General features: G+C 67.3%; 50 protein-coding genes, 1 tRNA gene, 7 pseudogenes and 1 riboswitch. Of the genes and pseudogenes, 28 read left to right on the forward strand and 30 right to left on the reverse strand.

The genetic code is table 11. The annotated features are described in order from the left end of the window. The 3 genes and pseudogenes from MKK75_RS07215 to MKK75_RS07225 all read left to right on the forward strand — a co-directional run. Positions 1-161, forward strand: a pseudogene (locus MKK75_RS07215) (IS630 family transposase); the annotation flags it as partial. A gap of 618 nt (positions 162-779) precedes the next feature. After that, on the forward strand, positions 780-1844 hold the full coding sequence (locus tag MKK75_RS07220; RefSeq protein WP_244041929.1) for a glycosyltransferase: 1065 nt from the start codon (positions 780-782) through the stop codon (positions 1842-1844). Positions 1845-1961: 117 nt separating this feature from the next. Further along, positions 1962-2425: pseudogene (locus MKK75_RS07225) on the forward strand (IS5/IS1182 family transposase); the annotation flags it as partial. Here MKK75_RS07225 and MKK75_RS07230 read toward each other — a convergent pair. Beyond that, positions 2413-3372 (reverse strand): glycosyltransferase family 2 protein, encoded by a 960-nt coding sequence (locus MKK75_RS07230; protein WP_244041930.1) that lies wholly within the window; start codon positions 3370-3372, stop codon positions 2413-2415. The pseudogene MKK75_RS07225 and the gene MKK75_RS07230 overlap by 13 nt on opposite strands. 1093 nt (positions 3373-4465) lie before the next feature. Here MKK75_RS07230 and istA point away from each other — a divergent pair. The 3 genes and pseudogenes from istA (at position 4466) to MKK75_RS07245 (ending at position 8605) form a co-directional block, all read left to right on the forward strand. Beyond that, positions 4466-5731: pseudogene (gene istA / locus MKK75_RS07235) on the forward strand (IS21 family transposase). 65 nt (positions 5732-5796) lie between these two features. Beyond that, positions 5797-6580, forward strand: a pseudogene (gene istB / locus MKK75_RS07240) (IS21-like element helper ATPase IstB). 834 nt (positions 6581-7414) lie between these two features. Then, positions 7415-8605, forward strand: coding sequence for an acyltransferase family protein (locus MKK75_RS07245; protein WP_244041931.1), 1191 nt, complete (start codon positions 7415-7417; stop codon positions 8603-8605). A gap of 343 nt (positions 8606-8948) precedes the next feature. Here the strand turns inward: MKK75_RS07245 and MKK75_RS07250 are convergent. From MKK75_RS07250 to MKK75_RS07270, 5 genes and pseudogenes are all read right to left on the reverse strand, one after another. Further along, positions 8949-9098 (reverse strand): annotated as a pseudogene (locus MKK75_RS07250) (transposase); the annotation flags it as partial. Between the two features lie 48 nt (positions 9099-9146). Beyond that, the gene (locus tag MKK75_RS07255; RefSeq protein ID WP_244041932.1) at positions 9147-10049 is read right to left on the reverse strand and encodes an HlyD family secretion protein; all 903 of its coding nucleotides are present in this window, start codon (positions 10047-10049) and stop codon (positions 9147-9149) included. Positions 10050-10170: 121 nt separating this feature from the next. Beyond that, on the reverse strand, positions 10171-10383 hold the full coding sequence (locus MKK75_RS07260) for a DUF1656 domain-containing protein (RefSeq protein WP_244041933.1): 213 nt from the start codon (positions 10381-10383) through the stop codon (positions 10171-10173). Continuing rightward, on the reverse strand, positions 10380-12422 hold the full coding sequence (locus MKK75_RS07265; RefSeq protein ID WP_244041934.1) for an FUSC family protein: 2043 nt from the start codon (positions 12420-12422) through the stop codon (positions 10380-10382). The genes MKK75_RS07260 and MKK75_RS07265 overlap by 4 nt, the downstream gene beginning before the upstream one ends. Next, complete coding sequence (locus MKK75_RS07270) at positions 12419-12910, reverse strand: MarR family winged helix-turn-helix transcriptional regulator (RefSeq protein ID WP_244041935.1); 492 nt, start codon at positions 12908-12910, stop codon at positions 12419-12421. Before MKK75_RS07270 ends, MKK75_RS07265 begins: the two co-directional genes overlap by 4 nt. A 416-nt stretch (positions 12911-13326) precedes the next feature. On the opposite strand from MKK75_RS07270, the gene MKK75_RS07275 reads away from it, so the two are divergent. Continuing rightward, a complete protein-coding gene (locus MKK75_RS07275; protein WP_244041936.1) occupies positions 13327-13479 on the forward strand; it encodes a hypothetical protein in 153 nt (50 codons plus the stop codon). A 24-nt stretch (positions 13480-13503) separates the two neighbouring features. Here MKK75_RS07275 and MKK75_RS07280 read toward each other — a convergent pair. Further along, positions 13504-13830, reverse strand: a pseudogene (locus tag MKK75_RS07280) (response regulator); the annotation flags it as partial. Between the two features lie 535 nt (positions 13831-14365). Here MKK75_RS07280 and MKK75_RS07285 point away from each other — a divergent pair. Next, positions 14366-16087 (forward strand): annotated as a pseudogene (locus MKK75_RS07285) (MASE4 domain-containing protein); the annotation flags it as partial. Between the two features lie 201 nt (positions 16088-16288). Here MKK75_RS07285 and MKK75_RS07290 read toward each other — a convergent pair. The 3 genes from MKK75_RS07290 to MKK75_RS07300 form a co-directional block, all read right to left on the reverse strand. After that, positions 16289-17764: an HWE histidine kinase domain-containing protein gene (locus tag MKK75_RS07290; protein WP_244041937.1), complete on the reverse strand. Its 1476-nt coding sequence runs from the start codon at positions 17762-17764 to the stop codon at positions 16289-16291. A gap of 405 nt (positions 17765-18169) precedes the next feature. After that, positions 18170-18244: transfer RNA gene (locus MKK75_RS07295), tRNA-Gly, on the reverse strand. A gap of 153 nt (positions 18245-18397) precedes the next feature. Continuing rightward, a complete protein-coding gene (locus MKK75_RS07300; RefSeq protein WP_244041938.1) occupies positions 18398-18736 on the reverse strand; it encodes a flagellar protein FlaG in 339 nt (112 codons plus the stop codon). Positions 18737-18949: 213 nt separating this feature from the next. Here MKK75_RS07300 and MKK75_RS07305 point away from each other — a divergent pair, with 213 nt between their 5' ends. Further along, positions 18950-19486, forward strand: a complete 537-nt coding sequence (locus MKK75_RS07305) for a TY-Chap domain-containing protein (RefSeq protein ID WP_244041939.1) — start codon at positions 18950-18952, stop codon at positions 19484-19486. 22 nt (positions 19487-19508) lie between these two features. Here MKK75_RS07305 and thiC read toward each other — a convergent pair whose 3' ends face one another. After that, positions 19509-21395 (reverse strand): phosphomethylpyrimidine synthase ThiC, encoded by a 1887-nt coding sequence (gene thiC, locus MKK75_RS07310; RefSeq protein WP_244041940.1) that lies wholly within the window; start codon positions 21393-21395, stop codon positions 19509-19511. Between the two features lie 73 nt (positions 21396-21468). Next, positions 21469-21574: riboswitch (TPP riboswitch) on the reverse strand. A gap of 165 nt (positions 21575-21739) precedes the next feature. Between thiC and MKK75_RS07315 the strand changes: the two genes are divergently transcribed. The 3 genes from MKK75_RS07315 to MKK75_RS07325 all read left to right on the forward strand — a co-directional run bounded on the left by MKK75_RS07315 (position 21740) and on the right by MKK75_RS07325 (position 24582). Further along, entirely contained in the window at positions 21740-22567 is an 828-nt protein-coding gene (locus tag MKK75_RS07315; RefSeq protein WP_244041941.1) for an alpha/beta hydrolase, read from the forward strand. Between the two features lie 23 nt (positions 22568-22590). After that, on the forward strand, positions 22591-22965 hold the full coding sequence (locus tag MKK75_RS07320) for an HNH endonuclease (protein ID WP_244041942.1): 375 nt from the start codon (positions 22591-22593) through the stop codon (positions 22963-22965). Positions 22966-23511: 546 nt separating this feature from the next. Beyond that, on the forward strand, positions 23512-24582 hold the full coding sequence (locus tag MKK75_RS07325; protein WP_244041977.1) for an acyltransferase family protein: 1071 nt from the start codon (positions 23512-23514) through the stop codon (positions 24580-24582). A gap of 9 nt (positions 24583-24591) precedes the next feature. Here the strand turns inward: MKK75_RS07325 and MKK75_RS07330 are convergent, their stop codons facing one another. Both MKK75_RS07330 and MKK75_RS07335 read right to left on the reverse strand, forming a co-directional pair. Then, positions 24592-24837: a pilus assembly protein PilZ gene (locus MKK75_RS07330; protein ID WP_244041943.1), complete on the reverse strand. Its 246-nt coding sequence runs from the start codon at positions 24835-24837 to the stop codon at positions 24592-24594. Between the two features lie 113 nt (positions 24838-24950). After that, positions 24951-25391, reverse strand: coding sequence for a hypothetical protein (locus MKK75_RS07335; protein ID WP_244041944.1), 441 nt, complete (start codon positions 25389-25391; stop codon positions 24951-24953). 209 nt (positions 25392-25600) lie between these two features. Between MKK75_RS07335 and MKK75_RS07340 the strand changes: the two genes are divergently transcribed. The 3 genes from MKK75_RS07340 (at position 25601) to MKK75_RS07350 (ending at position 30140) form a co-directional block, all read left to right on the forward strand. After that, positions 25601-25954: an ATP-dependent helicase gene (locus MKK75_RS07340; protein ID WP_244041945.1), complete on the forward strand. Its 354-nt coding sequence runs from the start codon at positions 25601-25603 to the stop codon at positions 25952-25954. Between the two features lie 201 nt (positions 25955-26155). Beyond that, positions 26156-28327 (forward strand): transglycosylase domain-containing protein, encoded by a 2172-nt coding sequence (locus MKK75_RS07345; RefSeq protein WP_244041946.1) that lies wholly within the window; start codon positions 26156-26158, stop codon positions 28325-28327. Between the two features lie 289 nt (positions 28328-28616). Continuing rightward, complete coding sequence (locus tag MKK75_RS07350) at positions 28617-30140, forward strand: sensor domain-containing diguanylate cyclase (protein WP_244041947.1); 1524 nt, start codon at positions 28617-28619, stop codon at positions 30138-30140. 129 nt (positions 30141-30269) lie between these two features. On the opposite strand, the gene MKK75_RS07355 is transcribed toward MKK75_RS07350, so the two are convergent. Next, positions 30270-31109: an aldo/keto reductase gene (locus MKK75_RS07355; RefSeq protein ID WP_244041948.1), complete on the reverse strand. Its 840-nt coding sequence runs from the start codon at positions 31107-31109 to the stop codon at positions 30270-30272. A gap of 260 nt (positions 31110-31369) precedes the next feature. Between MKK75_RS07355 and MKK75_RS07360 the strand changes: the two genes are divergently transcribed. From MKK75_RS07360 to MKK75_RS07370, 3 genes are read left to right on the forward strand one after another with little or no spacing between them, the layout of a single operon-like run. Then, a complete protein-coding gene (locus MKK75_RS07360; RefSeq protein WP_244041949.1) occupies positions 31370-32437 on the forward strand; it encodes an adenylate/guanylate cyclase domain-containing protein in 1068 nt (355 codons plus the stop codon). Continuing rightward, positions 32437-32640, forward strand: a complete 204-nt coding sequence (locus MKK75_RS07365) for a hypothetical protein (RefSeq protein ID WP_244041950.1) — start codon at positions 32437-32439, stop codon at positions 32638-32640. Before MKK75_RS07360 ends, MKK75_RS07365 begins: the two co-directional genes overlap by 1 nt. Beyond that, positions 32637-33119, forward strand: coding sequence for a YaiI/YqxD family protein (locus MKK75_RS07370; RefSeq protein WP_244041951.1), 483 nt, complete (start codon positions 32637-32639; stop codon positions 33117-33119). Before MKK75_RS07365 ends, MKK75_RS07370 begins: the two co-directional genes overlap by 4 nt. A 37-nt stretch (positions 33120-33156) precedes the next feature. On the opposite strand, the gene MKK75_RS07375 is transcribed toward MKK75_RS07370, so the two are convergent. The 7 genes from MKK75_RS07375 to MKK75_RS07405 all read right to left on the reverse strand — a co-directional run bounded on the left by MKK75_RS07375 (position 33157) and on the right by MKK75_RS07405 (position 37502). Further along, entirely contained in the window at positions 33157-33423 is a 267-nt protein-coding gene (locus MKK75_RS07375; RefSeq protein WP_244041952.1) for a BrnA antitoxin family protein, read from the reverse strand. Between the two features lie 6 nt (positions 33424-33429). Next, the gene (locus MKK75_RS07380; protein WP_244041953.1) at positions 33430-33759 is read right to left on the reverse strand and encodes a hypothetical protein; all 330 of its coding nucleotides are present in this window, start codon (positions 33757-33759) and stop codon (positions 33430-33432) included. Between the two features lie 293 nt (positions 33760-34052). Then, entirely contained in the window at positions 34053-35051 is a 999-nt protein-coding gene (tolA, locus tag MKK75_RS07385) for a cell envelope integrity protein TolA (RefSeq protein WP_244041954.1), read from the reverse strand. A gap of 4 nt (positions 35052-35055) precedes the next feature. After that, the gene (locus tag MKK75_RS07390; RefSeq protein WP_244041955.1) at positions 35056-35562 is read right to left on the reverse strand and encodes an ExbD/TolR family protein; all 507 of its coding nucleotides are present in this window, start codon (positions 35560-35562) and stop codon (positions 35056-35058) included. A gap of 67 nt (positions 35563-35629) precedes the next feature. Then, positions 35630-36322 (reverse strand): MotA/TolQ/ExbB proton channel family protein, encoded by a 693-nt coding sequence (locus MKK75_RS07395; RefSeq protein ID WP_244041956.1) that lies wholly within the window; start codon positions 36320-36322, stop codon positions 35630-35632. 132 nt (positions 36323-36454) lie between these two features. Then, positions 36455-36931 carry a Tat pathway signal protein gene (locus MKK75_RS07400; RefSeq protein WP_409567535.1) on the reverse strand — a complete coding sequence of 159 codons (477 nt, stop codon included), beginning with the start codon at positions 36929-36931 and terminating at the stop codon, positions 36455-36457. Positions 36932-37010: 79 nt separating this feature from the next. Next, the gene (locus tag MKK75_RS07405) at positions 37011-37502 is read right to left on the reverse strand and encodes a hypothetical protein (protein ID WP_244041957.1); all 492 of its coding nucleotides are present in this window, start codon (positions 37500-37502) and stop codon (positions 37011-37013) included. A gap of 93 nt (positions 37503-37595) precedes the next feature. Here MKK75_RS07405 and MKK75_RS07410 point away from each other — a divergent pair, with 93 nt between their 5' ends. Continuing rightward, positions 37596-37817, forward strand: coding sequence for a hypothetical protein (locus MKK75_RS07410; RefSeq protein WP_244041958.1), 222 nt, complete (start codon positions 37596-37598; stop codon positions 37815-37817). A gap of 82 nt (positions 37818-37899) precedes the next feature. Here the strand turns inward: MKK75_RS07410 and MKK75_RS07415 are convergent, their stop codons facing one another. Continuing rightward, on the reverse strand, positions 37900-38286 hold the full coding sequence (locus MKK75_RS07415; protein ID WP_244041959.1) for a type II toxin-antitoxin system VapC family toxin: 387 nt from the start codon (positions 38284-38286) through the stop codon (positions 37900-37902). Here MKK75_RS07415 and MKK75_RS07420 point away from each other — a divergent pair. The 3 genes from MKK75_RS07420 (at position 38285) to MKK75_RS07430 (ending at position 39686) form a co-directional block, all read left to right on the forward strand. Beyond that, the gene (locus tag MKK75_RS07420; protein ID WP_244041960.1) at positions 38285-38578 is read left to right on the forward strand and encodes a hypothetical protein; all 294 of its coding nucleotides are present in this window, start codon (positions 38285-38287) and stop codon (positions 38576-38578) included. The genes MKK75_RS07415 and MKK75_RS07420 overlap by 2 nt on opposite strands. A gap of 291 nt (positions 38579-38869) precedes the next feature. Beyond that, on the forward strand, positions 38870-39298 hold the full coding sequence (locus MKK75_RS07425) for an Hsp20 family protein (RefSeq protein WP_160534578.1): 429 nt from the start codon (positions 38870-38872) through the stop codon (positions 39296-39298). A gap of 103 nt (positions 39299-39401) precedes the next feature. Beyond that, on the forward strand, positions 39402-39686 hold the full coding sequence (locus MKK75_RS07430) for a DUF1150 family protein (protein ID WP_244041961.1): 285 nt from the start codon (positions 39402-39404) through the stop codon (positions 39684-39686). Between the two features lie 18 nt (positions 39687-39704). Here the strand turns inward: MKK75_RS07430 and MKK75_RS07435 are convergent, their stop codons facing one another. Beyond that, on the reverse strand, positions 39705-40472 hold the full coding sequence (locus MKK75_RS07435; protein WP_244041962.1) for an alpha/beta hydrolase: 768 nt from the start codon (positions 40470-40472) through the stop codon (positions 39705-39707). A 107-nt stretch (positions 40473-40579) separates the two neighbouring features. Between MKK75_RS07435 and MKK75_RS07440 the strand changes: the two genes are divergently transcribed. From MKK75_RS07440 to MKK75_RS07450, 3 genes are all read left to right on the forward strand, one after another. After that, on the forward strand, positions 40580-41866 hold the full coding sequence (locus tag MKK75_RS07440) for a glycosyltransferase (RefSeq protein WP_244041963.1): 1287 nt from the start codon (positions 40580-40582) through the stop codon (positions 41864-41866). A 222-nt stretch (positions 41867-42088) separates the two neighbouring features. Beyond that, entirely contained in the window at positions 42089-42610 is a 522-nt protein-coding gene (infC, locus tag MKK75_RS07445; RefSeq protein ID WP_244007340.1) for a translation initiation factor IF-3, read from the forward strand. A 132-nt stretch (positions 42611-42742) separates the two neighbouring features. After that, on the forward strand, positions 42743-43528 hold the full coding sequence (locus MKK75_RS07450; RefSeq protein WP_244041979.1) for a HesA/MoeB/ThiF family protein: 786 nt from the start codon (positions 42743-42745) through the stop codon (positions 43526-43528). On the opposite strand, the gene MKK75_RS07455 is transcribed toward MKK75_RS07450, so the two are convergent. From MKK75_RS07455 to rpmI, 7 genes are all read right to left on the reverse strand, one after another. Then, positions 43517-44398 (reverse strand): DUF1186 domain-containing protein, encoded by an 882-nt coding sequence (locus tag MKK75_RS07455; protein ID WP_244041964.1) that lies wholly within the window; start codon positions 44396-44398, stop codon positions 43517-43519. The genes MKK75_RS07450 and MKK75_RS07455 overlap by 12 nt on opposite strands. 10 nt (positions 44399-44408) lie before the next feature. After that, a complete protein-coding gene (pheT, locus tag MKK75_RS07460) occupies positions 44409-46829 on the reverse strand; it encodes a phenylalanine--tRNA ligase subunit beta (protein WP_244041965.1) in 2421 nt (806 codons plus the stop codon). 18 nt (positions 46830-46847) lie between these two features. Next, positions 46848-47330, reverse strand: coding sequence for a hypothetical protein (locus MKK75_RS07465; protein WP_244041966.1), 483 nt, complete (start codon positions 47328-47330; stop codon positions 46848-46850). Further along, on the reverse strand, positions 47330-47629 hold the full coding sequence (locus MKK75_RS07470; RefSeq protein WP_244041967.1) for a hypothetical protein: 300 nt from the start codon (positions 47627-47629) through the stop codon (positions 47330-47332). The genes MKK75_RS07465 and MKK75_RS07470 overlap by 1 nt, the downstream gene beginning before the upstream one ends. Before the next feature lie 22 nt (positions 47630-47651). Continuing rightward, positions 47652-48734 carry a phenylalanine--tRNA ligase subunit alpha gene (pheS, locus tag MKK75_RS07475; protein ID WP_244041968.1) on the reverse strand — a complete coding sequence of 361 codons (1083 nt, stop codon included), beginning with the start codon at positions 48732-48734 and terminating at the stop codon, positions 47652-47654. Between the two features lie 148 nt (positions 48735-48882). Next, the gene (rplT, locus tag MKK75_RS07480; protein WP_043355811.1) at positions 48883-49260 is read right to left on the reverse strand and encodes a 50S ribosomal protein L20; all 378 of its coding nucleotides are present in this window, start codon (positions 49258-49260) and stop codon (positions 48883-48885) included. 51 nt (positions 49261-49311) lie between these two features. After that, on the reverse strand, positions 49312-49515 hold the full coding sequence (rpmI, locus tag MKK75_RS07485; RefSeq protein ID WP_243924925.1) for a 50S ribosomal protein L35: 204 nt from the start codon (positions 49513-49515) through the stop codon (positions 49312-49314). Between the two features lie 415 nt (positions 49516-49930). Between rpmI and MKK75_RS07490 the strand changes: the two genes are divergently transcribed. From MKK75_RS07490 to dapE, 3 genes are all read left to right on the forward strand, one after another. Next, on the forward strand, positions 49931-51061 hold the full coding sequence (locus MKK75_RS07490) for a glycosyltransferase family 4 protein (RefSeq protein WP_244041969.1): 1131 nt from the start codon (positions 49931-49933) through the stop codon (positions 51059-51061). 143 nt (positions 51062-51204) lie between these two features. Next, positions 51205-53544 (forward strand): amylo-alpha-1,6-glucosidase, encoded by a 2340-nt coding sequence (locus tag MKK75_RS07495; RefSeq protein ID WP_244041970.1) that lies wholly within the window; start codon positions 51205-51207, stop codon positions 53542-53544. Positions 53545-53628: 84 nt separating this feature from the next. Next, the gene (dapE, locus tag MKK75_RS07500; RefSeq protein ID WP_244041971.1) at positions 53629-54801 is read left to right on the forward strand and encodes a succinyl-diaminopimelate desuccinylase; all 1173 of its coding nucleotides are present in this window, start codon (positions 53629-53631) and stop codon (positions 54799-54801) included. Positions 54802-54833: the final 32 nt, after the last annotated feature.

Below are 54833 nucleotides of genomic sequence, written 5' to 3' on the forward strand. Positions count from 1 at the left end.
TCTTCGCCAAGCTGAAAGCGCTGCTGCGGACCGCAGCCACCCGCACCGTACCCGACCTCCGGGAGGCCATCCGGCAGGCCTTCACCCGCTTCACGCCAGACGAGGGCCGCAACTGCCTCGACGCCGCCGGCTACGACAAAGGCTTGGCCGTCGCTACGTAAGCGGGAACGGCTCTAGAAGAAATCTTTCTTGGAGGCAGCTGCCCGATTATATCATTGGGCTTTCAATTTGAAATATGTTATCGAATTTTCACGGAAGCGATTTACTGCTAATCTAGTTGAGTCTAACGAATGAATCGCTCTTCGGCGTAATATAAGCATAACGCCATCAGCCAATCTTCAATTTCGACCGGTTGTACGATTGGTAATATTTTCAAACCTGGCCTAATTTTTTGAGTAGTTTTTTTGCGAAGTTGCACCTTTTGATTGATTGACCGCGTTGTGATGGGATCGACGCCTTGCTAGACGCGTATGACAATCAGCTTTTATCGAGAATACTCATCACGTGTAAGTACGTATGGCTTTCCTAAGAGATGATGATATAGAGCTGCAATCACAACTAGTGCGTTGTCTCCCTATATGTCGCTTTTGCTTGCATGAAACACATATGACCGTGGTAATAATCCCGTTTATGTGGCGAGCGAGAGCTATCGGGTCAAAGCCCGACATGAGATTCTCAGCGCCGGATGCTAGTATTCCTGAGAGGTTCGCTTAATGAGAGTAGCTTTAGTTCACGAATGGCTAACAACGTATGCTGGATCCGATAAGGTCTTAGCTGAGTTGACGAAAATTTTCCCGGAAGCCGATATTTATTGTCTGGTAAATTTTCTGTCCGATAAAGACGAAAAGAATTTCAATGGCGCAAAAATACAAACATCCTTTTTGCAAAGAATCCCGTTTTCAAAGAGATTTTATAAATTGTTGCTGCCGCTTATGCCATTCGCCGCAGAAAATCATGATTTAACTGGTTATGACGTCATTATCTCAAGCAGCCATGCCGTGGCGAAGGGCGTTATTACCACTCCAAGTCAGCTGCATATCTGTTATTGCTATACGCCGGTACGATACGCTTGGGATTTGTATCATCAGTATCTGCGGGATTCAGGGTTTGGGCCCGTTCGTCGAGTTCTCGCTGGGTATTTTTTGCATAAGCTTAGGATTTGGGATCTTAGGACTGTAAATAACGTCGATTATTTTGTGGCCTGCTCAAAATATATAGGGCAGCGTATTTGGAAGACTTATCGTCGAACATCAGATGTTATCTACCCGAATGTCGATACAGTTTATTTCTCAGATAAGGATATACCGAGAGAGAATTTTTATATGACTGCGTCTCGCATGGTCCCTTACAAGAAGGTCGAGCTGATTGTCGAGGCTTTTACGAAGATGCCCGATAAGAAATTAATCGTCATCGGGGATGGGCCTCAATTTCGCTACGCTAAATCTATAGCAACACCTAATATAACGTTGCTCGGATTTCAGCCTGGATCCGTCTTGCTCGATCACTTGCAACGATGCAAAGCATTTCTATTTGCCGCCGAGGAAGATTTCGGTATCGCGCCAATTGAGGCTCAGGCATGCGGAGCACCAGTCATCGCCTATGGACGTGGCGGCGCGCGAGAGACCGTCGTCGATGGAGCTACAGGGCTTCACTTCGACACTCAAACCGCGGAGGCAATTATTGACGCGATCGCCCGCTTCGAGGGTTCAGCTGGCCAGTTCGATCGGACACGGATCAGAGAGCAGGCCGAGAAATTTTCCGCTTTAAATTTTCGGCATCAGATGCAGGCCTTTATCGATGAAAAATGGTCGGAGCATAAAAAATCTCAGTCGCCCGGGAAGTAGATTATGTAGCCATCTCGATCTAGAGTGCTCGATATCTGTCGTAAATTCGATGCAGGCGAAATCGACAATGAGCGTTTGACAGAGCTGACACGGATCAACGGGCGGGCGTTGCTCGGTCTGGCACGCACGCTTCGGGCTGAGGATCTCTGGGATGCGATCGCTTCGCTCCTGACGCCGCCGCGGCCGAAGGGCGGGCGCCGTCCAATCGGGAACCGAGTCGCGTTGACCGGCATCCTGTTCGTGCTGCGCTCACACCTGCCCTGGGAGATTCTATCGTCCGAGATGAGCCACGGCTGCTGGAAGGGTTGATGGCGCCGGTTCTGTCACCGGCCCGAACCCGACGGACCGGGGCAAGCCGGGCTCGAAGCGCCATCGCGTCACCGATGCGCGCGGCACGCCGACAAGGACTACGATGCCAAGGTTCGACGCCGGGAGTACCGGGCCCGCGGGATCGTGCCGCGCGTAACACGCAAGGGCATCAAGAACAGCGAGCGGCTCGGGCGCCATTGCTGGGTCGTCGAGCGGGCCCCCACGCCTGGTTCAACCGCCTCCGGCGCCTGCCGGTCCACTACGAGCGGCGTAAATTACGGCGCAGATCGAGAATGCGACCCGGCGCGCACTTTCCAAGGACAATATCGCGGAGGGCAATCCAGTTTCCCGCTGCTCGTCCTCTTCGATCAATCCATGGCTCTGGATTTACCATCATAATGTGATTATTCAAAACGTTCTTGAGAGCTAATTTCAATCCAAACATAAAAGGCATAGTGCCTTTTCTTATCAGATATAATGGATTTGCTATTTGTGCGTAACCAAAATCAACTCCTGAAACACGTGCAGATTTCGTTCCCTGATGCACGCCTACAAAGCAACTCGTTTTTACAATTCTTCCATTCCGATTGACGCGCACAGCAAAATCAATGTCTTCCTGCCAAGCGTAAAGAGGAAGTTTTTCATCGAAACGAATATCTTGGATTGCGGATGCTCGGAACACCATGTTGCATCCATACAGTCCAACGAGGTCCTGTTCGATCTCGTAGAGAGGACTCCGGCTCGCCTCATATTGGGCGAGCAGTGCGATCGATTCTTCAAACGTGACACCGGGTGTTTTTATGCCGTCTGCAAGCAGACAGCCGTTTGCTCCTGAAACATCGACATTTTTTTCCATAAATTTGGATATATCTTCCAGACAGAATCGGGACGGGACGTAATCGTCATCAAAAAAAGCGATTACATCGGCGCCCTGTTCGACGACCTCCAATCCTCGATTGCGTTGATGTGGAAGACCAGCTGGACCCATAACGACTGTACTGGGCTGAAACAAAGCCGTTCGCTCAGGTAAATCCACTTCCTGCGTGACCGAATAGATCACCTGAAAAGGGCCGACCGTTTGCAGATTGAGCAGATCGGTCCACTGAGATAGCTCATGAGGTCGCCCTTTGCTTGCTATTATAACGCAAATCTTCATGTTTGCCGATGACTCCGGGCCATGTGCGGCGGCCTGCTCTACATCAAATTCCCATTCTGCCACCGTGAGTCGCGTTTATCAGCTCAGGATTGGCTTTGTAAGCGAACTGCCTCTGATCACGGCGCTTTACACAATGTCGACCGGGTTATTTGATGCATAAACGTTTTCTATTCGATTGCGGAACGGTGTTTGGGCGTGATGCGTCCAGGAATCGGCGTCGGCGCGCGGCGTCTTGCGGCTTTGCGCCGTCGCGCGTCAGGAGGGTCGGCTGGCGCGGCCATTCAAACTCTGCCTGCGATGAACTCGCCCTGCGAAGCGCGCTCGCTGACGGATCGAGAGGCTTCGGAATGCGGGCCAAGCGCCACGGCGTGTCCGCGGCGATCCGTCGCAAATGGCGCGCGCGGCCCGGTTGAGTTTGGGAACCACTCGGCGCGAACCCACACGCGTCCCCGGGGCGGCTGCGATGAGGAGCACGTCCCTCTGTGCGCTCCGTCGATCCACCGGCCTGCCTCCGGATGAGCTGACCTTCATGGTCAGCTCCGGCCTGCATCGCCTCAACCGGGCTGCGGTCCATCGTTCCCCCAAGGCCAAGGCCCACAAAAGGCGGTCGGTCGCCGAAAATCTCGGCCAGCCGCAGGCGCTGTCAAGGCTTACGAAGCCGACGTCGTCCTCGTCGACGTGACGCGACTGCCCCAAGCTGCAGAACCGGGCGCGTGCCGCGCTAAGGCCCTACCTTAAGGTCGCCATCGATCGCGTCTCCCTCTCGACATGAGCCTCGCCGCCAGGGACGACGCCGGGACTATTGCTTCAGCGGTCATCTGCCGGGTGGACGTGCTCGGCGGTCCTCTGTTCGAGGTCACTGACATGCTGATCGACTGCGGCCTCTGCTTTAAGGACGTTGTTTTCGCAACGGCCTGCGTGCGAGTCGATATCGAACACCGCAAGACGCGTTCCGATCCGCCCGGGACCATAAGTGTAGTCGAGCGGTTCCGGGCCCGGGAGTTGTCAGTGGGCGTTGAATACTCTCGGATTGTGGAAATCGAAAATTCCCTGGTCGGTGCCCTGGCACGAGGGTGCAGAAGGCATCCTGCACCCTCGGGCTTATTCATCCTCCGCCACCATGCCCGCCGATGCGTATCGGTGGGTAGCGACGAGGATGGTCCTGCTGGGAGAACGCCTCATGATCCTCGATCTGCACCGACAGAGCCTGTCGGTCACCGCCATCGCTCGCCGGACCGGGCGTGATCCGAAGACCGTCCGCAAGTACATCGAGCGCGGCCTCGAACCACCCACCTACGGCCCGCGCCAAGCCGGACACCCGAGCAAGCTCGCGCCCTACCTCACCGACCTGCGCGAGCGCGTCACCGCCTTCCCCGATCTCAGCGCCGTGCGCCTGACCCGCGAGCTGCGCGAGCGCGGCTACACGGGGGCCTACACCGCCGTTTAACGGTTCATCGCCGCGGATCCGGCCGCCCGAGGCCAAGCCGTACGAGGTCCGGTTCGAGACGCCGCCCGGCCAGCAGGCTCAAGTCGACTTCGCCCGCTTCGTCGTCACCCTTACGGATGCGCCAACCACGGCCTGCATCGTCTCGCTGTTCTCGCTCGTGCTCGGCCATTCCCGGCACATCGAGGCGCGCTTCGTCCTGCATCAGTACCTGCAGACGCTGCTGCGCTGTCACATGCAGGCGTTTGCCGCCATCGGCGGCGTGCCGATCGAGATCCTCTACGACCGCATGAAGACGGCCGTTACCGGCGAGGAGGCGGACGGCCATATCGTCTACAATCGCTCGCTGCTGGCACTGGCCAAGCATTATGGCTTCCTGCCACGGGCCTGCCGGCCCTACAGGGCCAAGACGAAGGGTAAGGTCGAGCGACCCTTTTCCTACATCCGTCAGGACTTCTTCCTGGCCCGCTCGTTCCGGGACCTCGACGATCTGAACGCCCAGCTCCAAGCTTGGTTCGACACCGTCGCCAACGTCCGCCTGCACGGCACCACGCAACGGGTCGTCTCGGAGGCCTTCGCCGCCGAGCAGGTCGACCTGCAGCCGCTACCCGCCGTGCCCTTCGACGCCTTGCTCAAGCTGGAACGGCGCGTCAGTCACGACGGCTTCGTCTCGATCGGTGGCAACTACTACAGCGTGCCGGATCGGACGCGGCGGGTCGTCGAAGTGCACCAGTTGCCGGACACGATCCGCATCCTCGATAGCGGCCGGCTCGTGGTGAGCCACGCGATCCTGGAGGGTCGGCGACAGACCGCGTCGATCCCGACCATCGGTAGGGAGGAGCTGCCCGGGCCATGCGACACGGCCATCCCGACAGCCCGCCGATCGGCCGTCGTGGCGATCACGTCGCCCAGCGCTCGCTGGCTGTCTACCAGGCCATCGGCGAACGGCTCGCCACCGGGATCGGAAGTCGGTCGTGAGCCGCGCCACCTCCCATGCCACCACCACCCTCGACAGAATCAAGCACAGCCTCGTCGGCCTGCGCATGCCGCGGGCCCTGGAGGTGCTCGACGCCACAGTCCGACGCAGCGAGCAGGGCGAGATCGACGGCATCGCGGCCCCCGACGAGATCCTGACCGAGGAACTCACGCTGCGCGAGAACCGCCGGGCTGGTCGCCCGCCCGACCACGATCAAGACGCTGGCCGGCTTCGACTTCACCTTCCAGCCCTCCCTCGACCGGGAGCGGATCATGGCGCTTGCCGAGCTGACCTTCATCGACCGGGCCGAGGTCGTCCATCTCCTTGGTCCGCCCGGCACCGGCAAGAGCCATCTCTCCACGACGCTCGCCGTCGAAGCGGTGAAGGCCGGGCGCAGCGTGGTGTTCTCGACGATGGCCGATCTGATCGCCTCGCTGGCCAAGGTCGAGCGCGACGGCGTGTTGCGCGAGCGGATCCGCTATCTCGGCCGTGCCTCGCCCCTGGTCGTGGTCGAGATCGGCTACCTGCCGGTCGTCCCGGGTGGAGGCAACCTGTTCGTCCAACTCGTCAACGCGCGCTACGAGCGGGGCGCAATGATCCTGACCTCGAATCGCGGCTTTGCGGAATGGGGTGAGGTGTTCGGCGATCCCGTCGCGGCCACGGCCCTGCTCGATCGTCTGCTGCACCACGCCGTCGTCGTTCAGATCGAGGGCGCGAGCTACCGACTGCGCCAGCACGGCGACCTCATCCCCGAGCACGTGCGCTCGAAGGCGCTCATCACGCCGCCACCGGTTCCACGTCGCCGCGGGCGGCCACCAAGAAAGGCAACGCACGATCACATCGCCGGCTGATCACCGACCACCACCGAACCCGCCGGATGGGGATTTTGAAAGCCCGCTTTTGCGGAGACTTCGGCGCCCGTTGACAGGAGGAAAGGGGGGGGAAGGGATTATGCCCGACAATTATACCGGCCTGAAGATCGCGCCGCGCGGCTTCGATGTGGCTTCTAACAGCCGCCGAACAACGCGCGCCCGCCCGCGGCCAGACAACGCCAGCACCTCGAAGATGAGCCCGCACGCGTCGATCCAACCGGTAGACTACATCCCGCACCGGCCTCATTAAACACGCCTGAGATGGTACCGCAGAAGCTGAGGCGGCCTTGTATCCCGGGAGTCTAAAAGGCGATGATGAGAAATATGTGCTCCTAAGCATATAAGTACGCAAAATGCACCGATTTTCATCTGTGGATCGATCGAATAGGGAGACAGGATCGCTATCGCGCCTCTCACCAGAAGGGTGCGCCGCTGATTGTCGAGCGCTTTTTCGTGTCAGCCAACCCGCTTTCTTTCAGGGGCCCTGAACTTGACATCCGTTCCATATATAGCCTTATAATCAAATTATTGGACTATGAACTATTGACAAAGGTATATTGCCAAATTTAGATCATTTTGGAAAAGAAGGCGCACTAAGTATAGCAACATGCGTTGCTGGTAGGTCAGAGAAGAATATGATAGAGTTTGAATATAGATCAAAATTAAACTTTATAACTGTTTCTAAAAAATCAGATCATAGACAATCCATCGAAGATATCCGCGGATGAACAAGACCAAAATCGAAGCCAGTCATGGCTTCGATTTTGGCATCGCTGCAGAGCGCGTATTTACGAGTCAAGGGGTCCAGATGCCATGACTATTTCCGAGGCGATGCGGACAAACAAAGGATTGGGACCAGGATTTCATTTCCTGCGACACGCACTTGCGCTTATCATTCTTATTTTTCATTGCCGATATATGGTTACGTTCGGAAGCGACGGTGGGGCGACAGCCCTCGTCACCAGCAATGGCGGCGGATATGTACCACGCAATTTCGATCTCGCCACCCTCCGGGAACCGTTCACTTATGCTCTCGTCGGCGGGTTTTTCGCGCTGAGCGGGTTTCTCGTGACGGGAAGCGCCTTCCGGAATCCCGACATTAGGATATTTTTTGCCAATCGTCTTTTGCGCATTATTCCCGCACTGAGTGTCGAGGTAACGCTCTCGGCCTTGGTGCTGGGGCCCATCGTCACCAACTTGCCGTTAGCGTCGTATTTCTCCGATCCTCAAGTTTTGAGATATTTTGGAAACATCTTGGGATTTGTGACATATACACTTCCTGGTGTTTATGTCGACAACCCCTGGTCCGGAATCGTTAACGGCAACCTTTGGACATTGCCGCCAGAGTTCTGGTGCTATGCGATCATGCTTGTCGCGCTCACGATCGGGATGAAAATCTCGCCGCGCCTGTTCCTTATTGGGACCGCACTAACAATTTCGATTTGGACTATAGTCGATACCTACGATCAAACGCTATTTCCGATTCGATTTGATAGAACCCACTTTGTATCTCCATTTATCGTTCTGCTTTTCTGCGTGGGTGCGTGTTTTTATATAATTGGAGATAAAATTGTCTTATCTTTCCCACGATTCTTGGCTGCCGGAATCATCTATTACGCGATGATTCAAATCAGGATCCTCAGTCCGCTTTGCGCTATCCCATTAGCCTATTGTACCCTTTACGTCGGATTTAGAAGCTTCGAGTGGTTTGATAAGATTGTCACCAGCGATCTTTCCTACGGCATATACCTCTATGGATGGCCAATATCGCAAGCGGTCGTTCATTTTGTTCTGCCATCTCTCCTCAACGAACCTATCCTTGTCCGACTGTTGATTATCGAGTCTCTAAGCGTTCTCTCAACGGTCATATTTGCGGCACTGTCTTGGAAATTCATAGAAAAACCGTTCCTGAAACTTAAAAAGTATTTTAACGCGCGAAGGACTGTCATCAAGTCCGATCTTGTATTGATAGATAGCCGAAAGTCGGTCGGCCCCGGAACGTGAGGATTAGGTGGACCACGCGCGGGCCGACCGGCGAGGGTCATGGCCTTCGAACTCAGGCGCCTGCACTGCAAGAACCGGATGCAGGTCTGAAACGAAAGGTCGTGGAGGGGACCACGATCTTTTCCTTTTGCGGGCGACGCCAATAAGGGTTTGCCTCATAGATACGGTGGAGAAGAGTTTCCTGATCACGCTTCTCCGCCCGCTATCACCTCCGTTCTACCGACCTGCGCCGTCCGCAAAGCGAACGATGCCGGACCGGTGCTGCGCGTAGAAGATCGATAGCGTGACTGTTACAGCCCACTCAGAAACCGCCGCACCTTTGCAGAGCCGCCGTCGCTAAGAGTCAGGGACAAAACCGATTGAGTTGTGTCCTGCAGATGAGGACACAGGCGAGCGTTGTGAAGGCGAGGTGGAGGTCGGCGCGTCGCTCGTAGCGGATGGTCAGTCGGCGGAAGCGGGCCAGCCACGCCAGGGTTCACTCGACGATCCAGCGATCGAGCATCAAGGGGGACGCCGCCGAGCAGCGCGCGCAGCGTCGTCCTCAGGACCCGAACAGGCTGAAGTGCGGTGTCTCGCCCCCCGGCTCGACCGCGACCGTGGCGGTGCGGCCCGAGACCAGGCGGGTCTCGTCGGACACGCCATCCAGCTTGATCCGCACCGGGATGCGCTGGGCCAGCCGGACCCAGGCAAAGGTCGGGTTGACGCTGGCCAGCAGGTTGGACCCGGCGGTCCGTTCGCGGTCCTCAATGCCGCCCGCGAAGCTCTCGACGTGACCGGTGATGTCGCTTCGCTCCCCCATCAGCCGGACGCTGGCCTTGTCGCCCACATGGATGCGCGGGAGCTTGGTCTCCTCGAAATACCCCTCGACCCGCAGGGTATCGCTGTCGATGAGCGCCATCACCCCGCGCCCGGTGGTGACGTAGCTGCCGGGCCGCAACTCCATGTTGGTGATGCGCCCGTTCACCGAAGCCTTCACCGCGGAGCGGTCGAGGTTGAGCTTGGCGAGGTCCCGGTCGGCCACCGCCTGCCCGTACGCCGCCTTGGCCTCCAGGTCGGCCGCCCGGGCCGCCTCGACCCGCTGCTGGGACGCGGCGGCGTCGCTGAGCTTCTGGTAGCGGACGTCGTCCGCGGCGGCGCGCTCGGCGGTCGCCTGCTTGCCCGCGACCATCGCTTCCGCCTGGCGCAGGGCCAAGTCGAAACGTTCTGGGTCGATGCGGAACAGCACGTCGCCCCGTTTCACCACTTGATTGTCGGACACGAGGACCTCGGTGACGAGGCCGGACACGTCGGGCGCCACCGCCACCACGTCGGCCCGCACGCGGCCGTCCCGGGTCCAGGGCGCCTCCATGTAGTAGTCCCACAGGGCCAGGCCGACGACGGCGGCGGCGGCGGCCATCGCGAGGGTGACGAGCAGGCGGAACGAGAGGGTGAGGAACCGTGTCATGGGATGAGCCGGGCGATGACGAGGAGGGCGAGGCCGAGCAGGACGACGTGCGAGCCGATGGCGAAGGCCGGGTGGTGCCAAGCGGAGCGGCGCAGGCGGGGCGGGAGAACGGACATGGGCGTCACGTCGTGGCGAACGGAACGGCGATGGCGACGACGGCGCCCAGCAGGACGACATAGAGGGCGAGGTCGAACAGCGGCCGATGCCAGACGAGGTGGTAGAACCCGATCCGGGCGAGAAGCCACCGCAGGGGCAGGCTGACCGCGAAGGCGAGCAGCATCCAAGCCGCCAGGCTCGGCACGAACACGCCGTAGAGATCGAGTTCCCCCGTCATGACGCGAACTCCGGATGCGTGAGGGTGGGCAGGGTCGGGCTGTATGGTGGCGCGTCCGGGAACAGCCCACGCCGGATGCCGACGAGGCCCATCAGCGCGGCCCGGCCCGGCGCCCGTCGCGCGTCAGCCGAGACGGCGTCGAGCGCCCCGTCGACGGAGCCGAGCAGTTCGGCTGCGGGCGTCCCCGGCTCGGCCTCGAAGTGCCGCGCCAGCGCGCCGAGAAGCGCCTCGACGGCTGCCCGCGCCGGCTGCGACAGCCGTCGTCGGTCGCGCCGCACCTCCACGACGTTGATGCCGACGCGAACCTCGGCGAGGAGGTCGGCGGTCCATTCCGCGTCTTCGGACGGGAGCGCGGCGAGACGCGGCGCGATCAGGCCGACCCGATCGAGCATCAGCGCCGCGAGTTCAAGGCCGTTCTGCGCCCCCTGGCGTCGGGCGGCGCGGGCGAGGCTGCGGCGGTTGATGGCCCGCAGACGTCGCGCCGACCAGCCGGCGCCGACCGAGCGCACGAGGCGCGTGACGATGGCGGCCACCCACATCCCCACGATGACCGCGACGGAAGAATTGGCGAAGGCCGCAAAGTCGCCCGTATAGCTGCCCTGGATGGCGATCATCGCCGAGCCGTTGACCGCCGCACCCATCGCAAGGGGCGCAGTCTTCGGTTGGGCCATGAACACCCCGCAGGTCAGCAGGGCCGGTGCCAGGGCCAGGGCCAGCATCTCGAATGTGGTCGCGAGCGGCAGGACTGCGAACAGGTAGGCCCCGGCCCCGAGGGCACCGAGAATCGCCGAGTTGGCGAAGCTGACGATGAACGGTGCCGGATCGTCTTGGGCGGCGAAGAAGCTGCACCCGACCGCCGCCATCATCGGAGCGGCCGAGCCGCTCGGCCATCCGGTCGCGATCCAGATCGCGCAGGTGACCAGGATGGTCAGGAACACGCCCATCGCCGAGAGCAGCGCCATGCCGTGATCGCGGTGTCGGATCGTCCGTACCGCGGCAGTATAGCGGAAGGTCAGATTCTCGGTGGCAGGGGTGCCGTCGGCGATGTGCTGCTGCAGGATGCGGGCATCCTTGCGCAGGTCGATGAAGTCGCGAAGGCGCGCGAGAAGGCTCGCCAGCACGAGGGCATCCCATGTCGGCCGCGCGCCGAGCCCCGGTTCGAGGGCGTCCGCTTCGGCCTTGAGGCGATCGGCCACGGCCGGTTCGGTGGTCCCGGACGCGAGCCAGGCGGCCATGTCGTCGAGGAGGGCTCGCAGGCGCACCGGCAGCGCGTTCGCCCGCTGCAGCGTCTCGATGCGGTCCGAGACCGCCGAGGCGATGGGCAGAAACATCAGCATGTGCTGGCGCAGGGTCGCCATGGCGTCGGCCGAGCGCTCGGCACCGGTCATGTCGTAGCGCAGGGGCGTCGCCAGGGCGTCGAACGCAATGGCGTCCGAAGCCAGCTTCAGCCGCGTCGCCTGCGTGTCCGCCGCGGCGCGGGTGCGGCCGAGGATGTCGACGACCCAGCCCCGGGCGCCCTGCAGCCACAGGTCGAGCCGGCCGGAGATGACCGGCGCCACCGACTGCGGCAGCACCACCGTGTTCACGAGGCTGGCGCAGAGGATGCCGAGGGTGATCTCCTCGGACCGGGCCACGGCGGTGTCGAACATCGAACCGGGGTTGCCGACGGACGGGAAGCCGATCAGCGCCGCCGTGTAGCCGCCGAGCATCATCAGGTAGCTGCGCGGGGTCCGGTCGAGCAGGGAGAAATACAGGCAGGTCGCGACCCAGGTCGCGATGGCCAGCGTCAGGAGTTCCGGAGCGTTCACGAGGTTGGGCACGAGCGCGACCGTGACCGCAGCGCCGAGCAGGGTGCCGAGCACCCGGTAGAGCGCCTTGGAGCGCGTGGCGCCGGCGAGCACCTGACTGGTGATGTAGACGGTGCCGAGCGCCCAGTACGGGTTCGGCAGGTCGATCCAGAACGCGAGGAACAGGGCCAGCATGGCGGCCCCGAAGGTCTTGAGCGAGAAGACCCAGTCGCGCCAGCCCGGAAGGGTCATTCCGCGGCCTCGCCGTCCCGGGCCTCGCCGTCCTCGGGCTCGTGGTCACTGCCGACATGATCCTGGATGGCCCGGAACACCCGCAGGCCCGCTTCCAGATCGGCGGCGCTCACCTTCGAGAACACCGCCTCCCGGAGTCGCTCCAGGTCCGCCTCGATCCGGGCGACGACCGCCTGTCCGGCCGGCGTGAGGACCAGCACCTTCGCACGGCGGTCGGTGGGGTCCTCCCGGCGGGCGACGAGGCCGGACTTTTCCAGCTGGTCGAGGAGGCGCACCAGTGACGGCCCCTCGATGCCGAGCGCGTCCGCCAGGGTGTTCTGGCGCGGCTCGCCGCCCATGCGCGCGATCAGCACCAGCGGCAGGGCCCTGGCTTCGGAAATGCCATGTGTCTCGGTCGTCGCATTGGCGAGCCGCCGCCACTGACGCCCCGAAAGCAGCAGGGTGTGGGTGTAGGCCAGTCGAAGCTGGTGCAGGGTCTTGGCCGCCATTTCACGCCGTCCGGCCCGCCGCGAAGGAACGCATCCGACGATCTCACCAAGCCAATGATAGCAAGCTATCAATTAGTGAGCAATCATTCAAGGGTGGTCGATGCTCATCGGATGGTGGTCTTGAGGATTACGTCGATCGCCCGGTCATCGCCTGCGGCCGACGGCTGGCACCATGGGGTTTTCGCGATGTGCCTACCCTGCGCCGAGGGGGTGGCCGGTCCTGATGCGGCGCGGCACGCCCGTGCCCCGCATCTCCGCGAACGCGTCGCACACCCCGACGCCCTTCCGGCGGACGCCGCGCCCCGGCTGGCCCGGGAAATCCTGTCGCTGACCGGGGCGGAGCCTTCCGGTTGCCGGAGCCGTTTGGGTCTGCCGCCGGTTCCGGTGGCCCGCGCAGGGAACGCTCTCTGCGCCTCATGGCGCTCTACGGCGGCTGGCGCCTGCCAACGGCCTCGTTCCGGTCGCAGGGTGGAGGTAGAAGAGCCGGACCTTCCCCGCCGAAGGCGCCACCCGAGATCCTGCTCGCGTTCAAGCCCGGCGACGCCGGCCGCTACGCCAAGCAGGCCTGACCCCGTCCGGCAATCGGTCCGGTCTCAGCGGCCGGTCGAAATCCCTGCCGCTGGAGGCTCGGCGACGAGGTCCCGGATGCGCGTTCCGAGCGCGTCCGTCCGGAAGGGCTTCGTCAGGACCTGCATGTTCGGCCCGAGGAGCCCATCGCCGACCGCCGCGCACGCGGCGTAGCCGGTGATGAACGGCGCCTTCAGTTCGGATCGGCACGCGCGGGCCGCGTCGGCCATCTGCCGCCCGTTCATCCCGCCGGGCAGGCCGACATCGGTCACGAGCAGGTCGATGCGCGCCCCGGACTGCAGCACCTTCAGCCCTGCGACGGCGTCGGCGGCCTCGACCGTCGCGTAGCCCATCGCGCCGCGACGGGGCGGCGGGACCTCGCCGGGAAGGCTAGGACCGTCGCGGACATGGACGGCCCTTCGGCGCATCGGTGAAGGAAGGCGGCCCGGAAGAACGACGTCCGCCGAAGCGTGGCGTTCCGTCGTCGGGGGGCCTGGGCCGGAGACCCGATCCCATCCTCGCACGACCGTTGCTCTCGCGCCACGGTCGGGTGCCGCGTGCTGGTTGGCCGCGTGCAGGCGGAGCCGCGGGCGGAACCACTGCCTCGCTTGCCGCTTGGGTCCATGGGTTCGATCCGGTCGCCGTCCCTTGGCCCCGGAATGGGCACCATGATACCCATAATCCTCGCGAGCGTGTTGCCGGAACGGCCAGCCATCGCGCTTCGGTACGGAGCACACGATGAGCGAGTCCCCGGCGGTCCCGGCCCTGGCGACCCTGGCGACCGCGCGGGCCGGCAGGACGCAGCGACGCCTCGCGGTCGCCATCAGCCTCGTCTTCGGCGCCGTCACGCTCGCTCTGCTGCCATATGCGGCTCGGCCCATGGTGCCGATGCCGGGCTTCGTGCCCGCCTACCAGTCGGCCCTCATCGTGGTCTACGGGCTGACCACCTACCTGTTCCTCACCCAGTACCGCCGCATCCGCTCCGTGCCGCTCCTCGTGCTCGGGACCGGCAGCCTCTACGTGACGCTGGTCGTCCTCCTTCAGATGCTGTCGTTCCCGAACGTCCTCGCCCAGGGTCGCCTCCTCGGCGGCGGACCGGACACCACGACCTGGCTGTGGATCTTCTGGCACATCGGGCCGCCGCTCTTCGCGCTGCCCTACGCCATGCTGGAGGGCGACCGGCGCCCGCCGCAGGCCCCGCCTGATCGCGCCGGACGGATCGGCCTGGTCGCGGTCGCCGGGACCGTCGCGGCCGCCACACTCAGCGGCGTCGTGGCGGTCCACTACGTCCATCTCCTGCCCAAGTGCGTCGAGGGCGACAACTACTGGCCGCTCACGACCTCCGGCATCGGCCCGGGTGTGGTGGCCCTGACCGTCCTCGCGCTGGCAGTCCTGTGCTGGAAGACCCGCCTGCGCACCGTTCTCCAGATCTGGCTGGCCGTCTCCCTGCTCCTCCTGGTGTTCGACAACATGGTCACTCTGCCGGGCGCCGCCCGCGGCACGGTCGGATGGTTCGCCGGGCGGCTTGAGGCGCTGGTCGCCGGCTTGATCCTGCTCGGCGTCTACCTGCGTGAGGTCGGTTTCCTCTACGCGCAGGCTGAGGCCACGGCCGAGGAGCGCGAGGCGCGGCGGGCGGAGCTGCAACGCGCCCGCGACAACCTCGCCCTCGCGCTGGAAGCTGCCGAGATGGGCGACTGGGACCTCGACCTGCGCGCCGGCACGTCGCGCCGGTCCCCCCGGCACGACGCGATCTTCGGGCACCGCGAGCCGGTCGCCGCCTGGGACGTCGAGACCTTCCTCGGCCATGTCGCCCCGGAGGATCGCGACGCCGTCCGAACCGCGTTCGACGCCGCGGGCAGCTCGGGGCGCCTCGAGATCGAATGCCGCATCCGAAGGGCCGGCGACGGCGCGCCGCGGTCGGTCACGGTGCGCGGCAGGGTCTACCGCGACGAGCACGGCCAGCCCCGGTCGATGGCCGGCGTCGTCATGGACACGACGCGCCAGCGCGAGGCCGAGGAGCGCCTGAACCAGGCCCACAAGATGGAAGCCATCGGGCAGCTCACGGGCGGCGTGGCGCACGATTTCAACAACCTGCTCACGGTCATCGTGGGCAACCTCGACATGATCGTGCGCAAGCCCGACAACCCGCAGCGCGTGGAGCGCCTGGCCACGTCGGCGATGACCGCGGCCCGACGCGGCGCCGAGGTCACCGAGAAGCTGCTGTCGTTCTCGCGGCGCCAGGTACTGCGGCCGGAGACGGTCAACCCGAACAGGCTCCTCAAGGACTTCCAGGCGCTCCTGCAGCGCGCCGTCGGCGAGACCGTCGAGGTCCGGTTCGACCTCGACGCGAGCCTCGATCCCGTCCGGCTCGACCCAGGCCAGTTCGAGAGCGCGGTGCTGAACCTCGCGGTGAACGCCCGAGACGCGATGCCGGGCGGCGGCGTCTTGACGGTGAAGTCCTGCAACGGGCATCTCGACGCCCAGGAGATCCCGGATCGGCCGGACCTGCGGCCCGGGGCCTACGTGCTCGTCTCGGTCACGGATACCGGCCAGGGCATGGACGCGGCCACGCGCCAACGCGCCTTCGAGCCGTTCTTCACGACCAAGGATGTCGGCAAGGGCACCGGGCTCGGGCTGAGCCAGGTCTACGGCTTCGTGCGGCAGGCCGGCCGACCTGCCGCTCCTGAGCAAGCCCTACCGGCGGGACGAGCTCGCGAACAAGCTCCGGGTCGTCATGGGCTGAAGGTCCGCGGGTGCGCCCTCCGCAGGCACACCGGGAGGCTCACCGATGGCGACCTCCCGCATCGCCCGTTATGGATGCCGGGCGGTGCCCTCGGGCACCGGGGCCTCGAGCGTGAACACCACGCCGTCGGGGCGGTACTCGACGCTCGCCGTGCCGCCGAGTTCCATCGCCAGCGCCCGCTCGATCATGCGGGAGCCGAAGCCGCTCCGGACGGGCTTGGCCACGGTCGGTCCGCCGTGTTCCTCCCAGCGAAGCCAGAGGCGCGCCGGCGGACCGTCCTCGTCGAGGCCCCAGTCGAGGACGACCCGGCCGACATCGTTGGACAGCGCGCCGTACTTCACGGCGTTCGTCGCCAGTTCGTGCAGCGCCAGCACGAAGGCCAAGCTCGCGCGCGGCGACAGCCAGACGTGGGGACCGGCGACGGTGAAGCGCCGCGCGGCACCGTTGCGGAACGGCTGCAAGGCCCCCTCGATGATCTCGCCGAGGCTCGCCCCGCCCCAGCCCTCCCGCGTCAGCGCATCGTGGGCCGCGGCCAGCGACGCCAGCCGGGCGTCCAGCGTCTCGAGTGCGCTGTCCAGCGTGGCCGCGTTGCGAAGGGTCTGGTGGGCGATGGATTGCATCGTCGCCATCGAGTTCTTCACCCGGTGGGTGAGTTCTTCCGCCAGCAGGCGACGCTGCTCCTCGCCGCGCTTGCGTTCCGTGACGTCGATGGAGACCCCGGCCATGCTCTGGGGTGCGCCGTCCGGGCCGTAGAACGTCTGCCCGCGAATATGCAGCCAGCGCTCCTCGCCGGCCGACGTGCGCACGCGGTACTCGATGTCATAGTCGCCGTGCTCGGCAATCGACGAGCGCACCGCCTCCTGCATCCGCCCGCGATCCTCGGGCACGATTGCCCCGAGCAGGTCGTCGTAGCTGAATGCCTCGCCGACCGCGCGACCGAAATTCTCCTTGCAGATGGCGGATGCCTCCAGCCGCCGGTCGGCGAGGTCGAGGGTCCAAGTTCCGAAGCGCCCGGCCTTGAGGGCGAATCTCATCCGCTCCTCGATCCGGGCGAGTTCGTCCTTGCGCAGCGCGACCTCCTGCTCCAGCGCGTCGCGGTCGGCCTGGACGCGGGCCAGCTTCTCCTTCTCCAGCGTCACGTCGAACTGCGAGGCGAAGAAGTAGGTCAGGTCGCCGTCCCGGTCGAAGACCGGCGAGACCAGCAGCCTGTTCCAGAACCGCTCCCCGTCCTTCTTGTAGTTCAGAAGGTCGACCTCGATGGGCTCACGGCGCGCGATGGCGGCGCCGATCCGCGCCACGTCGGCCATGTCGGTCGACGGCCCCTGGAGGAAGCGGCAGTTCCGGCCGATGATCTCGTGGTGGGCATACCCGGTCAGCCGGGAAAAGGCGGCGTTGACGAAGACGATGGGGTTGTCCGGCTGACTAGGGTCGGTGATCAGCATCGGCATGCGCGTGGCACGCACCGCGGACACGAACGGGTCCGTGCTCGCGTCGCTCCGGGCGAATTCCGCCTCGAAACGCCTGCGTTCCTTCAGGTCCGTCACGGTCCGAACCCCCTTCCACGAATGCCCGAAGGCGTTTCTCGCCGTTACCCCCGGCGCGACGGTATCACAGGTCAAGCTTCCTGCGCACGCCGTCGCCGCGCTCGGGCGGCCCGCGGCGGCGGGAATTTCGCCGCATGCGGGGCGGGGTTGCGCCGTCGCAGCCTCGGACTGCGGCTGCGCGACGGAGATGGCCGGACCGTGTATCGCGCCAGTCTCGTGCTGTGCGGCGGCGATGATGATCAGGCCGTCATGTGCGGTGCAGCCTTGCCCGATTGCCGAGCGGGCATCGGCGCCGAGCGCGGGCAGGCCGTCAGGAGCCTCGGCACTTGGCCCGGCCCAAAACAGGGATCCGGTCACCCCCGCTTCGCGGGATACCACCGGGTTAGACCGAATAACGGTGGAGTTTGGAGCGGGCGATCGGGATCGAACCGACGACATTCAGCTTGGGAAGCTGACGTTCTACCACTGAACTACGCCCGCCAACATGAACAGCGTCCGGCGCGTTCCGGCACGTTCATGCGCGCTCACGATCTAGCAGCCGGACCGCGACGACGTCAAACGGATCGTTCCCGTTTTCCGCTCCGACGTCCGTGGCCACGCGCCCGATGGTGCCGGGCGCCCAGCCGTAGGGGTTCAGGCCACCCGCGACAGGCCGCTGGTCTGCGGCTTGCGGGTCTCGCGCGCGGAATCGTAGGCGCGGTTCCGCAGGGCCGTCTCGCTGGGCAATTGATCGATCACGGTGCCGGATTCGGCGTCCACCACTTGGAAGACGATCGCGCTGGTGTCGGTATCCTGGATATAGCGCGCCTTGCCGCTGGTCGTGCCGAGGTCGAGCTTCACCGCGGGCTCCAGCGCCGTCGAGCTCGGATGCGCCGCGAAGGGCTGCTCTGTTTCGGTAGGGGCAGCTGTGGCACCGAGGGCGTCGAGGCCCTGGGGTCCCGGCGGGGGGGCCGCCAGCGGGCGGATCTCCATGGCTGATCTCCTGCGATCCTGTGATCGGAGGATTCAGCCGATATGCTGCCTAAGCGTTCCTTAACGCTGAGCCGTCCTCCACCGCAGGCTGCCCGCCGATCGCGCATGCCGTGAAGATTGCGTTATCGCATCGACACGAATCTTTGCTGTTCTTGCGCCCCGTGTTGACGCGCGGCCCGGGACGGCCGCAGCCGCCGGCGGAGGGAGCCCCAGATGCGCTGGTTCTGCGCACTGCTGATGGTAGCGGCCACGTCGCCGCTGGCTGCGGCAAATCTCGGCGGCACGACGGCGAGCCGCGCGCGCTTCATCGCGCGGCACCGGTGCGCGATCGTGGAACGCCTGGATGCCATGCATCGGCCCGGCGCGGTCGAGGACGGGCGCAACCGCTTCATCGTCGTCGCGCTGCACGCGGAGCCGCAGCGCTACGTCCAATGCATCTTCGAAGACCCCGACACGCGGATGCTCTGTGAGGCGTCGTCCGGTGCCTACGGACCGGCAGGGGACGGCCGGCTGAAGCTCGACGCGTCCGCGCGGGCGGCCCTGCAGGCGCTGGGCTATGTCCAGGCGAGCCCCCGGGAGAACTTCTCCCGCTCGGTCGAACTCGGGCACCCGCCGGATTTCGCCATCGCGGCGGATCTGATGCTCGCGGCGTTGCACGACAGCTACGGCGCCCGTCCGGATTCGGTGATCGAGATCCAGGCCCCGCATGGTGGCGACCCGGTCGCCGCCTGCCGCACGCCCGAATCCTGAGCGGACCGGGCGTGCCGTCACCTCACTCGGCGGCGTCGACGTAGAGCTTCCCGCCCTCGGCCAGGAACTCCTGGGACTTCGCCTTCATGCCGGCCTCGGCCTCGGCCTTCGACATCGCGGGCGCCGCGCCCAGGACCTCGCCGGCCTCCTCCATCGCCAGCACCTCGGCGCGCAGGTCCTGCGTGATCTTCATCGAGCAGAATTTCGGCCCGCACATCGAGCAGAAATGCGCGACCTTGTGGGCGTCCTTCGGCAGGGTCTCGTCGTGGAACCGGCGGGCCGTGTCGGGATCAAGGCCCAGGTTGAACTGGTCCTCCCAGCGGAAGTCGAACCGGGCGCGGCTCAGCGCGTCGTCGCGGAGCTGCGCGGCCGGGTGGCCCTTGGCGAGGTCGGCGGCGTGGGCGGCGATCTTGTAGGTGATGACACCGGTCTTCACGTCGTCCCGGTCGGGCAGGCCGAGATGCTCCTTCGGGGTGACGTAGCAGAGCATCGCGGTGCCGAACCAGCCGATCATCGCGGCGCCGATGCCGGAGGTGATGTGGTCGTAGCCCGGGGCGATGTCGGTGGTCAGCGGGCCCAGCGTGTAGAACGGCGCCTCGCCGCATTCCTTCAGCTGCTTCTCCATGTTGACCTTGATCTTGTGCATCGGCACGTGGCCGGGGCCCTCGATCATCACCTGGCAGCCCTTGTCCCAGGCGACCTTGGTCAGTTCGCCCAGCGTCTCCAGCTCGCCGAACTGCGCGGCGTCGTTGGCATCCGCGATCGAGCCGGGGCGCAGGCCGTCGCCCAGGGAGAACGAGACGTCGTAGGCCCGCATGATGTCGCAGATCTCGTCGAACCGCTCGTAGAGGAACGATTCCCGGTGCCCGGCGAGGCACCAGCGCGCCATGATCGAGCCGCCGCGCGAGACGATGCCGGTGACCCGCCGGGCGGTCAGCGGCACGTGGGCGAGGCGCACGCCGGCATGGATCGTGAAGTAGTCGATGCCCTGCTCGGCCTGCTCGATCAGCGTGTCCTTGAACACCTCCCAGTCGAGCTTGAGCGGGTCGCCGCCGACCTTCTCCAGCGCCTGGTAGATCGGCACCGTGCCGATCGGGACCGGGCTGTTGCGGATGATCCACGAACGGATGTTGTGAATGTTGCGGCCGGTCGACAGGTCCATGACCGTGTCGGCACCCCAGCGGATCGACCAGACCAGTTTTTCGACCTCTTCCGCCGCCGAGGAGGTGACGGCCGAGTTGCCGATATTGGCGTTGATCTTCACCAGGAAGTTCCGGCCGATCGCCATCGGCTCCAGCTCGGTGTGGTTGATGTTGGCCGGGATGATCGCCCGGCCGCGGGCGATCTCGTCCCGGACGAATTCGGGGGTGATGAAGGGCGGTACCGCGGCGCCGAAGCTCTGGCCGTCGGCGAGGGTCGCCTCGGCGCCCTCCAGCATCTGCTCGCGGCAGGCATTCTCGCGGTGGGCGACGTAGATCATCTCCTCGGTGATGATCCCGGCACGGGCGAACTCGTACTGCGTGACCTTCTGGCCCGGCGCGGCCTTGCGGATGGTCCGCTCGGCGGGGCAGGGGGCCACGAGCTTGTCGCCGGCGAAACCGTTATCCTCGGGCTTCACCGCCCGGGGCTCGACGGCCGTGTAGCCGCGGGCCGCGATCCAGGGCTCGCGCACGCCCGGCAGACCGCCGCTGAGGTCGATGCGCGCGTCGGTCTCGGTGTAGGGGCCCGACGGGTCGTAGACCCGCACCGGCGCCTCCTTGGGGTCGGAGAGGGCGATCTCGCGGTAGGGCACGCGGATATCCGGCCGCCCGGCCGGGCTCGCATAGACCTTGCGCGATCCGGTGACCGGACCGGTGGTCACGGCCTCGGGGTTGCCTGTCACGTCCTTGGGGCGAACGGGTGCGTTCATCGTGGGCCTCTCCTCGTCCTGGAGCGGTCCGGTCCACACGATGGGTGAGATGAGAGAGCCGGCCGCGAGGCGCGCAGCCGCAGGTTCCCGTCCCTCCGCCGGTATGAGCCGGATCAGGTTCAAGGGTCAGGGCCGGATGCCCAATCTCAGCCCCCTGCGGGGCCCCCCTCGGAACGGTTCAAGACTCACGGTTGCCGCGGGCTTTGTCAATGCTGCGGAACGGTGCCGAACGACATCCGCGCACGAAGGTCTGATGATGGTCGGAGCCATCCCTGATTGCAGGATCGACGGATCAGACCGTAGGCAAAGGCTCTGTCACGTCCCGATTCCTCCCGCGGATTCGAATGCGCCTTCTCGCCGGCCTCGTGCTCGCGGTGCTCCTCCTCTACGGGCTGGCACTGGCCGGGCTCGCCCTGGGACAGCGCCGCTTCCTCTATCCCGGCGCCCATCGCGCGCCGCCGCTCGCGCCGGTGCCGCCGGGGGTCGAGCCGATCACGATCGCCACCGCGGACGGCGAAAGCCTCCATACCCTCTGGCGTGCGCCACGGCCGGGCTGCGGTATCGTGATCACCTTTCACGGCAACGGCTCCCGCCCGGAACCGCACGCGGCACGGTTCGCCGCCGGCCCCTGGCGGACGGCCGGTTGGGGCCTGCTGGCCCCGGCCTATCGCGGCTATCCGGGCTCGACCGGCAGTCCGAGCGAGGACGGGCTGATCCGCGACGGCCGCGCGGCCATGGCGGAAGCGGCGGTGCGGGCGCCGGGGGTGCCGATCCTGCTGCACGGCCATTCGCTCGGGGCCGCCGTGGCGGTCGCGGTCTCCGAGCATCGTTCCGCGATCGGCCTATACCTCGAAGCGCCGTTCGACTCGATGACCCGCACGGTGCGGCTGCATGTCCCGCTGGCCCCGTCCTGGCTCCTGCGCGACACCTACCGCTCGGATCTGCGCATCCGATCCGGGACGGTGCCGGTGCTGATCGTCCAGGGCCGTGACGATCCGGTGGTGCCGGCCAAGCTCGCCCTGGCGCTTGCCGCCGCGGCCGGTCCCCGGGCGCGGATCCCATTGCTGCCGGGCGATCACATCTCCGTCCTCGGCCTCGGGGATCAGGAGGCGGAGGCGCTGTTCGGCGCGCTCGTCGGCGGGGGCTGCGCGCGGGCCGAGACGACGGGATAGCGGGCGGATGAAGGAGGTCGTGCGTGGTCGGACGGCGGTCCCGGCGCTGGAGCGCCGATGATCCCGATCAGGTGAGCGGTAACCCCCGCCCGGACCCGGCCTGCCCGCTCTGCGAGCGGCCGATCCCGCCCCGCGCGCGGTCCAGCCTCCATCACCTGACGCCCAAGCTGAAGGGCGGCACCCATCGCGGCACCGTGCGGCTGCACCAGATCTGTCACTCGGCCATCCACGCCCGCTACAGCGAGGCCGAGATCGCCAAGCGGCTCACCGACGTGGAAGCGCTGCGGACCGATCCGGAGATCGCCCGGTTCCTCGCTTGGGTCCGCGGCAAGCCCGACGATTTCCACGCCGCCACGCGCATGACCCGCGACCGGCGAGCGTCCAGGCGCAAAGCTTGAGAGCCTGTTCGACTGGAACGAAGGTGTTCCATGTCGCGTGGGCAAATCGTGTGGTGGTTTCGAAAGGTCGGAACCCAGCCCTTTCAAGGGTTTCCCGGTAGCCGTTGAGGTGAAGTTCCCGTCCTGTCAGGCGCTGGATTATCGCGCCCTGTGCGCTGCCGTCGTCCGTGCGAGCGCAACCGAAGCGATCCAGGGGGGCGCACGCTCACCGAGGTCGCGCGGCCCTGGGTCGCTTCGCTGCGCGCGCGATGACGGCGAGCGGTCGCGGTCAAGTCCCGCGTCAAGCACCCTGAAAGGGCTGGGTCGAGACTTTTTGTGGGTCCAGGGCGGCGCCTTGGAGACCCTCCCAAGGCCGGAGATTCCAGGGCTCCGCCCTGAGCACCCGCCAAAGTGAAGAACCCTCTGGAAATCTGGGAGCACCGATAGAACAGGCTTCGATCGACGGATCTTTACCGACTGTTCGCCATGTGGGCAGGTCGGTTGCCGTTCGAATCTTGCCGTCAACCAGAAAGGCTCCAGGATCATCCCGGTATCGAGGATGTGATGATGGCCGGGGCAGGGGACGCACGGGATCGACTCGCCTGGGTCGATATCGCCAAGGGGATCTGCATCCTCCTGGTTGTGATGATGCACGCCGTGACGGGCACGGGTGAGGCCATGGGCGGCGAGGGCTTCCTCCACCCGGTGGTCGCCTTCGCCAAGCCGTTCCGGATCCCGGACTTCTTCCTGTTGTCGGGCCTGTTCCTGGGCCGGGTGATCGACCGCGACTGGCGCCTCTTCTCCGATCGGCGCGTGATCCATTTCGCCTACTTCTACCTCCTGTGGCTGGTGATCCAGTCGGGGGCCCGATACGGGAAGATCGTCGGCGACGGTGGCCCGGCGGACTTCGCGATCCATCTCGGGCATGCCCTGATCGAGCCCTATTCCAGCCTGTGGTTCATCTACCTGCTGGCGGTGTTCTCGGTGGTGACCAAGGCGCTGCGCCGCGTGCCCGGCGGCATATTGTTGGCCGCGGCCGCGCTGTTGCAGATCGCCGACATCCACAGCGGCTCGACCGTGATCGAGGAGTTCTGCGCGCGCTACGTGTACTTCGTCGCCGGGTACCTGTTCGCCGACCGGATCTTCGGCCTGGCCGACGCGGCGCGGCGGAATCTCGGGCCGGCGCTCGCCGGCCTCGCCGTCTGGGCCGCCGTGGAGGGATGGCTTACCCTGACACCCGCGACGGAGCCCGCTCATCCGTCTCCAGCGAGTCTGCCGCTGGTGAGCCTCGCCCTCGGCGCCGCCGGCGCGCTGGCGATCGTGGTGGCCGCCGTCCTGATCGGCCGGACGGGCGGCCACGTCGCCGAGGCGATCCGAACCTGCGGGCGACGCTCGATCGTCATCTACCTCGCGTTCTCGCTGCCGATGGCCGCGACACGGGAGATCCTCGTGCGCACCGGGCTCGTCGCCGATATCGGCGCCGTCAGCCTGATCGTCATGGTGGTCGCGGTGTTGCTGCCGCTCGCGCTGGAACGGCTGGTGCGTGGCACGCCGCTGAACGTGCTGTTCGTCCGACCCGCCCGCTTCCATCTCGCGCCGGCTCGTGTGCGGGCGAGGCCGGTCCTCCAAGCGACCTGACGGGTCGGCTCAGCCCTCGAAGGCGATGCCGATCCGACGGCTCCGCCGCCACGCGACGGTAGCGGGCCGTGGATCGCCCCCCGCCGTGAGACGCAGGGGAAATCGATCGGGTACCGGCTGATCGTCCTCGACCTCGATCTGGGCGCCGGTCTCGTTCGCGTCCCAGACCAGGCAGCCGACCTCACCGCGGGCGAGGAGCAGGGCGCCGAACGTGAAGGCGTTCCGGCGAAACGTGCCGCGGCGGTCCTCCGTCATGAACCTCTCCTCAACCGCGCCCGCCCGCGGAGCCGGGCCTTGCGGCCTGGGACCATGGCGGACGGCAGTTAACAGGCCGAATACGGTCGACGCGTGTACCCTGTCGGGAAAGATCAATACTCGTCGCGGTAATCTCGGCGACGCCGCGGCGCCGGCTCGTCGTCATCGTCGTAGGGGCGGCTCACCGGCGGGCGGTCATAGCTGCGATCATAGCGGTCGTCGCCGCGGCGGCGATCGTAGTCATCGTCCCGGTAGCGATTGTCCGACCCGCCTGCGGAGATGCGCGGCGCATACCAGCAGCTCTTCGGCTGGCCCGGGGCCGGATCGCCGAAGGTCTGGGCGTTGCAGGGGATCACCCCGCCCTGCGGGAATGGCCGGCCGTTGGTCCGGCCGGGGACACCGTAATAGACATTGGTGGGATAGGGCATCCGGCAGACGCCCCCGTCCTGCGCGCAGGCGATCAGGTTCACCGTGTCGAGCTGATAGCCGTGGGCCGCGGTGAGCCCGATCAGGCCCATCCCCAGCGCGCCGGCCGCGACGATCCGACTCCGCACGTCCCTGATTCCCCCGTGATGCGGGGCCCGATTAATCCGGATGGCGGCTTTCGGCCAGAGGCCGCGCTCGCTATGGCGTCGGCCGATGGGATCGATCGCGCCGATCGGGCGGATCGATCGGCAGGAGAACGTCGCGCTCCGGTTGATGCCGGACCGCGTCGTGTCGGGAGGGTTGAGTGAGAGATTCGTCCGCGCATGAGCTTCTGCTGTTGAGCGCGTTGCAGGAATGCCGGATCGAACTCGCGGCGGCACGTCAGGGCGAGGCGGACCGGGCCGCCGTCCGGGGCGAGCTCGAGGCCGCTTTGCAGCGCGAGGCGGCTCTCAGGGGTGAACTCATCCTGGAACGCGAGCGCACGGAGGCGGTCCGTCTCGTTCTCCAGGCGCTGCTGATGAGCCTCCGGCGCTTCGGCCTGCGCCGCCGCCTGTTCCTGTCGCGCATCGCCCGGCTCGGCCGGGAGACGCCGGATGCCGGTCCGCAATCGGCCCGGCACGCGGTCATGCTCGTCGAGGCGCGGCGGGTGATGGGCGTGGCGCAGTCTCCGGACCCGGCCCCCGGGCCATAGAGGTTGACGCGTCCTTAACGGATTGGCGAGCCTTCTCGGCCAGCATCACCCCGATGCGGTCACAAACGGATTCGACAAGGCGTGCGCGCGGCGGCCCTTGTCCTTCCTGTATCGGGGCCGAAGCCGCGGCAGGGTGCGTGACGACCGTGCGGCGTCGCCCGGGATGGGCGCGCCGGTCCGGATCAATCGAAGACGGGATGCATGGCCAAGGAGCGGGGCAGGATCGAGCCGAACTTCGACGTGTCGGAAGGGCGCGCGCGGGATCGCGGCGACCTCGACCTGCGCCTGTCCCGTGAGGACCGGCCCGGACCAGGAGAACGCGTGGCGAATCGAGCGGGTGGGCCGGCACGCAAGCCGGCGAAGGTTCCGGCGCGTTCGGCGGGTGCGGGTCGGAAGCGGCGTCGGCGCTCGTGGTTTGGCCGGATCGTCTACGGCACGGTGGTGCTCGGCCTCTGGGCCGTCATCGGGCTCGCCGGGCTCATCGCCTACCACGCCTCTCAGCTCCCGCCGATCGACCAACTCGCGATCCCGAAGCGCCCGCCGAACATCGCGATCCTCGCGAGCGACGGCTCGCTGCTCGCCAACCGCGGCGAGACCGGGGGCCGGGTCGTCTCGATCAAGGAATTGCCGCCCTACCTGCCGCGCGCCTTCGTGGCGATCGAGGACCGGCGCTTCTACCAGCATTTCGGCGTCGATCCGGTCGGCATCCTGCGGGCCGTCGGCCAGAACGTGACCCGGCGCGGCGTCGCACAGGGCGGCTCGACGCTGACCCAGCAGCTCGCCAAGAACCTGTTCCTGACGCCCGAACGCTCCGCCTCGCGCAAGATCCAGGAGGCGATCCTCGCGCTCTGGCTGGAGCACAAATACACCAAGGACGAGATCCTCGAACTCTACCTGAACCGCGTCTATTTCGGCGCTGGCGCCTACGGCGTCGAGGCGGCGGCGCAGCGCTATTTCGGCAAGCCCGCACGGGAGGTGAACCTCGCGCAGGCGGCGATGCTCGGCGGCCTCGTCCAGGCGCCGTCGCGGCTCGCCCCGAACCGCAACCTGCCGGCTGCCCAGGCCCGCGCCGCGCAGGTGCTCGCCGCCATGCAGGAGCTCGGCTTCGCCACCGCGCAGGACGTGAAGGTGGCGCTCGCCCAACCGGCCAAGCCCGCCAACGCCCGCGGCGGCGGCTCGGCCAACTACGTCGCCGATCTCGTGATGGACGTGCTCGACGATTACGTCGGCAAGTTCGACACCGACATCACGGTCCAGACCACGGTCGATACCGGCCTGCAGGCCGCCGCCGAGCGGACCCTGACCGAGGAGCTGAACGCCAAGGGCGCACGCTTCAATGTCGGCCAGGGCGCGCTGGTGTCGATGCGCCCCGATGGGGCGATCCGCGCGCTGATCGGCGGCCGGGACTACGCGCAGAGCCAGTTCAACCGTGCCACCACGGCCAAGCGCCAGCCCGGCTCCTCGTTCAAGCCGTTCGTGTACCTGACGGCCGTGGAGCACGGTGCCACCCCCGACACGGTGCGCGACGACGCGCCGATCCGCATCGGCAATTGGGCACCCGAGAACTACTCGCACCGCTACGAGGGCCCGGTCACCCTGCGCACGGCGCTCGCGCATTCCCTCAATACCGTGGCGGTGCGCCTCGGCCAGGAGGTCGGCCCGAAGGCGGTGGTGCAGACCGCCCAGCGGCTCGGCATCACCTCGCCGCTCCAGGCCAACGGCTCGATCGCGCTGGGCACCTCCGAGGTAACGCTGCTGGAGATGGTCGGCGCCTACGGGGCCTTCGCCAACGGCGGCACCGGCGTGATCCCCTACGTGGTCACCGCCGTGAAGGGCCAGGACGGCAAGGTGCTCTACCGGCGCGCCGAGAGCGGGCTCGGCCGGGTCATGAGCGCCGATGCCGACGGCATGATGAACGCCATGATGCACGAGACCTTCGTCAGCGGCACCGCCAAGAAGGCCGACATCCCGGGCTGGGACCTCGCGGGCAAGACCGGCACCACCCAGGATTACCGGGACGCGTGGTTCATCGGCTTCTCGGGCAGCCTCGTGACCGGTGTCTGGCTCGGCAACGACGACGGCGAGCTGACCAAGAAGGTGACGGGCGGCAACCTGCCGGCGGACATCTGGAAAACCTATATGACCCAGGCGCTCAAGGGTCAGAACCCCGTCCCGCTCCCCAATATCAACCGCTGGCGCAGGGCACCGGAGACGACCGCATCCGTGGCGAGCGCGGGCCAGGAGGCGCCGGGCGGGATCCTCGGGCAGATCTTCGCGCCGGAGGCTCCGGCGCCGCGCCCGGCCGCGGTGGCCCGTCGGGCGCCGAAGGATGATCGCAACTTCATCGAGAAGCTGTTCGGGATCGGCGACTGAGGGTGGGCCCTCTCCGGGGCCCGGATTGCCGCCGCGCCGTCCTCTGCATCGCGTCGGACTGTGCGCGGTGAGGCCGACAAGCTGCGCCGCGGCGCCGATCGGCAATCGACCAAGGCCGAGGTGTACTGGTTTCGTTGGGCGACATACCGGTTTCGCGCAACCTAAGTAACGTTGTTTAAAATCTTTAGGTGGCAGCCTCGGTACCGATCACTGATCCGGCGACGCACGTGCGTTCGACCGCAGCCGTATCGACGCGATGTCCATGGTCCTGCGATCGACCGTATCAGCGATGCGCGCGCCTTTCGCGGTCCCGGCCTCGCGCCTGACCGGTGCCGCAGGTGCGATCCTGCTGCTGTGCCTGACCCTGCTCGGCCTGTATCTCTGTGTCGATCTGCGCGACATCGCTTGGCAGAACGCGCGGTGCAACGCCCGCACATTGCTCTCGGTGATCGAGGAGGGCGTCGGACACAACATCAAGGCCTACGACCTGTCCCTGCGCGCCGCCACGCGGGCGGCGAACGAGCCGGACGGGACGCCCCTGGTCACCGAACTCCGACGCTTGGCGGCGTTCAATGCCGCCGCCATCGGGACGGGCCTTGGTCCGATCGCGGTGACGGATCGGGAGGGGCGCGTGATCGCGACGAGCGACCCGGGCGCCCTGCCGCTGCAGGATCTGAGCGCCCTGCCCGAGTTCCAGGCCCTTCGCGCGACGCCGGATGCCGGTCCGATCCTGACGGGGCCGAGCCGCTCGCCGCTGACCGGGCGGCAGATCATCCGTATGGCCCGGGCGGTCGAGCGGCCCGATGGATCGTTCGGGGGGATCGTCGCCGGTTCGCTGGACCTCGGTCGGTTCCACGCCCGCTTCGACCGGCTGCGGTTCGATGACGGCCTGATCGTCAACGTGTTTCACCAGGACGGCACGCTGCTGATCCGCGTGCCGGCCAAGCCCGATGCCGTCGGCCGCAGCATCGCCGGCAGCCCCGGTTACAGCGCCTACCGCACCAGCGAGCGCGGCGAGTTCCTCGGCCCCTCACATCTCGACGGCGCGATGCGCCTGTACAGTTTCGCCCATCTCGAGGATCTCCCGCTGATCGTCACGGTAGCCACGAGCGTCGAGAGCATCCGGGCGCACTGGATCTTCAAAGCGGTGATCATCGCCGCGCTGATCCTGTGCCTCAATATCCTGAGCTTCGGCTTCATGGTCCTCGTTCAGCGCGAAGTCGGTCGGCACGCCGCCGCCGAGGCGACCACCCGCAAGGCCAACGCCGCGCTCACCGTGCTGGCCCGGACCGACGGTCTGACCGGCCTGCCGAACCGGCGAAGCTACGACGAGCACTTCGCGGAGGCCTGGGATCAGGCCGCCTGTATCGGGGTGCCGCTCTCGCTGCTGATCATCGATGCGGACCACTTCAAGCAGTTCAACGACCGGTTCGGTCATCGCCGCGGCGACGACGTCCTCCGGGCGATCGCCGATTGCCTGCACCGGACCCTGCCGGCCGGCGGCCTGGGCTTCCGGATCGGCGGCGAGGAGTTCGTGGCGCTCCTGCCCGGCCTCGATGACCCGGAGGCGGCCGCCGTGGCCGAGAGCATCCGGCGGGCCGTGGTTGGCCTCCAGATCGCGCATGCGCCGGAATTCGGCGGCATCGCCACGGTCAGCATCGGCGTCGCGAGCGCCGACCCGGATTTCGATGCGGCACCCGAGGCACTGTTCGTATCAGCGGACGCAGCCCTCTACGCGGCCAAGATGGCCGGCCGCAATCGGGTTCGGACGGCAGCCTGGGCTTCACAGGCGCTGCCGGCAGCGGTGGCTTAGGCTACCCTCGGTCGAAGATGGATACCGGTCCGGCGCGGGAGCCCGTCAAGCCCAGCGCCGAGAACCGTTCGCTTTCGCAACCCGGTCGGCGCGGATCTCGCCGCGCCCACATCGTCGGACCCCGGAAGCTCAGAGCATCGGCAGCATCCGGGGCCGGGGACCCCGGGGGAAATGCGCGTCGATCATGGCGATTTCGGCAGACCCGAGATGCAGGTCGGCCGCACCGGCATTCGCCACGGCGCGGGCCGGACGCCCGGTCTTCGGAATCGTGAAGGTTCCGGCCATACGCGTCAGGAACGCGAGGGCGACCGCGTGCGGGGTCGTGCCGTGTGCCTCGGCGATCCCCGATAACACCCGGCCTCCCGCGCTGGCGGGATCGGGAAAATCGCCGCTGCCGAAGGGCGAGTAGCCGACCATGGCCACGCCATGCTTCTCGCACCAGGGCAGCACGGCGTGCTCGATCGCCCGCTCATTGAGATGATAGAGTACCTGATTGCAGGCGATGCGGTCCGGCCCGGCGATCGCGAGGGCCTGATCGAGATCCTCGACGTCGAAGTTGCTGACGCCCCACGACAGGATCTTCCCGGCCCGGCGCAGATCCTCGAATCCGGCGATCGTTTCCTCCAGGGGGTGCTGGCCGGGCCAGTGCAGCAGGTAGCTGTCGAGGCGGTCCGTGCGGAGCCGACGCAGCGAGGCCTCGCAGGCCCGCACGACGCCGCGTCGGGTTGCGTTGCCGGGCACCACCTTCGAGACGAGGAACGCCTCCTCGCGGCAATCCGCGATGGCCTCGGCGACGATCGCCTCCGCATCGCCGTACATCTCGGCCGTGTCGATGTGGGTCATGCCGGCATCGATGCCGGCCCGCAGCGCGGCGATCGCGTCGCCGCGGTCCGACCTGTCGATGTGCCACGTCCCCTGTCCGATCACCGGGACCGGGACGCGGGCTGCACCGAAGCTCCTGGCCTGCATGGCGTCGTTCCCTTCCCTGTCTCGGCGCTCTCGGGACACCGACCCGGCGATGGCGGCGGTATCGCGACCCTGCCGTTCCACGCCTTACTCGCGCCATCATGGATTGTTGAGCAAGGATTGGTGCGAGACGGCGGCGCTGCACTCTAGGCCAGTGTCCGCTGTCACGCGGCGCGAACCTGCCGAGCCCGCGTCGTCGGGTCGAAGCCGTGAAACCCGGTCCGGTGCGCGGCCGCTTGGTTGGCCATGCTGGAGTTGCGCCGATGCTGCCCGCCCATCGCCTGTTCTGGGTCCTGATCCTGCTGGCGGCCGCGGGGGCCGGGCTCCTCTACAACATCATCTTCGCGGCGGGCGCCTCGCCGCTCGCGGGCTTCACCTACGGCCTCTGCATGGGCGCCACGGTGCTGGCCTTCGACCGCGGCCTGATCCTGGCCGGCCTGCAGGCACGGATCCGCCGGTTCCCGGCTTGGCTCTACGTGGTGGCGGCCGAACTCGCCTACGTGCTGATGATCATGGCCGGCAACGCGCTCGGCGGTCTGCTGGTCTGGACCTTCGCGCTGACGAACGACGACCTCACCTCGGCGACCCGGATGACCGCCCGCGTCCTCGCCTACGCCCTCGCCACGTCGGGCCTCCTCGTCTTCGTGATCCGGATGCGCGACCTGATCGGAGGCGAGGTGTTCGTGAACTTCATGATCGGCCGCTACCACAAGCCGGTGGCGGAAGAGCGGGTCTTCCTGTTCCTCGACGTGGTCGGCTCGACCGCCTTCGCGGAGGCGCACGGTGATCTCCGGGCCCAGGAATACCTCGGGGCGGTCTTCGCAACTCTGGCCGAGCCGGTGCGCCGCAACGGCGGCTCCGTCGACGATTACGTCGGGGATCTGGCCATCATCACGTGGCCGATGGCCCGGGGGCTCAAGGATGCGCGCTGCGTGACCTGTCTGTTCGACGTGCTCGACCGGATCGACGCGGATGCGGCGGCGTGGACGGCGCGGTTCGGAACGGTGCCGCGGCTGCGCGCCGCCCTGCACGGCGGCTCCGTGGTCACGGCCGAAGTCGGGGTCGACCGGCACAAGATTGCGTATTTTGGCGATGCGGTGAACGTCACGTCGCGGATCGAGGCCCTGTGCCGTCCTCTCGGCGTCGGCACCCTGATCTCCCAGGATCTCCTCGACCGGCTGCCAGGGCTGCCCGCGGGCGTCCGCGCCCGCTCCCTCGGCGCCCACGCATTGCGCGGCCGCGGCGCCCCGCTCGCGGTCGCCACGCTCGAGCGCGGCCATGCCGACACGGTCACGGAGCTGGAACCGCGTCGCGCGGCGGCGGCCCGCTGATGGCCGACACCGAGGCTCCCCGCGCCCTCATCCTGACGGCCGCGAAGATGGTGCTGCGCTTCGGCTTTCCGTTGCTCGGACTGCTGGTCTTCGGGCACGCCATCCTGATCTCGGTCGGCGGTGATATCGAGCGCTGGCAATTCGCCCTCGGCGTGCTCCTGATCCTGGTGGGTTTCACGTCGAAGCTGGTGCCGCGGCCGTGAGCGCCGACACCGCGGGGCCGCCGATCTACCTCGACGCAGATGCCTGTCCGGTCAAGGACGAGACCTACCGGGTCGCGGCCCGCTACGGCCTCACCGTCCACGTGGTCGCCAACAGCATCCTGAACCTGCCGCGCGAGCCCTGGATCGTGCGTGTCGTGGTCGGCTCCGCCCTCGACGCCGCCGACGACTGGATCGCCGAGCGGGCGGGACCCGGCAGCATCGTCCTCACCGCCGACGTGCCGCTCGCGGCGCGGTGCGTGAAGGCCGGCGCGACCGTGCTGGCCTTCACCGGCAAGCCGTTCAGCGAGTCCTCGATCGGCATGGCGCTGGCGACCCGCGACCTGATGCAGTCCCTGCGGGAGGCCGGGACGATCACCGGCGGTCCGAAGCCGTACTCGCGCGCCGACCGGTCGGCCTTCCTGTCGGCGTTGGACCGCGCGGTGAACCGGATCCTGCGCGGGCGCCCGCGCGACGCGTGAGCGCCCGCGCGATCCCGCCCGGATCCGGTATGTCGTGTCAGTCCTGATCGGCGGGGACGAGCGCCTTGAGCGCCGCGTTGATGCGGTCCTGCCAGCCCGGCCCGTCCTTCTGGAAATGGGCGAGCACCGCACTGTCGAGGCGCAGGCTCACCATCTCCCGCGCACCGGGGGGGACAGCGGGCCGCGGGGGGGCCGCCTGCTGCCGCGGCGGCGCCTCCGGCTTCGCGGACGTCGCGGCCCGGAAGGCGGCTTCGGCGGCCGCGCGCGGATCGCTGAAGCGGCGGCGGTTGCGATCGTCGGCCATCGGCCTCTAGCCCTTTGCGGCGGTCTTCTTCGGCGCGGCCTTCTTGGCTACACCCTTGCCGGCTCCCTTCGCGGCAGCCTTGGCTTCCTTCTCGGCCGCCTTGGTCTGCGCGTCCGCGGCCTCCTTCGCGAGACGAAGCGCCCGCAGCTTCACGGTCCGCTCATCGACGGCCTTGATCTGCGCGTGATGCTCCGCCATCGCCTGCGCACCCTCGCGAGCCATCCGCTCCGCACGTTCGGCGCGCTCGGCGCGGTTCTCGGCCCGCGTCTTCGCCTCCGCTTCCGCGTCGCGCGTGGCATTCTCCTCATCGAGGTCGAACTCAGTCTCGTCGCTCATCCTGTCCCTTTCGCCCCAGCTCAGCGTATCCGGCCCTTCGCAACCTGCGCGGGACGGCGACTGGTGGGTCCGGCCTGTTCGAGGAGGTGGGCATGGCCGGATGAACCGCACCCATGTCCCGCCGCTGAAGGCACACAGGAGCGCGCTCCGGACGGCTTTAGCATGCTCGTCGGGGCGAAAGCGAATCTGCAACGCTCGTCCGGTATGCCAGCGCACAATATTCGCGGGGGTCATGGGAAGTGCAGGTTAGTCGAGGCCTCGGCGTTCTTAGCCAAGCGTTGTGAAGCACGATCTTATCTCACTCGGAAGTTGAGCGGGATCGAGACCGACAGGCTTGACTGCGTCACACCGGGCGGAGCCGGCGGAAGGCTGCCGCGGACGGCCGAGAGCGCGGCCCCGTCGATCTGGCCGATCCCGCTGGAGCGCGCGACGCCGGCGGCCGTGACCTGACCCGAGCGCAGGACGGTGAAGCGGACCACGGCGGTCCCGCCGCCGGTTCCGTTGGCAGCGCCCGCGTTCATGCGCCCATGGATCGCCGCGCTGATCGCCCCCGTCCACTGCCGCATCGCGCTGGGATCGTTGCCCGCCGCGGCGCGGCCGGCCGCGTTCTGGCGCGACGCGGAGGCGGAGTTGCGCGCCTCGGCGCCCCGCTGTGCCTTGGCCTGCCGCGCCTTGGCCTCGCGTGCCGCCTTCGCCTTCGCCTCGCGGATCTCGTCCAAACGCTCCTGCCGCGCCTCCTCGCGCTTCTGCTCGCGGAGCTTCTCCTCCCGGATCTTGCGCAGCTTCGCCTCCCGCTCGGCCTTGAGCTTGGCGGGATCGGGCTCCGGCTTCGGCGGCTCCTCGGTCTTGGCGACCTCGGCGGGTGGCGGAGTCAGCGGCTCGGCGTTCTTCGCGGTGGAGGTGATCACCTGGCTCGGCGTCTCGACCGCCTCGGCTTGCGCCGGAGGCTCGACCGCCGGCGTTTCGTCAGGCTTGACCTCGGCCGTCTCCGCGGGCGGCGGCGGTTGGACCGCCTCGTCCGGCGGCTCTTCGACGGGCTTCGTCTCGGGCGGCGCGGCCTGGCTCATCTGCTGCTCTGAGGGAGCCTCCGTGGGCGCCTCGGTCATGACCGGCGCGAGATCGACGGTGATCTGCTGCTCGCCGGGCGGCGTCGGCGGCGCGAGCTGCAGGAACATCACGGCCACCAGCACGAGGGCATGCAGCACCAGTGCGACCAGGAAAGCCGCGATCAGCCCGGACGGTCGGCGTCGACCGAAATCCTCGGGCACATCCGTCGATGCGAGCGTGTTCATCGGTTCAGCGGGCGGTCCCGGCAGGGGCTGCAGGAGCGGCTGTCCCGGCAGAGGCGGCGGGCGCGGCGGCGGCGGGCGCGGCGGCACCGGGCGACTGCGCGATCAGCGAGACCTTGGTGAAGCCGGCCTGACCCACCAGCCCCATCACTTCCATGACCTTGCCGTAGGGCACGTCGCGGTCGCCGCGGACCAGGATGACCTGATCCTTGTCGGCGGCGGCCATCTCCCGCAGGCGGGGTACGAGGCTGTCCATCGTGAAGACCTCCTTGGCGATCGACGGGTTGCCGTCCTTGTCGACCGTTACCTCCTGAGGCTTCTTCGACTGCGCCACCTTGGGGGCCGCTGTCTTCGGCAGCTGCACCGGCACGCCCGTGGTCATCAGCGGCGCCGCGACCATGAAGATGATCAGCAGCACGAGCATCACGTCGACCATCGGGGTCACGTTGATCTCGGACATCGGCATGTCGTCGAGATCGTCGTCGTCGCTGGCGCGAACGGGTGCCATCGCCATGGGGCGTCTCCGGTTCCGGTGCGTGCGGCCCGCCGCGGCAGGCGCAGCAAGGGGCTTCTGAAGCGGCCTACTCGGCTGCGGCGCGGTGCGCGGTGCCGGTGCGGTCGCGGGCGAGATGGTTGCCCAACAGCGAGATGTAGGACGAGAACGTGCTCTGGATCCCGCTCACGTCACCCGACAGCTTGTTGAACGCCATGACGGCCGGGATGGCGACGACGAGGCCGATCGCGGTGGCGAACAGCGCCTCCGCGATGCCCGGCGCCACCACGGCGAGCGACGTGTCCTGGCTCCGCGCGATCGACGAGAACGAGTTCATGATGCCCCAGACCGTGCCGAACAGGCCCACGAACGGCGCGGTCGAGCCGCAGGTCGCCAGCAGGGACAGGCCGTTGCGCAGGCGCTTCATCTCCAGGGTGAGCGCGCCCTTCATCGCCCGCTCGATCCGCTCGCGACGCTCGGCCCGGGTCTCGGAGGTGTCCTGATCGCGCCACGCGTCGATGCCCGCCCGCGAGACGTGGCCGGCGATCCCGCTGAGATCGCCGTCGAGCTTGCCGCCCGATTTGACCAAAGTGGCGAATTCCTTGGCCTGGCGCCGGGCACCGGCGAGGCGGATGATCTTCTCGAACACCACCGTCCAGCACGCGATGGAGGCGACGATCAGCAGGATCATCACGCCCTTCACGATCGGGTCGGCCTGGAGGAACAGGCCGAGGAACGAGAAATCGTGGGCGGCCTCGATCGGCGCTTGTGTCGGGTCCATCGCGGGCTCCTGGCGTCCTGGTCTCACGCGGCCTTGCGCCGCCGTCATCTCGGGGTGCGGCCAATGCCGCTGACCGCCCGGCGACCGATGCCGCCGGACGGTCGTGTCATGTCGTCCGTCGGACGGCTCCGGTCAGCGGTCGAACGGGATGCCGGCCTTCGACTCCGTTTCGGTCCGTTCGAGGCAGGCCTCACGGGCGGCATCACCGCCATCGCAGGCCAGGACGTCGTTCAACAGGACCCGCCCGACCTTGTTGCAGGCGATCCCGGGGAAATCGAAGATCTTCACGACGGTCTTCCGAGGCGGGAGCGGCCCGAGTTCCACCGCCACGCGCTTCTGCGCGACCCCGTCCGTGTCGAAGGCGAAGAGGTCGACCTTGTAGGATTTGAGGCTCGTGCCCTTGGTGTTGTCGATCACCATTGTGATGCGGCAGGCCTCGCCGGCGGTCTCGACCTTGTTGAGCTGCAGCTTGAGCGGCCCGGCCTTCTCGGAGGCATCCTGCGCCAGGGCCGAGACCACGAGGAGCGCCGAGAGCGCGACGCAGGCCATCGTATCGAGGGCGATGCGCCCGATCCGGCGACGGTACAGGGGAACGCTCAAGGCAAGCACCGAACCGTTATCCTCTTCCTCATCCGTAGGGTGGGCCTGCGCCCCCCACTCCGTCCGATCGGCTCGATCCCGGAAGGGATCAGTGAAGTACGACGCCACCGCGGCAGGACGCCGGCGCCAGGCGCTGAGCCGCCGCTTCGAGGGGATCGACCGCCGCGCGGACCGCCGCCACGAGGCGCGGTGCCGCATCACGCCCGGTGATCTCCGCCGCGGCCTCCTCGAGATCCGCCCAGAGCCGACGCCGGCCCCGGTTGATCAAATTGACCAGCGCACATTCGTGCCCTGTCACCCGGCAGCAGCTCGCCGGCATGAACGACCAGTCGTCCTCGCGCTCGGCCCGCAGAGCGCGGATGATCGCCACCACGCAGGCCACGAACCGGCATCCGTCCGCCGGTCCCAACAACTGCTCGGCCCCGTCGAAGGCCGCGTTCCAGCACGCCACGTCGCTGGTCATGTAGCCGGCTGCCACGAAGCGAGCCACCGACAACGCCAGGATTTCGGCCTCATCGCCGCATACGTCGACGACGCGCCGCATCGCCGCACGGTCCGACAGGGTCTGGGGCGCGCTCATGGGCTGCACTGCCTCGCGTCGCAGGGAAATCCGCGCGCTCGACCGATAAATTCGTCCGAGCGCCAGCCCGGGCAGTAAGGCACGAGCGCGGCCTTGATCAAGGCCCAGCGCAAAATTCAGAGCAGTTCCAAACTGTTAGGCGGAAGCGTGGCGGTTCGCAAACTTGCCGATATTGCCCAGCCTCTGTTGCCGAATGTGCCCGATCAATCGTCAAAGGCCGATGGCGTACGGAAGCGGGCCACGACGGAGTTTGGCATTCGGCTGCGGCGGTCGATCCGACCCATGGGGCACCCGATCCTCGATCAACGAAGCTGAGCCTCCAGGGTCGACCGCGGACGACCATAGGCAACCATGTCGGGCCATCCTGGGCCGACGGGACCCTAGGCGATCCGGCGCATCATCGGATGCATTCGATCTGAACGCTCGGGCGCAGCGTCGTCCAAGATCGGTCGGCCGTCAGAGCGATCAGGCTGCGCGACGTCGCCAGTGCCAAACAGGACCGGTCACCGAACACCAGTCCCGCAGCTCGGCTGCCGGTGATGAGCGCGCCCGCTTGGGCGGCTTGGCTCTGATCGAACGCGACGACCCCGAGATGAAGAGCCGCCAAACCTGCACTGACCGCCGCGGGATTGCCGCCCCGATCGGCAAGCTTGGCTACGACTTCGGAGTAGTTGACGGCCGAGATCACCGACGCATTCAGCGCAGCACGAACATGCGTTGCCCCCTGCTTCTCGCTGAGCAGAGCACGCAATGCCGAGGCGTCCAAAGCATCGTTCGTTGCCATGGGATCACGCTTTGCCAGCTTCGGCACGGCGATCCGCTATGAACTCAGTGACCAGACTGACGCCTTCGGGCACCAACCCCCTCACCAGTTTCTGCACGTCGCCGATCGCCGCGTCGAAGGATCGAATCCGAAGCTCGCCATCGGCCGTTTCCATGATCACGGTGACGTCGATACCGAGCTGCCGACGGGAATGACGAGCGTGCTTCCATCAATGATTTTCGTCGATCGGGATCCCATTGCAATCGCGTCGGATCAGGACCAAAAGGTTTTTATACCTATTCGCGCATCGTGACCATAACGATCGCTGGGGTCCACGATCCCGAAACAGCCCAAATCGCTGCTTTTGGACTCGCTTTCGGATCGGGGCGATTTTCCGATCCCTGAACTTCCAGTCTGGAAAAGACAGAACCGGGTGCCGCTCTTGATGGCCGGGACCACCGCGGCCATATCGTTGAGCGGCCGGCGTTGTCTCGTCCGGCGGAGCGCTGCCCCGGCGGGCTCCCTCTCGACGAGGTGCTCGGGCATCGCGGGGCAGCGGCAAGCTCCGGGGGGCGGAGGCCTCGCTTTCTGGATGACGGCCGCGATGACGCGTACTTCGCCTTTCGGGCACCCGTTCCTGCTCGGGTTCGACGAGATCGAACAGGCCCTCGACCGGGTCTCCAAGGCCGCCAACGACGGCTACCCACCCTACAACATCGAGCGCCTGCCCCGGACCGAGAGCGAGCCCGAGCGCCTGCGCATCACGCTCGCGGTCGCGGGCTTCACCCGCGAGCAGCTCGACGTGATGCTGGAGGAGAGCCAGCTCGTGGTGCGCGGCCGGCAGGTCGACGAGCGCGAGCGGCATTTCCTCCACCGCGGCATCGCGGCGCGGCAGTTCCAGCGCACCTTCCTCCTCGCCGACGGCATGGAGGTTCTGGGCGCGGATCTCGCCAACGGTCTGCTGTCGATCGATCTCGTCCGGCCGGAGCCGGACCGGATCGTGCGCAAGATTGATATCGGCGCGCGCGGCTGAGACCGACGCGATTGATCGGACGGCGGCAATCCCCACATGGGTCTTGTGCCGCCGGTGCCTTCGGGACCGGCTGCGGACGCTCTGCCACCCCAGGAGGGCTTTGATGACCGATCCGAACCCGTCGCCCCTGACCCCCGCCGATCTCGATCCCGCCGACTTCCAGCCGGCCGATCTCGCGGCGCTCGGTGAGGGGCATATCGCCTACGTCCGGCCGATCCGGTCCGACGAGGTGCGCCGCTTCTTTCCGCAGGCCCCGGAACTGACGCCGGGCCTCGACCTGTTCGCGCTGCTCTCGGCGAGCGGGGCGCCGATCATGCTCGCCGATTCCCGCGATGTCGTGCTGGCCAATGCCTTCGCGCACGACCTGCAGCCCGTCAGCCTGCACTGAACCGGGTGCCTTCGCCCGTCAGGCCATCTCGGCCACCGCCGCCACGAGCCGCGCGACATCCTGCGGCCGCGACAGGCGGTGGTCGCCGTCGGCGATCAGCGTGAGCACCAATCCCTCGGCGGGCAGCCGCCCGGCGATCTTGAGGGCGTGATCATACGGCACATCGGGGTCGCGCATTCCCTGGAGGATGTGGATCGGGCAGGACGGATCGAAGGGTCCGCCCAGCAGACAGTTCCGGCGGCCATCCTCGATCAGCTTCAGGGTGATGGGATCCGGCTCTGGCGCGTAGGTGCCGGGCCTCTCGAGAATGCCGTCGCGCATCATCAGGGCGCGCGCCGCTTCGGTGAGGCGGCTCCAGATCAGATCCTCCGTGAAATCCAGGGCCGGGGCGATGAGCACGAGGCCCGCCGTCGGCTCGCCGCCCGCCGTCCGGTCGCGGGCCGCCAGGCACGCGATCCATCCGCCCATCGAGGAGCCGACCAGGATCGGCGGCTCGGTGACGTGGGCGCTCAGCACGGCCTGCGCGTCCTCCAGCCAGGAACTGATCGTGCAGTCCGTGAAGGTTCCGGTCGATTCGCCGTGGGCCGCGTAGTCGAACCGGACGAAGCGGCGCCCGGCCTCGGCGGCCCATTGATCGAGGGCACTGGCCTTCGTGGCTTTCATGTCGGACCGGAACCCGCCGAGCCATACCACCGGCGGCCCCGAGCCGGGGCGCTCTCGCACGGCGATGCGCCGTTCGCTGCCGCCGGCGCCGACGGTGAGGAAACTCGGCTCGCTATCGCCCATCCCGATCTCCGATATCCCCATCCGCGCGCGATGAAGTGCCGTCCTTGATACGGTCCGCTTCAACATCCGTTTACCGGACCGTAAAGCGCGACGACGATGCTGAAGCAATGGCAGCGAGCATTTGGCAGATACCGGCGGGCGGCATGCGCGTGCTGGCCGAGGAACCGCGGGCGGGCGATGAGCCCCGCGGCCGGACGCGATTTCCCAGCGAGGTCGGTGCCCTGGCGGGTGCGCGAATCCTGCAGATCATACCCGAACTCGAGGCCGGCGGCGCCGAACGCACGACGGTCGACGTCGCGGGCGCCCTGGCGGCGGTCGGCGCCCGCGCCCTCGTGGCGACCGAGGGCGGGCGCCTGGTCGGCGAACTGCAGGCGAAGGGCGGCCACTGGCTGCGCTTCCCGGCGGCTTCGAAAAACCCGGCCGCGATGGCGGTCAACGTCCTGCGGCTGATGATGCTCTGCCGCCGCGAGGGCGTGCAGCTCATCCATGCCCGCTCGCGCGCGCCCGCCTGGGTGGCGCTCGGCGCCGCGCGCCGGCTCGGCCTGCCGTTCGTGACGACCTATCACGGCAGCTATTCCGGCCGGACGAGCGTCAAGGTGCTCTACAATTCCGTGATGGCCCGCGGCGATGTGGTGATCGCCAACTCGCACTACACCGCCGATCTCATCAGGCGGATGCATGCCGAGCAGGCCGGCGACCGGGTGCGGGTGATCCACCGGGGCACCGATCTCGCCGTCTTCAACCCGGTCGCGGTCGGGGCTGGCCGGGTCGAGGCCCTGCGCCGGGCCTGGAATGTCGCGCCGCACGAGCGGGTGATTCTCCTGGCGGCCCGTCTCACCGCCTGGAAGGGGCATCGCGTGTTGATCGAGGCGGCTGCGCAGATGCGCGACCGGGGCGTGGCCGATTTCGCCGTCGTGCTGGCCGGCGATGCCCAGGGCCGGACTTCCTACGAGCGCGAGCTCGACGCGCTGGTCGCGGCTCGGAATTTGGGCGCTGTCGTGCGCCGGGTCGGGCATTGCACCGACATGCCGGCCGCCTTCCGGGCTGCCTCGGCGGTGGCCGTGCCCTCCGTCGAGCCGGAAGCCTTCGGACGGTCGGCTGTCGAGGCGCAGGCGCTCGGGACACCGGTGGTGGTCTCGGATCTCGGCGCCGTCCCCGAGACCGTCCTGGCAACGCCGGATGTTCCGCCGGGCCAGCGCACCGGCTGGCGCGTCCCGCCGGGGGACGCCCAAGCCCTCGCGGCGGCGCTCAGCGAAGCCCTTTCGCTGGGCGCGAGCGCCCGGGACGCCATGGCGCGCAGGGCGCGCACCCACGTCGAGGCCCGTTTCTCGCTCGATCGCATGGCCGGGGATACGCTGGCGGTCTACGCTGGATTGCTGGGCGCAGGCCGCTGATCGGATCCTCGTCCGAAGCCCGACGGACATCCCGCGGCAGCCCCCGATTATTTTCGGTCCGCGCCGCGGTTGGACGTTGACTCTGGCCCCGCTTCCCCCAACGTAGTAAGTCCGGATGAGACCGGAGCGGCCGGCGGCTGGGTGATCCTCGCGAGGATCGTCCGGTCCGTGATTTCGTCGTTGCACCAGGAGACCTAAGCCATTCGTAGACCGATGAGAGCCATGCCGGCCCCGCAGAAGGACGGGCCGCGCGCCAACCGCGATATCCGCGGGGTGCGGGAAGTGCAGCTGATTGACGATACCGGCCAGAACCGCGGCGTCGTCCCCTTCTTCGACGCGCTGAATCTCGCTGAGGAAGCCGGCCTCGATCTCGTGGAGATCGCGCCGAATTCCGTGCCGCCCGTCTGCAAGCTGCTCGATTACGGGCGCTTCCGCTTCAACGAGCAGAAGAAGCAGAACGAGGCGCGCAAGCGGCAGAAGACGGTCGAGGTCAAGGAGATCAAGCTCCGCCCCGGCATCGACAAGCACGACTACGACACCAAGATGAAGTCGGTGCACCGCTTCTTCGAGGAGGGCGACAAGGTCAAGGTGACCCTGCGCTTCCGTGGGCGCGAGATGGCTCACCAGGATATCGGACTGCGTCTGCTGGAGCGCGTCAAGAACGAGACGGCCGAGATCGCCAAGGTCGAGAGCGAGCCGATGCTCGAAGGCCGGCAGATGATCATGATCCTGGCGCCGCGCTGAGGGTCACCGCGACGTCGCTTCGCTGCCGAACCAAGGCTCTGGGGCATCTTCGCCCCGGTGCCGATCCTGACGATCCGCCTTCGCGCCGCCACCGGTCTTCCGTGCGCCGCCGCGAAGGCCTATGGGCTGCGCATGGCCCTCTCCTCCGACGAGATCGAACGCTACGCCCGCCACCTCGTCCTGGCCGAGATCGGCGGCCCGGGTCAGGCGTGGCTCAAGGCCGCCCGGGTGCTGGTGATCGGCGCGGGCGGGCTCGGCGCGCCGCTGATCCAGTATCTCGCGGCCGCCGGGATCGGCACGATCGGCCTCGTCGATGACGACACGGTCTCCCTCTCGAACCTGCAACGGCAGGTGATCCACGGCACGCCGGACCTCGGCCGGCCGAAGGTCGAGAGCGCCGCCGAGGCGGTCGCGCGCCTCAATCCGCACATCGCGGTTGTTCCGCATCCGATCCGCATCGATCCGGACAACGCGGTCGATCTGATCGCCCGCTACGACCTCGTGGCGGACGGGTCCGACAACTTCGCCACGCGCTACGCCGTCTCGGATGCCTGCTTCCACGCCCGCCGCCCACTGGTGACGGCGGCGCTCGGCCGCTTCGACGGCACGCTCACCACGATCCGCGCGCACGAGGCTCGTCCGGACGGGACCCCGAACCCGAGTTATCGCTGCCTGTTCCCGAACCCACCGCCGCCCGGCAGCGTCCCCGCCTGTGCGGAGGCGGGCGTCCTGGGGGCACTCGCGGGCGTGATGGGCTCGCTGATGGCCATGGAGGTCATCCGCGCGGTGACGGATTTCGGCGAACCACTGGTCGGCCGTCTCCTGATGGTGGATGCGCGCTCCATGCGGTTCGAGACGCTGCACTACGGCTGGGATCCGGAAAACCCGCTAAGCGGCACCGGCGCTTCAGCCGAATAGCGGCCCGGGTGGCATCCACGGCCCTTCGGCCTGCTCCTTGCCGAGGCAGCATTTCTTGAACTTCTTGCCCGAACCGCACGGGCAAGGATCGTTGCGCCCGATATCCTTGAACGGGTTGCGCTGCGGTTCGCCCGCCCCCTCGACGGTCCAGTCGAGGGCTTCGACCGCATCGTCCAGGTAGCCGTACTGGTAAGGGCCGAGACGATCCCGGTCGTGGGGCTTCGTCTCGGCCTTGCGCAGGGCTTCCGTGAACCAGGCGTCATCGCTGATCTCGTCGGTGATGCGTCCGTCGGCGCGGGCTGCGGCCACCCGAGGCGCGAGATCCCGGAAGCCGAGATGCGCGATCGTCTCCTCCCAGCCGGCCCAGGCCGGCGCCTCCTCGACGGCGGCCTGCGCGTCGTCGAAGCGGACCAGAAGGTCGTGCATCGCGGCCCGGTCGATCCGGCCCTCCAGGGTCAGGAAGGTGCAGGCGGAGAGCAGCGCCATGCGGGCGTAATCGTCGACGGTGCTGTCGAGGATCAGGCGGAACAACGGCTGCGGATCGCCATCAAACAGGCTCGCCAGAACCTTGGCCAGGGTCGCTGTGAGGGCATCGCCCAACACGGCATCGAGGCTGTCCTCGTCCTGTCGCAGGAGGCGCAGGAGTGGCGTCAAGGCGCGCGTGTCACGGGCCTGAGCCATGACGTGCAGACCCCAAAAGAGGAGGTTGGCGTCCTCCGGCGAAAGCTCACGCTCATCGGCGGCTGCTTCAAGCAGCGGCAACGTCGCTGCGGCGATTGCGGCCGCATGCTTCACGGCTTCGCGCAATGCCGCGGTCGGCCGGTGCTCGGCCGCCGCGAGATCCGCGATGAGCAGGGTGGTCCGGTCCATCGCGCGCTCCTCAGGCGCGAAGCGTCGCGCCGGTCCGGCGCGAGACCTCGGCGACGATCCTGGCACTCACGGCCTCGATCTCGGCATCGGTCAGGGTGCGGTCAACCGGCTGCAGCCGCACCGCGATCGCGACCGATTTCGCGCCCTCCGGCACGCCGGGGCCCTCGTAGAGATCGAACACGTCGACGCCCGTCACCAGCTTGCGGTCGGCATTCTGGGCGGCCTTGACGATGTCGCCGGCCGGCACGTCGCGGCCGACCACGAAGGCGAAGTCGCGGGACAGGGGCTGGAACTCGGAGAGCGCGAGCGCCGGCTTGGCCTTGGTCGGCCTGTGTTTGGGCGGCGGCAGCGCGTCGAGCACGATCTCGAAGGCGACGAGGCTGCCCTTGAGATCGAGGGCCTGCAGCGTTCGCGGATGCACCTCGCCGAACCAGCCGATCTCGGTCTTGGGCCCGAAGCGGAGCGTCCCGGAGCGGCCGGGATGCAGCCAGGACGGTCCGCCGGCCGTGACCTGCAGGCCGCCGGTCGGGACGCCGAGGCTGCCGAGCAGCGCCAGCGCGTCGGCCTTGGCGTCGAACGCGTCCACCGTCCCGGTCGCGCCATCCCAATGTCGCCCGGCCCCCGTCAGGGTGGCGCTGCCCCGGCGAACTGCGGCCGCGCGGATCGTCTGCCCCTCGGGCTCGTCGGTGGCGAAGCACTGGCCGACCTCGAACAGGGCGGCATCGGGGTAGCCGCGGTCGGCGTTGCGCTGCGCCGCGCGCAGGAGGCCCGGCACGAGGCTCGGGCGCATGTCCGACAGGTCCGCGGCGATGGGGTTGGCCAGGGCGAGATCCGCACCGCCGCCGCCGAACAGCACGGCGTCGTCATGCGGGACGAAGGACCACGTCACGGCCTCCATCAGGCCCCGGGTCGCCAGCGCGCGCTTGGCGGTCCGCGTGCGCTTCTGCATCACGGTGAGCAGCGCGCCGCCCACGCCGGTCAGACGCGGCAGGGGTTTCGCGACGATCCGGTCGAGGCCCGCGATCCGCACGACCTCCTCGACGAGATCGGCCTTGCCCTCCACGTCGGGCCGCCAGGACGGCGTCAGCACCTTCACCCGGTCGCCGGTGCCCGAGACGTGGAAGCCCAGCGTCTCGAGGATGACCTTGGTCTCGACGCGCGGCACCTCAAGGCCGGCGAGGCGACGGACCTCGGTCCAGGGGAAATCGATGATCCGCCCGGATTCGGGCGGATCGCCGGCGATCCGCGCTTCGCTCGGCGTGCCGCCGCAGAGCTCGATGATGAGGCGGGTCGCCAGATCGAGGCCCGGCAAGGTGAAGGCCGGATCGACGCCGCGCTCGAACCGGTAGCGGGCATCGGTGATGATGCCGAGGCGCCGGCCCGATTGCGCGATGTTGGTCGGATCCCACAGGGCCGATTCGATCAGGACGTCCGTGGTGGTCGCGTCGCAGCCCGAGTCCTGGCCGCCCATGATGCCGGCAATCGACTCGACGCCGTTTTGATCGGCGATCACCACGGTCTCGTCGGTGAGCACGTGGGTGCGCTCGTCGAGGGCGAGCAGGCTCTCGCCGTCCCGGGCGCGGCGCACCACGAGGCCGCCCGACACCTTGGTGGCGTCGAACACGTGCAGCGGCCGGCCGCGGTCGAAGGTGACGTAGTTGGTGATGTCGACCAGCGCGTTGATCGGGCGCAGGCCGATCGCGCGCAGGCGGGCCTGCATCCAGGCCGGGGCGGGGCCGTTCGTCACGCCACGGACCAGCCGCAGGGCGAAGAGCGGGCAGAGGTGCCGGTCGGCCGGCTCGAAGGCCAGCGCGACCGTGACGGGGCAGGGGCCCTCGCCGCGCACGCCCGGCAGGGTCTCGCCCTTGAGCTTTCCGATCCCGGCCGCCGCGAGGTCGCGGGCGATGCCGTGGACAGAGGTGCAGTCCGGCCGGTTCGGCGTCAGGTTGATCTCGATGACCGGATCGTCGAGCCCGGCATAGAGCGCGTAGGGCTGGCCGACCGGCGCCTCCGCGGGCAGTTCGAGGATGCCGTCATGATCCTCGCCGAGGCCGAGTTCGGCCCCCGAGCACAGCATCCCACGGCTCTCGACGCCCCGGATCGTGCCGACCGACAGGGTGATGTTCTTGCCCGGGACATAGGTGCCGGGCGGCGCGAAGACCGAGACCAGGCCAGCGCGCGCATTCGGCGCCCCGCAGACCACCTGCACGGGCTCGCCGGCACCGGTCTCCACCGTGCAAACGCGCAGGCGATCGGCGTTCGGATGCTGCTCGGCCGTCAGGATCCTCGCGACGACGTAGGGCTTGAGTGCGGCTGCCTTGTCCTCGACGCCCTCCACCTCCAGGCCGATCCGCGTCAGCGTCTCGGCGATGGTGTCGAGGGAGGCCTCGGTGTCGAGGTGGTCCTTGAGCCAGGAGAGGGTGAATTTCATCGATCGTAACCTCGCGGCTCAGGAGAGCCGGGCTTTCGTTATGAGGAGGACGGCCAGTTTGCGACGCTGATCATCGCCAAGGGATTCGAGAGCCTTTACCGTTTCACGGGCACGGTTCAGGATTGCCAGGGTCTCGTTTTGGCTGACCGGCATGGTCGGCGGGCTGTAATCGGCGAGGTGACGCCGCTCCTGCAGAACCGCGAAGGCTGCACCGATCGTGGCGACCGCAGGTGCGATCTGCGCAGCTTCCGGGGATGTCAGACGTTTCCGGACTTGGCCGTGGTCGAGCATGCGGTAGACCGATTCCAGTTCCCCGCTCCGTCTCCAGCCCACGATCACGCTCGCGCAGACGAAACAGAGCCCGTGGAACACCGCGTAATAGGCGCTGCTCACGGCACGGCGCATCGAGGCTTTGCGCAGATTCATCCGACCACCCTGGCGGGCGAGCGTTTCGGCGACTTCGAGCAGGTCGTAGACGAGGGTGTTGCCGAGGCGCGGCATCACGGATGCCCGAGTTCATCGTCGTCGATCAGAACCTCATCGTCGGGATATTCGACATCGAGATAGGGGAAACGGTCTTCGCCGCGTTCCATGAGGCGCATCCTGAGATCGGCGTTTGCCCCATTCAAACGTCCGCCGTCGGTGACGCCCGACCCCGGTCTGAAGACGGCTTTCACGAACAAGGAGGGCTCGCCCGAGTGATCGAAGCCGGGGCGCACCTCGACCCGCTCGTAGCCGGAGCTTCCGAGCGTTCGGCCCAGGATCTCGTTCGCCAGCGTGCGGATTTCGCCCTCGGTCATAGCCGCCGCCCCCGATCTTTCCTCACCCCGTCAGCCCGCCCACCAAACTCGGCACATCCAGCGGCCGGAATCCATAATGGTCGAGCCAGCGCACATCCGCCTCGAAGAACGGGCGCAGGTCCGGCATGCCGTATTTCAGCATGGCGATGCGGTCGATGCCGACTCCGAAGGCGAAGCCCTGCACGGCGTCCGGATCCAGCCCGCAGTTCCGCAGGACGTTCGGGTGGACCATCCCGCAGCCCAGGATCTCCAGCCAGTCGTCGCCCTCGCCGAAGCGGATCTCGCCGCCCTTGCGCGAGCACTGGATGTCCACCTCCGCCGAGGGCTCGGTGAACGGGAAGAAGGACGGGCGGAAGCGCATCTTCACGCCCTCCACCTCGAAGAACGCCTTGCAGAACGCCTCCAGCACCCATTTCAGGTTGGCGATGTTGGCGCTCGTGTCGATCACCAGCCCCTCGACCTGATGGAACATCGGCGTGTGGGTCTGATCGGAATCGTGCCGGTAGGTCCGCCCCGGGATGATCACCCGGATCGGCGGCGTCTGCGCCCGCATCGTCCGCACCTGCACGGGGGAGGTGTGCGTGCGCAGCACCTTGCGCTTCCCGTCCCGGTCGGGAGCCAGGAAGAAGGTGTCGTGCATCTCGCGCGCCGGGTGGCCGGGCGGGAAGTTGAGGGCGGTGAAGTTCAATTCGTCCGTCTCGATGTCCGGCCCCTCGGCCACCGCGAAGCCCATATCGGCGAAGATCGCGGTGATCTCGTCGATCACCTGGGAGATCGGATGGATCCGGCCACGCACCTCCGGCGCCTCGCGGACCGGCAGGGTGACGTCGACCCGCTCGGAGGCGAGGCGGGCTTCGAGGGCGGCCTCGGCGAGTTCGGTCTTGCGCGCGGTGACGGCGCCCTGAACCCGGTCGCGCAGGCCGTTGATCAGGGGGCCGCGCTCCTTGCGCTCGTCGGGCGTCATGGAGCCCAGGGTCTTCAGCAGATCCGAGACACTGCCCTTCTTGCCGAGTGCGGCGACGCGGACGGCGTCCAGCGCCGCCTCGTCGGAGGCCGCCGAGACCTGGGCCAGGAGATCGCGTTCGAGGCTGTCGAGATCGGTCATCGCGTCATCAAACAGGGTGGGCGGAGAAGGCCGTGGCGGCGTGCTCTCGCGCGTTGCGCGGCCCGGCGCAAGCGCGGGACCCCATAAACGACGAAGGCGCGGCTCCCGGGGGAACCGCGCCTTCCGTGCGTCTCGCCGTTGGCCTGGGTCAGGCAGCCTTGGCGGTCGTCTGCGGCAGCGCGGCCTTGGCCTTCTCGACGACGGCGGCGAAGCTCGCCGGCTCGTGGATCGCCAACTCCGACAGGGCCTTGCGGTCGACCACGATGCCCGACTTCGCCAGGCCGTCGATGAAGCGCGAGTAGGTCAGGCCATGCTCGCGGACCGCCGCGTTGAGGCGCTGGATCCAGAGGGCGCGGAAGGTGCGCTTCTTGTTCTTGCGGTCGCGGTAGGCATACTGCATGCCCTTCTCGACCGCCTGCTTGGCGATACGGATCGTATTCTTGCGCCGGCCGTAATAGCCCTTGGCGGCCTTCAGAACCTTCTTGTGCTTCGCGTGACTGGTCACGCCGCGCTTGACGCGGGCCATCGGTTATCTCCTGGATTCGACGAAAGTCAGTGGCAACGGGTGGCGAAGGGCTTACCGCGCGTTCGGCAGGAAGTACTTCTTCACGTTGGCGGCATCACCCTCGAACATCGTCGTGGTGCCGCGCAGGTTGCGGATCTGCTTGGTCGTCCGCTTGATCATCCCGTGGCGCTTGCCGGCCTGGGCGTACATCACCTTGCCAGTGCCGGTGATCTTGAAGCGCTTCTTGGCGCCGGATTTGGTCTTCAGCTTGGGCATTTGGCTCTCCGTTGGCGAAACTCCGTCCGGCCGACCCGCAAGGGTCAGAGGGGGAGCGCGCAAAGATGCTTCTGGTGGAGCAGCACGAGCCGCCACGGCAGCCCTATCGGCCGGGCGGTTCGACGCGGGGCGGCTTATGACAGAAAGCCGACGCGGCGGCAACGTCCGTGCTGCGGGCCGATGGTGAGGCGGCCTCGCGGTGGCGACGCGGGAACGGGGCGGTTCGCCCGTTGTTCTGGATCGGTCGGATTGCCCGGTGATTCGAGGAATGCGGGGACAGTTTGCGCGCTGCACAAAACCGTGCGCGACAGAGGGGTGCCAGGAACCATAACCTTGGCCGTCCGTTTCATTCATGTCCCGCTCAGGCCGGCAGGGTTAGACCCCCCGTCAAATTCGGCCAACCAGGAGACACTTCGTGCGCATTGCCCAGATCGCTCCGTTGTCGGAGGCCGTTCCTCCGAAGTTCTACGGCGGCACCGAGCGCGTCGTCAGCTGGATTACTGAAGAACTGGTCCGCCAGGGCCACGAGGTCACGCTGTTCGCGAGCGGCGACTCGCGGACCGGAGCCAATCTGGCGTCCTGCACGCCTGAGGGACTTCGTCTGCTCGGCTACCGGGACCATACCGCCAGCCATCTGGCGATGCTGCATCAGGTCCATCGGCGCGCGCACGAGTTCGATATCCTGCACTTCCACATCGATCTGCTGCAATATCCGATGTTCGAGGACTTGAACCACAAGTGCCTCACCACGATGCACGGCCGCCTCGACGTGCCGGACTTCATGCCGGTCTACCGCACCTTCACGGGCATGCCGCTGGTCTCGATCTCCGACAACCAGCGCCTGCCCATGCCGCCGACCTCGAACTGGCTGGCGACGATCCATCACGGCCTGCCGGCCGAGAACTGCCCGTATGTCCCGGAGGTCAAGGGCGGCTACCTCGCGTTCCTCGGCCGGATCTCGCCCGAGAAGCGGCCCGACCGCGCGATCGAAATGGCGATCCGCTCCGGCACGCCGCTCAAGATCGCCGCGAAGGTTGACAAGGCCGATCAGGATTACTGGAATGAGGTCATCGAGCCGATGATCCATCATCCGCTGGTCGAGTTCATCGGCGAGATCAACGAGGAGCAGAAGAAGGACTTCCTCGGAAACGCCCTGGCGCTCGCCTTCCCGATCGACTGGCCGGAGCCCTTCGGCCTCGTGATGATCGAGGCGATGTCGGCCGGCACGCCGGTGATCGCGTTCCGCAACGGCTCCGTGCCGGAGGTGATCAAGGACGGCGTGAGCGGCGTCCTCTGCACCTCGATGGACGAAGCGGTCGAGGCCGTCGCGAAGGTGAAAGCCATGTCGCGGGCCGGCGTACGCCGGCACTTCGAGGGCCACTTCACGGCCGAGTGCATGGTCAACAAGTACGTGACCGCCTACGAGGACCTGCTCAGCCGCGGCGCGGACGTGATCAAGCTCCCGAGCTCCGGCTTCAAGCCGCATTACGGTGAGGTGAACGGTTCGGCGCGGCCGGCGATCCCGGTCGCGGCCATGCCGGCCTGATCGGCATCGGGATTGCGAGGCTGGCCGGGACCGGCCTAGCGTCTTAAAGGCGACTCATCTGTCAGGTGAACAAGGGCCGCGGCATCAGGATCGATGCGGCGGCCCTCTCGATTCGTACCCCACAGCACCCGGAGATGCCCGGCATGGCGGACCACACGGCAGCGGCCCAAAAGGCGACGAGTCACGCGGCGGCGGCTGGAAGCCTGGCGCGCGGATTCCAGGACGCGGACGATGTGCTGCCGCCCTATCACATCGAAGCCCAGACCTCCCTGGTGGAGCGACCGCTGCGCGCACTGAAGTTCGGCGAGGCGTTCGGGGTCCTCGATTCCTACGGCGATATCGGCGTCCAGCCCGGGCCGGAGGGCCTGTACTTCCAGGATACGCGCTACCTCTCCCGCCTGGAGGTGTCCGTGGAGGGGCAGCGCCCGCTGATGCTCTCGTCCGTGATGCAGGACGATAACGGCGCCCTCAGCGTCGACATGACGACGCCCGATATCCGCCTCGACGCCCACGACGAGACCTCGATCCCCCGCGAGACGATCGCGATCGAGCGCACCAAGTTCCTGTTCCGCGGTGCCTGCTACGACCGGATCGGCCTGCGCTCCTTCGACTCGAAGCACCGCCGCCTGCGCATCGCCGTGACCTTCGATGCGGATTTCCGCGACCTGTTCGAGGTGCGCGGGACCGACCGGAAGGAGCGCGGCAAGCGCGGCGTGCTCGTGGCAAGCGACCGGGAGGTCCAGTTCCGCTACGTCGGCCTGGACGAGATCGTGCGGACCACCGCCCTGCATTTCGGCCCGAAGCCCGATCTGATCGAGCCGGGCCGTGTGGCCTTCGACGTGTCGCTGCCCCCGGGCAGCAAGATCTCCCTGTTCATCCGCGTGACCTTCGAGGCGCACCGGGCCTTCACCAAGCCGCCGAGCGACACGATGGTCGGCGAGGATGCCGCCGCCAAGCTGACGCTCGCGGCCAATGCCGGCGGCGCCCGGCGGGAGCCGAAGGATCTCGGCGAGGGGATGATCTTCGCCCGCGCCTACCGCGATTCCCGCCGCGATCTGCGGGCGCTGACCGCGGGCATCACCACGATCATCTCGTCGAACGACCAGTTCAACGAGGGGCTGTGCCGGGCCACCGCTGACCTCTACATGCTGGCGAGCCGCACGCCCGAGGGGATCTACCCGTTCGCCGGCATTCCCTGGTACTCCACGGTGTTCGGCCGCGACGGCATCATCACGGCGATGATGGCGCTGTGGATCGACCCGAAATTTGCCCGCGGCGTGCTGCGCTACCTCGCCTCGACCCAGGCCAAGGCGGTCGATCCGGCGGCCGATGCCCAGCCCGGCAAGGTCCTGCACGAGACCCGCCGCGGTGAGATGGCGATGCTCGGCGAGGTGCCGTTCCGCCACTATTACGGCACGATCGACGGCACGCCGCTCTTCGTGATGCTGGCCTGGGAATACTATGCCGTCACGGGCGATCTGGAGACGGTCCGGGCGATCTGGCCGGCGCTCGAACTCGCGCTCGAATGGATGGACCGCTACGGCGACCGGGACGGCGACGGCTTCGTCGAATACGCCCGCGACACCGAGAAGGGCCTGGAGAACCAGGGCTGGAAGGACAGCCACGATTCGATCTTCCACGCCGACGGCCAGCTCGCCAAGGGGCCGATCGCCCTGTGCGAGGTGCAGGGCTACGTCTACGCCGCCAAGCACGGCATGGCGAAGCTCGCCGCGCTCCTGGGGCACGACCCGATGGCCGAGCGCCTGATGCAGGAGGCCGCCGCCCTGCGCGAGCGGTTCGACGCCGCCTTCTGGAACGAGGAGATCGGCACCTACGCGCTCGCCCTCGACGGCGCCAAGACGCAGTGCGCCGTGCGCTCGTCCAATGCCGGCCACGCCCTGTTCACGGGCATCGCCAAGCCGGAGCGCGCCGCGCGGGTCGCCGACACGCTTCTGTCGAAGGATGGGTTCAACGGCTGGGGCGTGCGCACGATCGCCAGGGGCGAGGCGCGCTACAATCCGATGTCGTACCACAACGGCTCGATCTGGCCGCACGACAACGCCCTCGTCGCCATGGGGCTCGCCCGCTACGACCGCAAGCACGAGGCCGCGCGCGTCTTCCAGGGGATGTTCGACACCTCGCTCTATCAGGACCAGAAGCGGCTGCCGGAGCTGTTCTGCGGCTTCATGCGGCGGAAGCAGCGCGGGCCGGTCTCGTATCCGGTCGCCTGCAGCCCGCAGGCTTGGGCGGCGGCGGCCCCCTTCGCGTTCCTGGCCGCGTGCCTCGGCCTCGAACTCGACCACGCGGGCAACAGCGTGCGGCTGAAGAACCCGATCCTGCCGGGGTTCCTCGACGGCGTGACGCTCTACAACGTCCGGCTCGGCGGCTCGCACCTCGACATCCGCTTCCAGCGCTACGACGACGACGTCACCGTCTCGGTGCTGCGTCGGCACGGGGACGTGCAGGTGGTGGTCACCAAGTAGGGGCTGCCCGTTTGGGGCTCCCCTTGGCGGCCCGCTTCGGGGTAAGCGGGCCGCGCGGCGCTTTTCGCCGCCGAGGACGGGTCGATGCCGGCTGACCACGACGCACCGCACGGGGCTCTGCGCCTCGCGCAGGCATTGATCCGCTGCCCCTCCGTCACCCCGGAGGATTGCGGCGCCCTCGACGTGGTCGCCGACGCGCTGCGGCAGGCGGGCTTCACCATCGAGCGGCCGGTCTTTTCGCAGTCCGGCTATCCCGATACGCCGAACCTGTTCGCGCGCCGCGGCGACCGCGGCCCCTGCTTGGTCTTCGCCGGCCATACCGATGTTGTGCCGGAGGGCGACGGGCCGTGGCGCCACGCCCCGTTCGAAGGCGCGGTCGCCGACGGGATGCTGTACGGCCGCGGTGCGGCCGACATGAAGGGCGGCATCGCCTGCATGCTGGCCGCGACGCTGGCCTACCTGGACCGCCGCGGCCCGGATTTCTCGGGTTCCATCGTTTTCCTGATCACCGGCGACGAGGAAGGACCGGCGGTCAACGGCACCGTCAAGCTGCTCGATTGGGCGCGCACCCGCGGGCATCGCTTCGACCATTGCGTGCTGGGCGAGCCGACCAATCCCGGCCGGCTCGGCGAGATGATCAAGATCGGCCGGCGGGGCTCGCTCACCGGCAAGCTCACGGTCGTCGGCCGGCAGGGCCACGTCGCCTATCCGCACAAGGCCCAGAACCCGATCCCGGGCCTGTTGCGCCTAGCCTCGGCGCTGATCGCCGACCCGCTCGACAGCGGAACTGCTCATTTCGACGCCTCGAACCTCGAATTCACCACGATCGACGTTGGCAATCCCGCCACCAACGTGATCCCCGCGACCGCCCGGGCGACATTCAACGTGCGCTTCAACGACGATTGGACGGCCGAGAGCCTCGGCGCCGAGATCCAGCGCCGGCTGGAGCGGGCGGCCGGCAACGCGGTGCGCTTCACCCTCGATCTTCAGCCCTCGAACGCGCCGGCCTTCCTGACCCGGCCGGACAGTTTCGTGGACCTCGTCGCGACGGCGATCCGCGATGAGACCGGCCTGACGCCCCTCCTGTCGACCACGGGCGGCACGTCGGATGCCCGGTTCATCAAGGATGCTTGCCCGGTGATCGAGTTCGGCCTCGTCGGCGAGACCATGCATCAGACCGACGAATGCGTGGCGGTTGCCGATCTGGAGCGGCTGACAGCGATCTATGGCCGGGTGCTGGAGGCATACTTCGGTTGAAAGCTTTTCAGCCAAGCCAGATAGGCCTCAGA

This window comes from Methylobacterium sp. J-030 (assembly GCF_022829545.1).
Lineage (GTDB): Bacteria > Pseudomonadota > Alphaproteobacteria > Rhizobiales > Beijerinckiaceae > Methylobacterium.

What these genes read in the sequence shown, in the direction of transcription:
- MKK75_RS07430 (WP_244041961.1), top strand. Translation starts at nt 39,402, where the DNA reads ATGACCGATCCGAACCCGTCGCCCCTGACCCCCGCCGATCTCGATCCC.
- dapE (WP_244041971.1), top strand. Translation starts at nt 53,629, where the DNA reads ATGCCGGCTGACCACGACGCACCGCACGGGGCTCTGCGCCTCGCGCAG.
- MKK75_RS07415 (WP_244041959.1), bottom strand. Translation starts at nt 38,286, where the DNA reads ATGGCAACGAACGATGCTTTGGACGCCTCGGCATTGCGTGCTCTGCTC.
- MKK75_RS07450 (WP_244041979.1), top strand. Translation starts at nt 42,743, where the DNA reads ATGGCCCTCTCCTCCGACGAGATCGAACGCTACGCCCGCCACCTCGTC.
- MKK75_RS07350 (WP_244041947.1), top strand. Translation starts at nt 28,617, where the DNA reads ATGCGCGCGCCTTTCGCGGTCCCGGCCTCGCGCCTGACCGGTGCCGCA.
- pheT (WP_244041965.1), bottom strand. Translation starts at nt 46,829, where the DNA reads ATGAAATTCACCCTCTCCTGGCTCAAGGACCACCTCGACACCGAGGCC.
- thiC (WP_244041940.1), bottom strand. Translation starts at nt 21,395, where the DNA reads ATGAACGCACCCGTTCGCCCCAAGGACGTGACAGGCAACCCCGAGGCC.
- MKK75_RS07345 (WP_244041946.1), top strand. Translation starts at nt 26,156, where the DNA reads ATGGCCAAGGAGCGGGGCAGGATCGAGCCGAACTTCGACGTGTCGGAA.
- MKK75_RS07355 (WP_244041948.1), bottom strand. Translation starts at nt 31,109, where the DNA reads ATGCAGGCCAGGAGCTTCGGTGCAGCCCGCGTCCCGGTCCCGGTGATC.
- MKK75_RS07270 (WP_244041935.1), bottom strand. Translation starts at nt 12,910, where the DNA reads ATGGCGGCCAAGACCCTGCACCAGCTTCGACTGGCCTACACCCACACC.
- MKK75_RS07380 (WP_244041953.1), bottom strand. Translation starts at nt 33,759, where the DNA reads ATGAGCGACGAGACTGAGTTCGACCTCGATGAGGAGAATGCCACGCGC.
- MKK75_RS07395 (WP_244041956.1), bottom strand. Translation starts at nt 36,322, where the DNA reads ATGGACCCGACACAAGCGCCGATCGAGGCCGCCCACGATTTCTCGTTC.
- pheS (WP_244041968.1), bottom strand. Translation starts at nt 48,734, where the DNA reads ATGACCGATCTCGACAGCCTCGAACGCGATCTCCTGGCCCAGGTCTCG.
- MKK75_RS07425 (WP_160534578.1), top strand. Translation starts at nt 38,870, where the DNA reads ATGACGCGTACTTCGCCTTTCGGGCACCCGTTCCTGCTCGGGTTCGAC.
- MKK75_RS07375 (WP_244041952.1), bottom strand. Translation starts at nt 33,423, where the DNA reads ATGGCCGACGATCGCAACCGCCGCCGCTTCAGCGATCCGCGCGCGGCC.
- MKK75_RS07265 (WP_244041934.1), bottom strand. Translation starts at nt 12,422, where the DNA reads ATGACCCTTCCGGGCTGGCGCGACTGGGTCTTCTCGCTCAAGACCTTC.
- MKK75_RS07360 (WP_244041949.1), top strand. Translation starts at nt 31,370, where the DNA reads ATGCTGCCCGCCCATCGCCTGTTCTGGGTCCTGATCCTGCTGGCGGCC.
- MKK75_RS07390 (WP_244041955.1), bottom strand. Translation starts at nt 35,562, where the DNA reads ATGGCGATGGCACCCGTTCGCGCCAGCGACGACGACGATCTCGACGAC.
- rpmI (WP_243924925.1), bottom strand. Translation starts at nt 49,515, where the DNA reads ATGCCCAAGCTGAAGACCAAATCCGGCGCCAAGAAGCGCTTCAAGATC.
- MKK75_RS07405 (WP_244041957.1), bottom strand. Translation starts at nt 37,502, where the DNA reads ATGAGCGCGCCCCAGACCCTGTCGGACCGTGCGGCGATGCGGCGCGTC.
- MKK75_RS07245 (WP_244041931.1), top strand. Translation starts at nt 7,415, where the DNA reads ATGACTATTTCCGAGGCGATGCGGACAAACAAAGGATTGGGACCAGGA.
- MKK75_RS07440 (WP_244041963.1), top strand. Translation starts at nt 40,580, where the DNA reads ATGGCAGCGAGCATTTGGCAGATACCGGCGGGCGGCATGCGCGTGCTG.
- MKK75_RS07465 (WP_244041966.1), bottom strand. Translation starts at nt 47,330, where the DNA reads ATGCCGCGCCTCGGCAACACCCTCGTCTACGACCTGCTCGAAGTCGCC.
- MKK75_RS07330 (WP_244041943.1), bottom strand. Translation starts at nt 24,837, where the DNA reads ATGACGGAGGACCGCCGCGGCACGTTTCGCCGGAACGCCTTCACGTTC.
- MKK75_RS07365 (WP_244041950.1), top strand. Translation starts at nt 32,437, where the DNA reads ATGGCCGACACCGAGGCTCCCCGCGCCCTCATCCTGACGGCCGCGAAG.
- MKK75_RS07275 (WP_244041936.1), top strand. Translation starts at nt 13,327, where the DNA reads ATGGCGCTCTACGGCGGCTGGCGCCTGCCAACGGCCTCGTTCCGGTCG.
- infC (WP_244007340.1), top strand. Translation starts at nt 42,089, where the DNA reads ATGCCGGCCCCGCAGAAGGACGGGCCGCGCGCCAACCGCGATATCCGC.
- MKK75_RS07325 (WP_244041977.1), top strand. Translation starts at nt 23,512, where the DNA reads ATGGCCGGGGCAGGGGACGCACGGGATCGACTCGCCTGGGTCGATATC.
- MKK75_RS07260 (WP_244041933.1), bottom strand. Translation starts at nt 10,383, where the DNA reads ATGACGGGGGAACTCGATCTCTACGGCGTGTTCGTGCCGAGCCTGGCG.
- MKK75_RS07305 (WP_244041939.1), top strand. Translation starts at nt 18,950, where the DNA reads ATGCGCTGGTTCTGCGCACTGCTGATGGTAGCGGCCACGTCGCCGCTG.
- rplT (WP_043355811.1), bottom strand. Translation starts at nt 49,260, where the DNA reads ATGGCCCGCGTCAAGCGCGGCGTGACCAGTCACGCGAAGCACAAGAAG.
- tolA (WP_244041954.1), bottom strand. Translation starts at nt 35,051, where the DNA reads ATGAACACGCTCGCATCGACGGATGTGCCCGAGGATTTCGGTCGACGC.
- MKK75_RS07435 (WP_244041962.1), bottom strand. Translation starts at nt 40,472, where the DNA reads ATGGGCGATAGCGAGCCGAGTTTCCTCACCGTCGGCGCCGGCGGCAGC.
- MKK75_RS07420 (WP_244041960.1), top strand. Translation starts at nt 38,285, where the DNA reads ATGGGATCACGCTTTGCCAGCTTCGGCACGGCGATCCGCTATGAACTC.
- MKK75_RS07495 (WP_244041970.1), top strand. Translation starts at nt 51,205, where the DNA reads ATGGCGGACCACACGGCAGCGGCCCAAAAGGCGACGAGTCACGCGGCG.
- MKK75_RS07315 (WP_244041941.1), top strand. Translation starts at nt 21,740, where the DNA reads ATGCGCCTTCTCGCCGGCCTCGTGCTCGCGGTGCTCCTCCTCTACGGG.
- MKK75_RS07455 (WP_244041964.1), bottom strand. Translation starts at nt 44,398, where the DNA reads ATGGACCGGACCACCCTGCTCATCGCGGATCTCGCGGCGGCCGAGCAC.
- MKK75_RS07300 (WP_244041938.1), bottom strand. Translation starts at nt 18,736, where the DNA reads ATGGAGATCCGCCCGCTGGCGGCCCCCCCGCCGGGACCCCAGGGCCTC.
- MKK75_RS07470 (WP_244041967.1), bottom strand. Translation starts at nt 47,629, where the DNA reads ATGACCGAGGGCGAAATCCGCACGCTGGCGAACGAGATCCTGGGCCGA.
- MKK75_RS07255 (WP_244041932.1), bottom strand. Translation starts at nt 10,049, where the DNA reads ATGACACGGTTCCTCACCCTCTCGTTCCGCCTGCTCGTCACCCTCGCG.